Origin of the sequence: Chitinophaga qingshengii, from assembly GCF_014529935.1 — a bacterium.
Lineage (GTDB): Bacteria > Bacteroidota > Bacteroidia > Chitinophagales > Chitinophagaceae > Chitinophaga > Chitinophaga qingshengii.
In genome coordinates, this window is the sequence record NZ_JACVFC010000002.1 from 1,038,089 (window position 1) to 1,095,759 (window position 57,671).

Here is a 57,671-nt window from a genome sequence, read left to right on the forward strand (position 1 = left end):
GCTGTATCCACAGGTCTGTACCCGGGTTGTATTCCCATACAGCGGTAGAGAGACTGGTTTTGGTACCGGACACTATATATCCCAGCCCCCGCATCGCGAAAGACGCGGCACCGCTGCCTTTAAAGTTGTAGTTATCGTCGTAGCTCTGGTCAGACACGTTATCAATAGGCCGCAGCGCCGCCCAGGTTTCGGTAGCGCCGTCGAAAGCGTAAAAATCACTGACATAGCTGCCATTGGCAGTACCCATACATACGTAGGCCTTGTTACCAATCACAAAGGCGTTGCCGTCCTGCCTTTTACCACTGGTAAGGCTCTGCACCTGTGTCCACGCATCGGCAGCGGGGTCATAACGCCAGTTGTCCTTGAGCCAGTTACCGTCATAACCGGTAGCGATGTAGCCTTTATTATTGAGCGCAAAAGCCACCGCACCATAACGTGCACCGCCAGCGAAATCTGCCTTGCGGGCCCAGGTATTGGCAGCAGGATCGTACTGATAAAAATCGCTTAGTTTGTTAAGCCCGTCATAACCGGTGCCTACATAACCTTTACCGGCCATAGCGATGCCCACAGCGCCACTGCGGCCCGCGCCGGGGAATGCCGCCTTCTGTGTCCACTGGTTCAGATCCACATCATATACCCAGAAATCCTGCAACCTGTTCGTACCATCATAACCAGTGCCTACATAGGCCTTGTTATCTATCACGAAAGAAGCAGCAGCGCTTCTGCCGACACCCTCAAACTCAGAACGTTTGATCCAGTTACCGATTTTATCCGTGGTGGTAGAACCTTTGGAACAGGCCATCAGGGAGGCGACTAATAAAAAACTATAACCTTTTAAATAACGCATTCGCATGTTCGTTTTACTGTCGCCAAAATTATCCGTGAGAGCATTCCGGCAAACAGGAAATAGATATTCCCCTCTTTTTAGCGGATAGACACCCCTTTTTCATCTGCCAGCAGTAATCTTTTGCGTATAGCCGGCTTACAGCCGCTATTGGCCGCACAAAGAACAGATTAATGGATTCATCGATGAATAATGCCCGTTGGCATATTACGGCAACGGTAAGTATGGATCGTGTCTAAAATTGCGCACCATGAACTACGAATTTTTTTCACGCAAAAGGATGAGAAGGGAGCAACGTTTTGTTTCACGCAAAGGCGCAAAGCAGCAAAGCAGCATCAGATATCTGTTGCTGTTATGGCTGATGGGAGCTGTTGCCTGTCAGAAGACCGGTTTCTCCTATGACAACGTCATAGATAACAAAGAGACGGATTATATCCTGACTGATACGTTGTCTGTCGCTATGAAAACATTGCAGTACGACTCCGTTCCTACTTCCGGTTCCGGCCTGCTGCTCATCGGCAATCAATCCGACCCTTACCTGGGCGCTGTTACAGCCAACTCCTATTTCCAGGTGATACAGCCTGCCGCTATCGATATACCGGTGAACGGCTCCGGTTACGATTCGCTGCGGCTTATCCTGCGCCCCGGTGGCTATATTGCCGGCGATTCCCTGCAGCCGCAAAGTTTGCAGGTATACCGCGTTACCCAGAAGATACAATTTGCCCAAACCTTCTACAGCCTATATAACAACAGCAACTTCGCCACTGAAAGTACGCCACTGGGCAGCTTCACGGGTATCATCCGTCCGAAGACAGACAAAACCGTCAGCGTCACTTTATCCGATGTACTGGGCCGCCAGTTCTTTACCATGTTGCGCGACAAAAGTCCGGACATCACCGCCGGACCTAATTTCCTCGATTTTTTCCGTGGCCTGAAAATCACGCCCGGCCCGGGAAATGCCTCCCTGATGACTTACCTGGCACAGGATACCGCGCTCACCATGCGGCTCTATTATCATGTCAATGAAATTGTGACCACCGCCAAATACGTGGACTTCAAAATGAGCGCACCAGAACTGCAATTCAATCAGATAACCGCCAACCGCAGCGGTACGCCGCTGGAAAAACTGGTGGGTCCGGTAAAAGAGCTGCCCTCTGCCGCTACCGGCAATATGACTTTCGTACAGTCGCTCACGGGAGTGGGTACCCGTATCGATCTACCCTACCTCAAAAACATGCAACAGCTGGGGCAGTTCTTTAAAATCATGAAAGTGGTGCTGACTGTTTATCCCGCCTCCGGTACCTTCAGCAACAGCAGCCAGATACCGGCCAACCTGGCGCTGTGCCAGATAGACAAAGCCAACAACGTAACCGACACGATTGGCTACGGCAGTCTTACCATAGATAATCAGTACAACGAAAACACCTACTACTCCTACGATATCACCAACTATTGCAATACACAGCTAACCGCCGACAATATAGCTGCCCGGGGCCTCTACCTCACCACGCCCGGAGGCGCCGGCAGAAATAGCCTCGACAGGCTGGTGGTCAACGATCAGCAGTCACCTAAAAAGAAAATCAAGGTACAGGTATACTACCTGCTGTATAAATAACGGACATGACTATGCGCAAAAAAATATATACCGGTGTGACCGCGCTATTGCTGCTTGCCAGCGCTGCACAAGCACAACACGGCATCAACTCCATTTATTCCGCCTATGGTATCGGCGACCTTGAAACAAGAGATTACAGCCGCAATTTCGGCCTCGGCAGCACCGGCATAGGCCGTCGTAACAGCGGCTACCTGAACGAGCTGAATCCGGCATCTTACAGCGCTTTACCTACACAAAACTTTATGTTCGATGGTTCCCTGAAAGCGCAGTACCTGAATTACTCCGGTCCCAATATCTCCCAAACCGCCAGCGATCTCAATTTCAAACGGCTGGCGCTGGGCTTTAAAGCCAACCGCTGGTGGGGCATTGGCGCTGGTATCACTCCTTTCAGTACCGTGGATTATAAACTGCTCAACAACCAGTTCATCACCGGTACCGGCAATCCGGTCACCGCTACCACTACCGGTTCCGGCGGATTAAACCGGGTTTATATCTCCAATGGTTTTCAACTCAACAAACATTTTTCCATCGGTATATCCACGGGTTTTTTATTCGGACCGATCAAGGTAAATCAAACCATTGGCTCCGATTCACTGATCACCCAACATAACCAGTATACCTTCAAACCTAATTTCACTGCCGGCGCACAATATATCACGAAGGTGAGCAAAGACTGGCAACTGGGACTGGGTGCCACCTACCGCTTCCAGACCCGCATGAAACTACAGCAACAACTCAATATCGTGAACCAGGATAACACACCTTACTACACCGAAGAGTTGGCGCCCGGTTACTTCACACTGCCTTCGGAGTTTGGCGGTGGTATTTCCCTCACCAATAACACCATTACCTGGGTGGCAGATTACCGGCACCAGGTATGGAACAACCTGGGCGATAAAGGACTCAACTATTATTACCAGGACGGACAACGGTTCTCCACCGGTATAGAATATGCCATCAACAAACAGTACTATAACCGGCCTATTGAAGGCCTTATCTTCCAGGCAGGCTTCAGTTATAACCAGTCGCCGCTGGTGATTAAAAACACAGTAATACACGACATGGCCGGTACGCTGGGCGTTTCCCTCCCCAGCAAGAACGGGCAATTGCGTTATTATGTGGGATTGGAAGCCGGGCAACGCGGCTCTACCAATAATGGTTTAGTGAAGGAGAACTATGTGAATGCAGTATTTCATTTCAGTCTGCGTGATATATGGTTTATTAAACGACTGAACCAGTAAACATTTGGTTATTTAACTATTTTGTTATTGTGGTATTTGATTTAGGGATGTTGGAATTTACGAATTTAAGCCCTGCGCTCCCGTGCGGGGTTTATTTTTTCCGGAGATGTATTTATTCTTCCGCATTCAACAATTCCCGGAACCAGTATCCGGAGTCTTTAATCGTGCGTTGCTGGGTTTCAAAATTGACATGTACCAGTCCGAACCGGGCGCGATAGCCTTCGGCCCATTCAAAATTATCGGTGAGCGTCCAGGCGAAATAGCCATCTACCGGGATACCTTCTCTTTTGGCTTTGAGTACGCCTTCCAGGTATTCCGTGAAGTAACTGACACGGTCCCTATCGTGGATAGCGCCATTCTCCGCGCGTAAATCAGGGAAAGCGGCACCTCCTTCCGTGACGATCAGTTTTTTCACGCGATCGTAGGCGGAGAATTGTTTGAGCACTTCGTACAGGCCGTCGCCGTTAATTTCCCATCCCAGCGCCGTAGTAGGCACATTGCGAGCCCTGGGTTTCACTTCAGAGATATTGACTACCGGCATAAAAGCGTTGTATTTTACCACCAACGGAAAATAGTTTTGTACGCCGATAAAATCGAAATCAAACGCCAGCTTGTCCCAATCGCGCCACAGGGCGTATCTTCTTTCGATGCGCTTCAGGAGTGGGAAGTCGTTGACCGGGTAACCCATGCCCAGCGAAGGTTCCAGGAATATACGATTAAACAGCGCATCTGCTTTCCGGGCTGCTTTGAGGTCTTTTTCATTGTCGGTAAAAGGGACGATCTGTGAGCAGGAAAGAGCCGTACCAATATTAGCACCGGCGACTTCTTCCCGTACTACCCTGCCACCTTCCGCCTGCGCCATCACGGCATGGTGCACCGCCGGCAGAAACCAGGACAGGCCTATCTTTCCGGGAGCGTGTACACCCAGCATATATCCCAATGCAGTAAAGCCGAAAGGTTCGTTCAGGATGATCCAGTTTTTTACTTTGTTGCCATAAGCCTTCGTGCATACGCGCACGTAGTTTTCAAAAGCAAACACAACGCCGCGATGGCACCAACCACCTTTGTTTTCCAACGCCTGAGGCAGATCCCAGTGATATAATGTCACATAAGGTTCCAGGCCTAATTCGAGACAGGCATCTATCACCCGATGGTAAAAATCAATGCCCGCCTGGTTAACCGGGCCGGTACCACCGGGAATGATCCGGGCCCAGGACAGCGAGAAACGAAACACATTGAACCCCAGCATTTTTGCCAGCAGGATATCCTGAGTATAGCGGTTGTAGAAATCGCACGCCACCTGTGCATGGGTTTTATCGCGGATTTTTCCTTTGCGGCCGGTGAAAGTGTCCCAGATAGAAGCGCCTTTACCGTCGAGGTTGTGAGCGCCTTCGTTCTGAAAGGCAGAAATAGTGACGCCCCATAGGAAATCATCCCCGAAATCCTTCCGTGTGAAAGGGATGGCTGATTGTTGCATATGCAAAAACTGAATAAACGGTGCAGTCGGGCTGCATCAGATCAGAGTGCAGTTTACAATAGTTTAGGTAAAAAAATCATTATTTTATTGTTAACAGCGGAGGGTTCACGCAAGGCGCAAAGCAGCAAAGAGCGCAAAGAATATATAAGTGAGCAGAGAAAGCAAAGGAGCGAAGATCAGTTATTGATCTCCGCTCCTTTGCTTTCTTCTATATTCTTAATAAAAATCTTTGCGTTCTTTGCTGCTTTGCGTCTTTGCGAGAAAGCCTTATTTTGTGCAGATGACCAGGCATTTGATATATCTCAGTATTGTTACAGCAGCATTGGCTGCCTGTGGGGGGACCGGCAAAACACCCGTTCAGCAAGACACTACAACCGCTGCCGTCGGCGGAACAGACACCCTGAACCATATGGTACTTATACCAGGGGGGCGTTTCAGTATGGGGGCCGATGACAGCACCGGTATGCCTGATGAATATCCCAAACATACCGTGAAAGTAGATAGTTTCTGGATGGATGAACATGAGGTCACCAACCAGGAATTTGCCGCTTTTGTGGCGGCCACCGGTTATGTCACCACCGCTGAAAAGCCGATCTCCAAAGAAGAGCTGATGGCCAGTATGCCACCGGGTTCCCCGGAGCCCGACAGCAGTATGCTGGCGGCCGGCGCCCTGGTATTTACACCGCCGGACCATGCCGTTCCTTTCAACGATGTTTCCCAATGGTGGAGTTTTGTTGCCGGCGCCAGCTGGCAGCATCCGGAAGGCCCTGGCAGCGATATCAAAGGCCGGGAAAACCATCCCGTAACACAGGTATCCTGGCTGGATGCCCAGGCTTATGCCAAATGGGCCAGGAAAAGGCTGCCTACAGAAGCAGAATGGGAGTATGCCTCCAGGGGTGGTCTTTCCAATCAGCTATATCCCTGGGGTGGCGAAGCGCTCACTGCCGGTCAACCGAAAGCCAATACCTGGAATGGTAATTTCCCTTATAAAAACACGAAAACAGATGGTTTTACGGGCACCTCGCCGGTAAAATCGTATAAGCCTAACGGTTACCAGTTATACGACATGTCGGGTAATGTGTGGGAGTGGGTAGCGGACCTCTATGATGCCAATTATTATGCGCAGGCGGGGCAGGACGCGTCCAATCCAACCGGGCCGTCCAAAGGATATGATCCTGAAGATCCCGGTCAGCAGAAACATGTGATCCGGGGTGGGTCCTATATGTGCAGTGATGAGTATTGCCGTGGCTACCGGGTATCCGCGAGGATGAAAACCACGCCGGAATCGGGCCTGGCTAACCTGGGTTTCCGTTGCGTACGCTCAGTGGCGAACCGCTGATAACAGGTTGCGGTAGTCGCCGTTAAATCTTTTTCCGTTGATAAAAAAAGTAGGGGTACCGTTTACCCCGCTGCGGATACCGCTTTCGAAGTCGGCTTCCACTTTGCTGACCAGCTGATTGTCCTGCATGTCTTCCTTAAACTGCTCCAGGTTGAGGTGCAGCTGTTGTGCCAGCTTAGAAAACAAATCGTCTGAAAGCTCCTGCTGATGCTGATAAATAGCATCGTGCATAGGCCAGAACTGTTCCTGCCTGGCGGCTGCTTCTGCGGCCAAAGCGGCGTCCATGGCATATTCATGTGATTCTGCCAGTGGGAAATGGCGGAATACAAACTTTACATTGCTGAGCGACTGTAACAGATCCCGGACGATACCAAAAGCTTCTCCACAATAGGGACACTGAAAGTCGCCATACTCCACAATCTCCGTGGAGCCTTGCTGGTTACCGGTGACATGATCACGGCTGGTAATGGGAGGTGTAAGCATATGTTTCAATTACGAATAACAAAGTCAGGCTGTTGTGCTGATGGATTCCAACGCCTGCAGGATACCATCAGCGCCCGGGTTTTCCCCGATGGGTGACAGATAACTCCACCGGATAACACCCTGGTCATCGATAACAAATAGCGCCCGTTGGCTCACGCCATCCTGGTAAACGCCATATAGCCGGGAAACCAATCCTTTCGGTTCAAAATCGGCCAGCAGATCAAAATGCAGGTTCCGGTCTTTTGTAAAAGCCTTGTGGCACCAGGCGCCATCTACAGAGATGCCCAACAGTACAGCGTTATATCGCTCAAAAAAACGGAGCATTTCGTTATAGAGCGCCATTTGATCGCTGCATACCGGGCTCCAGTCGGCCGGATAAAATGCCAGTATCACATTTTTACCGCGGAGATCCGATAGCGTGACCAATTTATCAGGAGACGCTGCGAGGGTAAAATCGGGTGCTTTATCGCCATTCTGTAACATAGACAACAATTTTATCCGGGGGTGCCTAAGTATAACGTTAATGGCCGGAGAAAGTTGTCCCTCAACAAAAAAGCCACGGTGGCGGACCGTGGCTTTTTGAGTATTATGCGGATGTATTTTACTGTGCTGTCTTTTTGGGTTGTTCTTTGGGGATGAGGTACACAGCGTTTCCCGTGGCGGTATAACCATTTTCTCTTACCACCAATCCTGCCGCTTCACCTTCCAGCCGGATATAAATCTTTTTATCAGGGTCGTTATCGTCTATTTTCCGTGCTTTGGCCCTGGCTTTAAGTTCATCTTCTGTTAATACCGCTGCTTTGCCTCCGGAAGCTCCCCTGCGGAGCTCCTGTACTGCTTTACCTTGGCCCGCTGATTCCCCTGGTGCTTTTCCCTGAACGGAGGTGGCAGGCTCGTAACGTTTTTTATTGGAAACCAACCAGGCACGGGTATAGACAACGATGACCCCGGCACGGGCTCTTTCCCCGAGTTCGGCGATCATACTACCAGGCATGCGTTCACCTTTGTATACACTGACAGACTCGATATCGCCGGGTGACAGTGCAGAGATTTCTGCGCTGCTGGTACATACCTTGTCATTGATGATGTAAATCGGTTCCTGACCATCTGCTGTCTTCAAGGGTGATTGTCCCGGCTGTATAGTAACCGTTGGTGCTACAACAGTTGCCCTGTCGGCGGACATATTTACGGTAGTGGCAGCGCTGCCATCGGGTGCGGTTACCTGCTGTACGGTTACTTCAGGTCTTTTCTCTACTACGGTAGCACCCTTGGGGTCTGGGTTGGGATTGGGCCTGACAGCGGGGCTGTGAGATCTGGCTCTCCTGGTTTCCAGGATTACCCCAGGTTTTATCGTAGTATCCGCCACTGCGGGGGAAGATTTCCAGGGGCTTACGGAAGCCTTGCTGTAGTTGAGAGATAACACCAGGCCGCCCACCAAAGCGCCCAATGCCACATAACGCACCAGCTGGATGGTTGATGATTTTTTACTGTTCATCATAATGATCCTGTTTTTTAAATGTGAGAAATTGAAATTGTTTGCGATGGCCGTCGCATATGGGATCCCACTAACTTTTATCAGACTGTATTGATAAGCTGTTTTGTCGACACCCTGTTTCAGCAGGTGGCGGTCGGTGATAAACTCCAGGTTTTCGCGGATAGCTGTTTTCATGAGCCAGGCGCCCGGATTAAACCAGTAGAAGATGTTGTTCAGTTCGCCCAGTATCACGTCGATACTATGCCATTGCTGTACATGCACTTGCTCATGGGAGAGAATGCCGAATCGTTCATCTGGCTGGTGCAGAGATGGATTGATATAGATATAACGGAAAAAAGAAAACGGATTCACCTGTTGTTGCAACGTTCGTACCGGTACGCCGTCTACCGTATCCGGACTGGAACGCCGGTGAATGCGCCATAATGAAATGAGCTGGATAGCCAGGCGGATGGTCATTACTGCTACTCCTATCCAAAAGAGGTATACCAAAGCAGACCATACCGTGAAACGTTCATCCGGTACCGTTAGGGCACTCAGATCTGGCAGGTAGGCGATGCCGCCGGCAATGGTTTCGTGGCGGTCCACAAATGCGTTGACAGACACCAGCGGAAACAGCGAAGAGCAAACAATGCCCGATAACAGGAATACGCGGTTAAGCGTGTAGAAAGTCAGTCGCCGTAAGCCCAGCCGGTAAGCCAGGAAAAACAAGGTGAGCGCCACATTGGCTTTGAACAGGTATATCAGTATGGCAGGTATCATTGTTCCGGTTTTTATTTGTTACCATTTTCGATCATCTTAATGATCTCTTTTAATTCATCCGGGCTGATTTTTTTCTCCTTTGCGAAAAAGGACACCAACTCCTTGTAGGAGTTTTCAAAGTAATCCTTCACAAAACCACTCATGAATTTGTTTTTATAGGTCACCTCCTCTATCACCGGCGTATATTCATATACGTTACCCACCTTACGGCTTTCCAGGTATCCTTTTTTCTCCAGGTTTTTGATGGTGGATGCCAGGGTAGTGTACGGCGGCGCCGGTGCAGGGTGATTCTCCAGAAAATCTTTCACAAACCCCTTCCCTGTTTTCCATATCGAGAGCATCGCTGCTTCCTCCTGTTGTGTGAGCTTTTCCATATAGTGCTATTTGTTATCTACGAATGTTTCGTAAATCTACGAAAGTTTCGTAACTAAAGAAATATTTTTTTGGAAGAAGGAAAATTTAGCCCGTAAGTAGTTAATTATCAATATAAAATAAAAAAGGATTGGCTTAAAAGGAATGGCTCGTTGCGATTCAGGCATTGTTTGGGGTGTCCGGGCAAATAAATGATCTAACCGTATCTCCTGGGCTTCGTGTATCGATACCCGTATCCAAAATACAAAGGGCTGACCAACCGGCCAGCCCTTGCTATACTTTGTTTTAAACCTTCTGATGCATTAAGGCAATACCTCAGCTAATTTCTTTTCGAGGTCTTCGCCGCGCAGGTTTTTAGCGACGATCTTTCCTTTGGGATCGATCAGCACGTTCTGCGGGATGGCGCGTACGCCGTACAGTTCAGCAGCTGCATTTTTCCAGCCTTTCAGGTCGGAAACATGTGTCCAGGTGAGTTTGTCGGCTTCTACAGCAGCCAGCCATTTGTCTTTTTTATCATCGAGGGAAACACCCAGGATTTCAAAACCTTTGTCTTTGAATTTGCCATATGCTTTTACCACGTTCGGGTTTTCAGCACGGCAGGGACCGCACCAGCTGGCCCAGAAATCAACCAGTACATATTTTCCACGGAAGGAAGAGAGGTTGATATCTTTACCGTTGGCATCGGCTTGTGCAAACTCGATAGCAGATTGACCTACCGCTGTTTTGCGGGCAGATTCCAGGCGTTTGGCGAACTCTTTACCGGAAGGAGAGTTTTTTGCTTCCTTGCCCAGTTTTTTAAACAGGGGAGTTACTTCGTCTGGTTTGACATCATAGCCAGCTACCTGGTTCAGCACATACAGTGCGATAGGAGAGCCGGTGTTTTTAGCGAAAAAGTCGTTTTCGATTTTTTTCTCTTCAGCGTCCAGTGCGTCGAAGGAAGCATCCAGTTTTTTCAGCCCTTCTTCGTCTTTATTTTTGGCAAGTTCGCGGTACTGCTGCTGCAGCGCGGCGCCTTTTTCGTTCACATCTTTCAGTTGTTCCTGCAGCTTTTTATAATCTTCGTTGGCACGGGAACCACTTACACTGGCCTTGCTGATGGAATCGGTAGTGGTTACTACGATGGTACCTTTATCCAGAAATACGGCCAGCATATCCCGGCCCATAGACATCGGTTTTTCACCACTGCGTTGTACCAGCATGAGACTAGCCAGTAACGGCTCTTCCAGGCTACCGGAAAGGGTGAATTTACCATCTTTTATTTGTGCACTGTCGGTAACCCATTCACCGCCCTTACGCATTCTCAGGAAGATGGTGGCTGGCTTTTGCTGCTGGGAAATAGTTCCCTGGATAGTGAACGGTTTGCCTGCACCCGCCTTTTTATCCTGGGCGGACAACGCTACAGCTGGCATCAGTAGGGCGATCCCTACAACATATTTCTTCATTGGTTTTTAATTTTTGAACGAATAACAAATTTGATGAATCAGGCGCGTATTGTCAACCTGATTTTGATAAGCGGCTATTTCAGGATTTCCTGGAGCTTTTGTTCCAGTTCTTCTCCCCGCAGGTTTCGGGCGATGATAGTGCCATCGGGGCCGATCAACATGTTCGCAGGGATGGATTGTATACCGTACTGCACCGCTACTTCATTGCCCCAGCCTCTCAGATCAGACACCTGTGTCCAGGCAAGCCCATCCTGCTTAACGGCCCGCAGCCAGCGTTCCCGGTCGTTATCGAGGGATACGCCCAGGATGGTGAAGTTTTTACTTTTATACTTGTTATAAGCTTTTACAACATTGGGATTTTCCTGCCTGCAGGGACCGCACCAGCTGGCCCAGAAGTCCACCAGCACATATTTCCCTCTGAAAGAAGAAAGTTTTACCGGGTTACCCTTTTCATCTTCCTGGGAAAAATCATCCGCAGGAATATTCAGGGCATTGGCTTTCAGGCTTTTTATGTAGGCGGTAACACTGTTGCCATAAGCGCTTTCCTGGACAGATTTGTCGAGGGAATTAAACAGCTGCTGGAATTCAGCCGGCTCCACGCGGGAACGCAGCTCATTCATCATCAGCCAGATGCTGGCAAGACTTTTAGGATGTGTTTTGATAAATTCCGTACCGGTTTTAACGATATCCTGGTTGAACTTATCCGCTTTATTGCGGAAAGCTTTCTTCGCCGGCTCGTCTTCCGGATGAATCTCGCGGGCTTCCTGATTGAGGTCCTGCGCCCTTTTAATCAACGGATCAAAGGCTTTCTGGTACGCCTGCATCGCAACGGTATTGTCGTTTCCCTTTACGGCAGACGCCAGTGGATAAGTGGTAGTAGCGGTGGTGAAATGAATCGGTTCACCACCGGAGACAAACAGCATGGGATAATTCACATCCTGTAAAATCAGCGCGTATACAGACGGTTCCTTACCAGCTTTTACCTTGAAGGTGAACTGCTCGTTTTGGATGGTCACGGAGTCATCCGGGTTATTGTCCTGGTCGTCGAACAGGTATATTTTCTTGCCATTTGCTCCTTTCACAATACCGGACACCTGCTGGGCATAAACACTTGCAGATAACAAAGCACCCGCGGCTAACAGGAAAATTCCTTTCATTATAATTTATTTTAATTAATTAGTAGGGCCGTAATTTACAACAAATACAAAATACGAAAAGCGAATTACGAACAGCGCACTAAATATACACAAAAAACACCATGTATATTCCCCGTACTCCGTTGATAATTCGCTATTCACAGCAGCCTGGAGGCTGTTATTTATGTCTTTCTTTTAACACCTTTATAACGTCTGCCAGGGTAAAACCTTTAGCCTGCAAGAGTACCAGGTAGTGAAACAACAGATCGGCCGATTCATTGAGAAATAGCTCGTCATTATCGTCTTTGGCTTCGATCACTACTTCCACGGCTTCCTCTCCTACTTTCTGCGCTACTTTGTTGATTCCCCTGGTAAAGAGCTGGGACGTATAGGATTTATCGGAAGGATTGTTTTTCCGGTCGGTGATAATGCTTTCGAGACGTGCCAGGAAATCGTTGCTGGTGTTGACTTCATTCCAGCAGGTATCTGCGCCGGTATGGCATACCGGTCCTACGGGATTAGCCTTGATGAGGATGGTATCAGAATCACAGTCTACTTTCAGGTCCTGCAACAGCAGGAAGTTACCACTCTCCTCTCCTTTTGTCCACAGGCGTTTTTTAGAACGGCTGTAGAAGGTTACTTTGTTGTCAGCCAGGGTTTTGTCCAGTGCTTCGCGGTTCATGTAACCGAGCATCAGCACCTTGCCGGTAGCGGCATCCTGGATGATGGCCGGAACCAGGCCATCGGCCGATTTTTCAAAATCTATCTGCATGATTAGCAATTTCAACGATGGTTAAAACCGAACATTCACACCTTTTCCGTACAGGAAGGTTTTAAGCGCCGGTATTTCAATTTCTTTATAGTGGAAGATGCTGGCAGCCAGGGCCGCATCGGCCTGTGCGTTTTCAAATACCTCCACAAAATGTTCCATGGTACCGGCGCCGCCGGAAGCGATTACCGGCACATGCAGGTTTTGCGCCAGTTGACCGGTAATATCCTGTGCAAAGCCCTGTTTGGTACCGTCGTTATTCATGGAGGTAAGCAGGATCTCTCCCGCGCCACGGTCCACCGCTTCTTTGGCCCAGTCAAATGCTTTGCGGTCTGTTTTTACCCGGCCACCGTTCAGGTATACGTACCAGTCACCATCTTCAAAACGGGTGTCAATAGCCAGCACGATACACTGACTGCCAAACTCCCGGGCCAGGGTGTCTACCAGGCCGGGATTTTTAAATGCAGCCGTATTCACAGAGATCTTATCTGCACCGGATTGCAGCAGTACGTTCACATCCTCTACTTCGGCGATGCCGCCGCCTACGGTAAACGGAATGTTCACATGCCGGGCAATACGGGTCACCAGTTCGGCCAGTGTTTTTCTTCGTTCATTCGTTGCCGTTATATCCAGGAACACCAGTTCATCTGCGCCCTGGGAGGCATATAGCGCACCCAGTTCAATGGGATCGCCTGCATCCCGGATATTTTCAAAATTAATACCTTTCACGGTACGGCCGTCTTTGATATCCAGACAGGGTATGATACGTTTGGTCAGCATACAGTCAATGTTTTAGAGGAATGATTTTAATTCCGCCGTTGATATTTTTCCTTCGTAGATCGCTTTGCCGATGATGACGCCATGGCAACCTATTTCCTGCAGTGCAGCCACATCCCCGATATTGCTCACACCACCGCTGGCTACAAAGTTAATATGGGGGAACTCTCCCAGTATTTTTTTATAGAGATCGATGGAAGGGCCTGCCAACAGGCCGTCCTTTGCGATATCGGTACAGAAGATATGTTGCACCCCTTTCTCCACATTGGAAGCCAGGAAATCGAAGACAGACAGGCCGGTGGTTTCCAGCCATCCGCCTACCGCGATCTTTTCGTCTTTCACATCAGCGCCGAGGAAAATTTTATCGGCCCCGTAACGTTGTACCCAGCTGAAAAACAGTTCCGGCGATTTCACCGCCATGCTGCCGATAGTAGCCAGCGCCGCTCCACATTCATATACGATATCCAGGTCCTTGTCAGTTTTGATACCGCCGCCAAAATCTGTTACCAGGGATGTTTTACCGGCGATATTCTCCAGCACTTTCCAGTTTACCACGGCGCCTTTTTTGGCACCGTCGAGATCTACCAGGTGAAGGCGGCGAACGCCCAGCGCTTCAAACTCTTTGGCCACTTCCAGCGGATGTTCGTTGTACACCTTTTGCTGGTTGTAGTCGCCCTGCGTGAGGCGTACACATTTACCACCGATGATATCGATAGCGGGAATCACCTCAAAACGTTTGGCTGCCGGTGGCGTTAATGCTATTTCCATGCGGATGAAATTAATACCGTCTTTTATAAAATAATTGCCCCGGGTGGTATACCCGAGGCGCTCGTAAAAAGATACTGCCGTGTCACGGGCGTTGCACCAGAGGAGTTTGATATTTTCTTTCCGGCAGATGTCTGACAGGTGCGCCAGGATGGCTTTCCCATAGCCTTTCCCCTGGGCAGCAGGCAGGGTGGCCAGTTTGCGGAACTGGGCCTCGCTTTTTCCGGGGAACAGGGATACGACTGTGAGCAACTGCCCACCTTCGAACACGCCGAAGTGCAGGCCGTCAGCATCATGATCTACCTTTACAGCTTCCAGCGATGCCTGCGGATACAATACATCCCGGCGCAACTGTAAGGTATCATCTGCACTAATCCTTCTGATTTGCATCCTATAAATTCAAAAAGTTTTCAATGATACGGGAGCCGTGTTCCGCCGATTTTTCCGGGTGGAACTGCACCGCGTAAAAATTATCTTTCTGCAGGGCCGCACTGTAGTTGATCACATAGTTGGTGATGGCTACGGTATCAGCGCCCAGCGCTGCATAATAGCTATGCACAAAGTACATGTAGGAATTCTCCGGTACATGTTCAAACATTACGCTGTGTAAACCGGTAATATTGTTCCAGCCTATCTGCGGTATTTTCAGCAGGTTTTCCACCGGAGAAGTGAAACGTTTTACCTCCAGGTCAAAAACACCGATACAGGTTGTATCGTTTTCTTCCGAATGGCGGCATAACAGCTGCATACCCAGGCAAATGCCCAGGACAGGCTGTTTCAGGCCGGCAATCAGCTGGTCCAGCTTACGTTCCTTCAGATACTGCATGGCCGTGCTGGCTTCGCCTACTCCCGGGAAAATTACCCTGTCGGCCGACATGATTTCTTCCGGGTTGTCCGTTACGATACCGTTCACGCCTAAACGTTCCAGCGCAAACTGTACGGAGCGGATATTACCGGCATTGTATTTTATGATGGCTGTTTTCATAATCAGTTTTTGATAGCGCCGATAAAAGTACGAACTGAACTGTCAATATCCTTGCTTTGTTCAATTGCTTTGATAAAAGCCGTACCGATAATAGCGCCGTTGGTATAACGGCAGGCGGTGTCGAAAGTGGCTTTGTCTTTAATCCCAAATCCAATGAGCACCGGGTTTTGCAGTTTCAGTTGCTGCAAACGCTCGAAATAAGCCTGCTGGTGAGACATGTCTTTGTCTTTACCGGTAGTGGAAGACGAAGACACGGCATACAGGAAACCTTTGCTGAGACTATCCAGTTTATGAATACGGGCCTCGGTGGTTTCCGGCGTTACCAGGAAAATAAGGTGTACATTATATTTTTCAAACACCGCTTTATAGTCTGCTTCGTATTCCGCCATGGGCAGGTCCGGCAGGATAATGCCATCCACGCCTACTTCCGCACATTTTTTCACAAAGGCTTCCACGCCGTACAGCAACACAGGATTTAAATAACCCATGAGGATAACGGGAACGTGTATACGATCTCTGAAACCATCCAGTTGTTCAAAGAGTTTATGCAGGCTCATACCATTTTTCAGCGCGCGGGTACCGCTATCCTGGATCACGGGGCCATCGGCCAGCGGATCGGAGAAAGGCATGCCCAGCTCTATGAGGTCTGCGCCATGTTGTTGCAGGGCCGTCATCACCGGCAGGGTGTCGTTGAGTTCCGGGAAACCGGCAGTGCAATATATATTCAAAACGCCATGTTGTTTGGCAGCAAACAATTGGTCAATACGGTTTTGCATACTCCAATTTATTTATTCATGTGACGGATATAGGTATTCAGGTCTTTATCACCACGGCCGGAAAGGCATACCACCACTACATCATCAGCATTGAAGGGGATGTCTTTCAGTTTAGCCAGCGCATGGGCTGATTCCATGGCGGGAATAATACCTTCCAGTTTGCTCAGCTCATAACCGGCGGCCAGGGCTTCTTCATCGGTAGCGTCGAGGAACATGGCGCGGCCTGTTTCATACAGGTGTGCGTGCATGGGCCCGATACCGGGATAGTCCAGTCCGGCGGAGATAGAATAAGGCTCGGTGATCTGGCCGTCTTCTGTTTGCATGAGCAATGTTTTAGCAGCGTGGATGATACCTATTTTACCCAGTTGGGTAGTAGCAGCAGAGTGACCGCTGTGTACCCCTTTACCACCGGCTTCTACGGCGACCAGCTTTACGGCGTCTTCATCCAGGTAGTGGAAGAAAGCGCCTGCTGCGTTACTACCGCCACCAATGCAGGCAACTACGTAGTCAGGCAGTTCGCTGCCGGTTTTTTCCAGCAACTGTTTGCGGATTTCTTCGCTGATCACAGACTGGAGGCGGGCCACCATATCAGGATAAGGATGCGGACCGGCAGCGGTACCGAGGATATAATGCGTATCTACCGGGTTGTTGATCCAGTCGCGGATCGCTTCGTTGGTAGCGTCTTTTAAGGTTTGACTGCCGCTGGTGGCCGCTACTACGGTAGCTCCCAGCATTTTCATGCGGGACACGTTGGGCGCTTGTCTTTCGATGTCGATGCTACCCATGTATACCACGCATTCCATGCCCATCAGCGCACAAACAGTGGCGGTAGCCACCCCGTGCTGACCGGCGCCGGTTTCCGCGATGATACGGCTTTTGCCCAGGCGTTTTGCCAGCAGGATTTGCCCGATGGTGTTGTTTATCTTATGGGCGCCGGTATGGTTCAGGTCTTCTCTTTTGAGGTAGATTTTCGCCTTGTATTTTTCAGACAGGCGTTTAGCAAAATACAGCGGAGAAGGGCGGCCTACATAATCCCGCAGCAGGGATTCAAATTCCTGTTGAAAAGAAGGGTCGCTGAGCACTTCCATATATTTCCGTTGCAGTTCATCCACGTTGGGGAACAGCATCTCGGGAACATAAGCGCCACCAAACCTGCCATAATAGCCATTCTTATCTACCTGATATCTGGATTTGCTGGTGTCAATTGCAATGTCCATGACAAATATTTTTTTATTGGGTTATTTGATTATTGAAGCGCATCCCGTCTACAAACTGTTTTACTTTTTGCAGGTTTTTGATGCCTGGCGCGTCTTCAAATTTGCTGTTGATGTCTACGGCAAAGAGCGCGGGCAGTTGCAGTTCGCGGATGATATCCACATCTTCCGGGGCGATGCCGCCACTCAGCAGGAACGGATGCTCAAACGGATATTGCTGCAGCAGTTCCCAGTTGAACCGTTCGCCGGTACCACCATAACCTTTTACAGAGGCTGTATCGAACAGGAAATAATCCGTTGCCGGTACATAAGGCGCTAACGTTTCCCAGCTCACGTCGTTGCCTATACGAAAAGCTTTGATCACCGGTACTGTTTCCCGGATGGCTGCGCAGAAGACCGGCGTTTCATCACCGTGCAGTTGTACGAGGTCCAGCGCATAGTCTGCTACGGTGCGTCGTATCTGTTCGGCCGTAGCATTCACAAATACGCCTACCTTGCGGATACCCGTTGTTTCCCGTACAGTACGGGCATCCATCTTATTGGCCGCAAAACGGGGTGACTTTTCATAAAAGATAAATCCCGCGTAATCCACCTGGTTATTGGTCAGCCCTTGCAGATCTGCTACCCTGGTTATACCGCAAACTTTAATACGCATAATGAGATTATTTAGCCTGCAGATCGTTTAATGTTTGTACAAAGTTTTCAAAAGCACGGGCAGGATCTTCCTGGCGCATAAAATGTTCGCCGATCAGGAAACCTTCGAAGCCGGCTGCTTTGAGTGTTACAATCGCCGCAGGGTCGTTGATACCGCTTTCTGCCACCTTTATTTTATCTGCCGGTATTTTCGGCGCCAGTTCACAGGAGCGGTTAAAATCCACCTGGAAAGTGATCAGGTCGCGGTTGTTGACCCCTACGAGGTGGGTATGGTCCGTTACCTTTTCCAGTTGTGCTTCGCTATGCACTTCCAGCAGTACTTCCAGGCCCAGGTTGTGGGCAAACTGTGCGAGGTGCGCTACCTGTGCAGCGTCCAGGCATTCCGCGATAAGCAGGATCACATCGGCGCCAATAGCTTTGGCTTCGAGTATCTGGTATTCATCGATCACAAAATCCTTGCGCAAAATGGGTATCTGGTTGAAGCTGCGGGCCTGTTGCAGGTCGTCGGACGAGCCGCCGAAATATTTTTCGTCGGTTAGTACGGAGAGGCCGGAGGCGCCATAGCGGGTATAGGCCGTAGTGACCTGTTGCACCGTTACCTCGCCGTTGATGAGCCCTTTAGAGGGGGAGCGCCGTTTGAATTCTGCGATGATACCGGTTTTTTCCGGGTGTTGCAGGAAGCTGCGGAGCGAGAGCGGCTCGCGTTCAAACATAGACGTTTGCTGCAGCTCTGCTGCACTGCGTTGTAGTTTGCGGGCCGCTACTTCCACCTGTTTATGGGCGACTATTTCTGCTAATATGTTTTTCATCAGCCTTATTGTAGTTCAATCAGTTTTTTGAATGCTTTATGGGCATTACCCGATTCCAGGGATTCCACGGCAGCAGCAAATGCATCTTCATAAGAGTTGTGTTTGCCGAGGCTATAAAGGCCCATGGCGGCGTTGGCCAGTACGACCGAGTTTTGCGCCCAGGTGCCTTCCCCTTTGAGTATTTTCATAAAGATTTTCGCAGCTTCTTCCACCGTGTTACCGCCGTAGATATCTTCCGGATGTACTTTACGTTTGCCGAGCTGTTCCGGTGTCCAGTCCTGTTCCCCGGCGTTGGTGATGACTTTGGTATCAGCCGTCAGGGAAATTTCATCATAACCATCGAGACTGTGTACAATGACAAACTTCTTATCGGTTTGCTGGAACAGGTAATTGTATACGCGTGCCATTTCCAGGCTGTATACGCCAATCAGCTGGTGCTGGGCGAAAGCCGGGTTTACCAGGGGGCCGAGCATATTAAAGAACGTACGGATACCCAGTTCGCGGCGGATGCCGGCCACATTTTTGAGGGCCGGATGAAACAGCGGAGCGTGCAGAAAACAGAGGCCTGCTTCTTCCAGTTCTGTACGGAGTTTGGCGTCGTCGGCTTTGAACTTGTAGCCTACCAGCTCCATGAGATTGGAAGCGCCGCTGATGGAAGACACGCCATAGTTGCCGTGTTTAGCCACTTTACCACCGGCGCCGGCCACGATAAAGCACGACAAGGTAGAAATATTAAAGGTATTTTTTGCATCCCCGCCGGTACCTACGATATCCAGTACATCGTAGCCGTTCAGTTTTACAGGGATACACAGCTCCAGGAGGGCGTCACGGAAGCCCAGCAGCTCATCGATGGTGATGCTGCGCATAAGGAACACGGTCATGAAAGCAGCAAGTTCACTTTCATTGTACATGCCTTTGGAGATGTTAATCAGGATATCTTTCGCGCCTTCACGGGTGAAGGTTTTATGTTCGAACAGGTAGTTAAGTATCTTTTTCATACCAGATTGATGTATTTAAAATGAGCAAAGAGAAGGTGAAAAACGGCGGTGGTATTATATTGCCAGCCAGTTTTTCAATATCTGTTCTCCCTGTGGCGTGAGTACACTTTCCGGGTGGAACTGTACGCCGCTTACATCGTATTTGTTATGTTGCAGGGCCATGATAAAACCTTCCTCATCTTCCGCAGTGAGGGTGAGTTCTGCCGGGAGGGTGGCTTTGTCTATCACCCAGGAGTGATAACGGCCAGCCTGTATCTCGCGGGGCAGGCCATTAAAGAGGCGTCCTGCATCAGATACAATTTTCACGCTGGTCGCTACGCCGTGGTATACTTCACTGAGGTTGGTCAGCGAACCACCGAAAGCCTGTCCGATGGCTTGTAAGCCCAGGCATACCCCGAAAATGGATTTGGAAGGCGCATATTCTTTGATCAGCGGCAACAGCAGGCCGGCTTCCTCCGGAATACCGGGACCTGGCGACAGGATGATCTTATCATAGTCGTTCACTTTTTCCAGGGGAATTTCATCGTTGCGGACAACGGTTACTTTGCCGTTGACCAGCTTTTCCACGAGGTGAACGAGGTTATAGGTAAAAGAGTCGTAATTATCGAAAACGAGGATGTTCATGTCAGATTTTTTGTGCCAGCAGGATGGCTTGTTTTAATGCATTGAGTTTATTGCCTACTTCCTCCAGTTCGGAAGAAGCTACCGACTTCGCCACTACACCGGCTCCGGCCTGATAGTAAAGGGTGTTCATTTTACTGAGCATAGAGCGGATCATAATAGCGTGGTTAAAGTTGCCATTAAAGCCCACCCAACCAATACAGCCGCCGTAGAAGCCGCGGGAAGTAGGTTCCAGCTGGTCAATGATCTGCATAGCGCGATACTTGGGCGCTCCGGAGAGTGTGCCTGCCGGGAAAGAAGAGGCCAGCAAGTCGAAAGGATTCGTGGCCGGATCTACCTGTCCTTTTACTTCGCTCACCAGGTGGATCACATGTGAATAGTACTGTACCTGGCGGTAGGTAGACACTTCCACGTTGGTGGCGTTTCTGCTGAGGTCATTACGGGCAAGGTCCACCAGCATAACGTGTTCTGCATTTTCTTTAGGGTCCTGCAGTAGTTTATCAGCCAGTACTTTATCCTGCCGGTCATCGCCGGTACGGCGGAAAGTGCCTGCGATCGGGTGTATAGCGGCCACGCCGTCTTTGATCACGATTTGTGCTTCCGGAGAAGAACCCATTAATTTATAATCGCCGTAATCGAAGAAGAAGAGGTAAGGAGAAGGGTTGATAGAGCGGAGGGCGCGGTATACGTTGAATTCGTCGCCGGAGAAGGACCGTTGGAAAGCGCGGGAGAGGACCACCTGGAAAACATCACCGCGGAAACAGTGTTGTTTGCCTTGTTCCACCATCTGCATATACTCCGCGTCTGTCATGTTACTGGTTTCCTCTCCGGTGGTGGCAAATGGATAGCCGGGGGAATCTTTGTGGCGGATGAGTGATTCTACCAGGTCAAACTCACTATCGAGGCCTTCTATCTGGTTTTCGCAGATGTACAGTTCATCTTTGAAGTGGTTGATGGCGATCACATATTGGTAAAACCGGTACCGCATCAGGGGTATTTCCGCGTTACCGCCTTTTTTATTTTTATTGAATTCCAGTGTTTCGAAGAACTGTACTGCATCAAAAGTGCTGTAACCGAAAAGCGTTTGGGCCAGGGGCACCGGGTTATCGGCGTTGAAGGAGAAAGTGCCCAGGAACTTCTGCAGTTCGTCCAGTACTTTTTGTTTGTCTTTCAGCTCCTTCTTTTCCACCGGCAGATTGGGGTATTTGAATTCAAAGTGGCTGGTAGAAGTCACTTCGATGCCTGCAATAGGTTTGATGCAGATATAGGAGTAGCTGTTTTCGCTGGCGCGGTAATCGGTGCTTTCCAGGAGGATAGAGCCGGGAAACTTGTCGCGCAACCGCAGATAGATGCCTACTGGCGTGAAAATGTCCGCCAGCATCTGTTTGGATCTTGTTTTTACTTGAATGGTACGCATGATATTCAGGGTGAAAGTGATTGCTATTTGTTAAAAAATGGAGACGCCGAAAAAGCCGAAAGGCCCGCTGTGTAACAGCGAGCCTTTCCAAGTATATTTCAGACGAAACATGGCACTGTAACACAGATCAGGATTTGATTCCGTGCCACCACCAATATTTATTTGTCATGATATTTTTCATAGCGAGACAAAATTGGAACATTTTTATAACAAATGCAAATTTTTTTTTCCCGCCGGGCAACCGCTGATGATTTACCCTATAACATACCCTTGGTGCTTGGCAGCTGCATATTATACGGATTACGTTTTACCGCCATCCGTATGGCTTTAGCGAAACTTTTAAAGATCGCCTCTATCTTATGATGTTCATTCTGGCCTTCTGCTTTAATGTTCAAATTTGCCTTCGCGCCATCTGAGAAAGACTTAAAGAAGTGGAAGAACATTTCGGTAGGCATCTCTCCTATCTTCTCCCGTTTAAATTCCGCATCCCATACCAGCCAGTTACGGCCACCAAAGTCGATGCCCACCTGCGCCAGGCAGTCATCCATCGGCAGGCAGAAGCCGTAGCGTTCTATCCCGCGTTTGTCGCCCAATCCTTTGGCAATGGCTTCCCCCAGTGCAATACCGGTGTCTTCAATGGTGTGGTGCTCATCAATATGCAGGTCACCTTTCGCGACGATACTTAAATCGATGGAACCATGGCGGGCAATCTGATCCAGCATATGATCAAAAAAACCTAAACCGGTGCGAATATCTGCTTTACCACTGCCATCCAGATTCAGGTTAATGGTAATATCGGTTTCATTTGTTTTTCGTAGATGCGTTACCGTTCTAAGGCCCAGTTTCAGGAATTCATAGATGCGGTTCCAGTCGGTAGACTCCAGCGCGATCACCGAAGCCAGCGCCTGTGCAGTCTCATTGATCTCTGCGCCACCGAGGCCGGTACCTTCGTTGAGCCAGATAGCTTTAGCGCCTAAATTCTTGGCTAGTTGCACATCGGTGATACGGTCACCGATCACAAAAGAGTTGGCCAGATCATATCCGTCAGAAAAGAAGCGGGTGAGCATACCGGTACCAGGCTTGCGCGTAGGGGCATTATCAGCCGGGAAAGAACGGTCGATGAATACTTCACTGAAATTCACGCCTTCGTTTTCAAAGGCTTTCATGATCATATTCTGCGCAGGCCAGAAAGTATCTTCCGGGAAAGATGCCGTACCCAGGCCGTCCTGGTTGGTCACCATCACCAACTCATAGTCCAGCTCCGCAGCGATGCGGGCCATGTTTACAAATACTTTGGGATAAAACTCCACTTTGTCCAGGCTGTCGATCTGGTAGGTTGGCGGCACTTCCTTGATAAGCGTACCATCGCGGTCTATAAAGAGCACTCGTTTCATGCAGATACCGGTGTTTCAGTTTTCGGAATAAAAGATTTTAAAGCATCGAGGAGTTGCACGTTTTCCTCCGGCGTGCCCACGGTGATACGGAGGCAGCCCATGCAGAGTTCTACTTTGGAGCGGTCACGCACTACTATACCCTTTTCCGTCAGGTATTGATAAATACCTTTGGCATCGGTGGTTTGTACCAGTATGAAGTTGGCATCGCTGGGGTATACGTTCAGCACCTGCGGCAGCTTTTCCAGGCCGGCAGAAAGCAGATCACGCTCCACCACGATATCACGTATCCATTCGTTCACCTGCGCTATATTGTTCAGCGCCTGCAAAGCCAGGTCCTGCGTAGCCTGCCCGATATTATAGGGAGGTTTCACCTTATTGAACACGTTGATGATATCCTCTCCGGCGAAAGCCATGCCTACGCGAAGTCCTGCCAGTCCCCATGCTTTGGACAGGGTTTGCAGCACCACGAGGTTCGGGTACTCTGTCAGCTCCTGGATAAAAGACTTCTGACGGGAGAAATTAATATAGGCTTCATCCACCACCACAATACCATCAAAATTATTCAGCAGCAATTCCACATCTTCCCGGTTGATAGAATTGCCGGTAGGATTGTTCGGAGAGCAAATGAATATCAGTTTGGTATTTTCATCCACCGCCTGTTGCAGTGCTTCGAGGTCCAGCTGGAAATCGGGCGTGAGGCTCACTTTGCGGATGGTTACATCGTTGATGTGGGCGCTTACTTCATACATACCGTAGGTAGGCGGGCAAAGCACCACGTTATCACGGCCACCGGGATTGCAGAAAGCACGGTACAGCAAATCAATGGGTTCATCGCTGCCGTTGCCGAGGAAGATATTCTGCGGCGGTACGCCTTTGATATCGGCCAGTTTGTATTTCAACGGCCACTGCATCGGATCGGGGTAGCGGTTATAGTTAACCGGCAACGGCGAACCGAAGCTGTTTTCGTTGGCATCCAGGAATACGGAAGCCTGTCCTTTAAACTCATCCCTGGCAGAGGAATAAGGTACCAGTCTTTTTATATTTTCCCTGAGCAGGGATTCGAGATTAAACATGATATTTTGATATTTGGATATTTGATTATTGAAGTCTGACGGCGACAGCGTTTTTATGTGCATCCAGTCCTTCCGCGGCAGCCATGGCTTCAATAGTGGGACCAATCTGCTGCAGTCCTTGTGCACTGATTTGCTGGAAGGTGATTTTCTTCACGAAGCTATCCAAAGATACGCCACTATAGGCCGTAGCATAGCCGTTGGTCGGCAGCGTATGGTTGGTGCCCGAAGCGTAGTCACCCGCGCTTTCCGGCGTATAGTTACCCAGGAATACAGAACCCGCATTGATGACCTTATCCGCCACGTTGAGCTCGTTACGACAGGCCAGGATCAGGTGTTCCGGCGCATAAGCGTTGAGCATGTCCATCGCCGTATCGATATCGGGTACCAGTATCATCTTGCTGTTATCCAGCGCTGCCGTAGCAATAGATTTGCGGGGCAGTTTATCCAGCTGCGCCTGCAGGGCTTTTTCCACATCGGCGAGCACTTTTTCACTGGTAGTCACCAGTACCACCTGGCTATCCGGACCGTGTTCCGCCTGTGAAAGCAGGTCCGCCGCCACAAAATCAGGCACGCAGCTGTCATCCGCCAGCACCGCCACTTCTGAAGGACCAGCCGGCATATCGATGGCGACGCCTCTTTTGTTGACGAGTTGTTTAGCACAGGTAACGTACCGGTTACCCGGACCGAAGATTTTATATACTTTGGGTACCGTTTCCGTACCATAAGCCATCGCACCGATAGCCTGCACGCCGCCGATGGTAAATACCCGGGAGATGCCCACCAGTTGAGCCGTATACAGGATAGCCGGGTGCAGCGAAGGCGTACAAAGTACGATCTCCTTACAACCTGCGATGGTAGCAGGGATACCCAGCATCAGGATGGTAGAGAACAAAGGCGCAGAGCCCCCCGGAATATACAATCCTACCTTTTCTATGCCCACTGGTTTGCGCCAGCATTGTACACCGGGCATGGTTTCGACGACCTGTGTTTTTTCCTGTTGTGCTTTGTGGAAAGTAGTGATGTTTTGTGCCGCCTGTTGGATAGCCGCTTTCAGCGCAGGTTCCAGGGCTGCTTCCGCCGCAGCGAAAGCTTCCGGTTTCACCTCCAGGTCAGTCAGCTGTACCTTATCAAATTCGGCCGCATATTTTTTCACCGCCTGGTCGCCGTTATCGCGCACATCGCGGAGAATGGCTTCCACTTTAGCTTCCAGCGCAGTGGTATCCATCACCGGGCGTTGCAGCAGTGTGTTCCAGGTAGCTTTATCGGGAAATTTTATCGTTTGCATGTTTGTCGCTTCTTGTTATCAGATCACCATTTTTTCGATGGGCACTACCAGGATACCCTGTGCACCGGCGGCTTTCAGGCTTTCGATGATGTCCCAGAAATCATTTTCATTGAGTACAGAGTGAACAGAGCTCCATCCTTCCTGTGCCAGCGGCAGTACTGTAGGGCTTTTCATGCCGGGCAGCAGTCCAATGATTTCATTGAGTTTTTCATTGGGTGCGTTGAGCAGGATGTATTTGGTGTTTTTAGCTCTTTTTACTGCCTGGATGCGGAACACCAGTTTGTCGAGCAGCTGTTGCTGGGCAGGCTGCAGGTTGTGGCAGGCAGCGAGCACCGCTTCAGATTTGAGCACCGTTTCCACTTCCTTGAGGCCGTTCATAAAAAGTGTAGAACCGCTGCTAACGAGGTCGCAGATAGCATCTGCGAGACCAATACCGGGGGCTATTTCCACGGAGCCGCTGATCTCGTGAATTTCCGCTTTAATATTATTGCGTTGCAGGAATTCCTGTACAATTACCGGGTAGCTGGTAGCGATGCGGGTATTCTCCAGATCCTTTACCGTGGTGTATTCCATGGATTTGGGCACTGCCATGGACAGGCGGCATTTACCGAAGCCCAGTTTCTCCACGACATTGACCTGTTTTTTCTTTTCCAGGACGACGTTTTCGCCTACGATACCAATATCCGCCACCCCATCTTCAATATATTGCGGAATATCATCATCACGGAGGAAAAACACTTCCAGTGGGAAGTTACTGGCTTCCGTTTTCAGTTTGTTGACACCATTATTGATGTCGATGCCGCATTCCTTCAGCAATTTGATGGAATCATCGTGCAGGCGGCCGGATTTCTGGATGGCGATCTTTAGTTTCATGGTGTGTAAAAAATAAAAAAGGGGCTTACCGTGTGGTAAGCCCCTTGAAGATGAATCTAATATGTTAAAGTATACACATTATCATCCCAGCCTACCTGTGCGGTAAGAATGATGGTGATGATGGATATGTACGTTGATAATCATAATGTCGGGTACAAAAATAATAAGTAAATCGGGAAATCAAACTTATTTTTTTGTTAATCACCATTTAATTTTCAGGCCAGCTAAAAAATTTCCACTGCGCCTGTTTTAGCACTGCTTTTCCCCATCCGGTTGATTTGCTGTTCATTAGCCATCCACAGGCCTTCTGCGCTTTGCAAACGATCTGTTAACGGATTTTTTAAACTAAATTATTTAGCGTTATTTTGCTAATAATATTAGTATTCATTTAAAGCGATAGTTGTATGGAAGCATTGAAGTGGAGTGAGCCTAACATGACCCTGCCATATTTTGATACCAGTATTTCTGCGGGTCTTCCCTCACCTGCCCTGGGCAACGAACAGGAAAACATTGATCTTTCCCGTATTTTTTCTACGGATGCACGTCACACCCTGATCGTACGGGTAAAAGGCGACGGTATGAGCGAAGCGCATATTCCGGACGGCAGCCTGGCCGTGGTGGACCGATCGGCCCGCCCTTCCACCGGAGATATTATTGTAGGCACTTTTAACGGTGAATTTATTATCAAACGGCTGGTAAAAGCCGGGCGTAACTGGGTATTACATTCCGAAAATCCGTTTTACAAACCGGTAGTGATCCCGGAAGACGCGGATTTCCAGGTATGGGGCATTGTAACGGCAGTGATTATGGACATGCGTAAATAGACCATTATGCATCATCCGTTAACGTTATTATCTGCAGCGCTGTTATCCGCACTGCAACAGGAAGGATATAAAATATTCGTCCGACAATCTTATCCGGCGGGCATTTCCACCGCCGACACCCATGTCCGCGAAGCGTTTTTATTGACGCCCTATAAAGACATTGCCAGCGCCAACGCTCATTTTCAGCATATCCGGTTCGACCGGCGCAAGTATATTTACCAGTCCTTCCACCCGGAAGAAGTGGAGAAACTTTACCAGGCAGCTTCACAGCCGGCAGGCTATAAAATATACGTCGCCCTGATTGATCCGGAACACCAGACTCCGGACCCGGCGTTAACGCTGCATATACGACGTTATATCAGCCAATATACAGCCTGGCCGCCGGAACATATCCACCTGCAATATGCCCTGCATTACGGGGAATTATATCTCTCCCTGCAATATGGAGATGAAGAAATAAAAGTACCTTTACCGGCAATAGAAAGCTACTACAAATAATGTGTTACGATATCGCGCTGAATGCCAACCTGCAAAAGATCCTGAAGCGGGTACCGCTGCTTCAGACAGCCGGCAACCTGGACTTTGACTTTGCAGCTACCCACCATAAAATTGGTATGTCTTTTCCGCTGTGGCCCGTCATTGTGGACAACAACGGTTTGCAGGTGGACCGGTATACCTGGGGGCCCATCCCCAAACTGCTGGATACCGCGGAGAAAGTAAAACGGCAAAGGCAAATGTACCTCAATGCCCGCAGCGAAAAAGTACCGGAAAGCGGCACCATGTGGAACGCTATCCGTCATCAGCGCTGCCTGGTACCGGTGACCGGTTTCTTTGAATACCGCCAGATACCCGGTTGGAAAAACAAAGTAGCTTACTATATCCATTCCCGTGAGCAGGATATTTTCTTTATCGCCGGACTATGGGCCTACTCCAACTCCTGGGATGTGGATAAACCTGAACGTATCCCCACCTTCACATTACTCACCCGTGCTGCCAATCCGGTGATGCAACAGATACATAACGGCGGCGACAATGCCGGCAGAATGCCACTGATGTTATCAGATGAACTGGCCCTGCAATGGGTTAAAAAGGACCTAACAGATACGGATATACGTCAAATTATACAGTATGAATACCCGGCGCCACAGCTGGAATACTGGCCGGTCAATTCTGTCCGTAAAGTTAAACCGGACGATGAAAGTGTGATTGCGCGGGTGGAATATGATAACCTGCCGCCGGTTGTTTGATTTACGGATTTTTTGATTTACGGATTTTGGAATTTGAAATGCAGCGGAGAACATGTTATATCATGTAATTTTCGTTACATTTTCTAAATTTTTAAATTTAACTTAACAAACATCAATCTCCGCTGCATTTCAAATTCCAAAATCCGTAAATCAAAGCGAGGCTCTTAAACGAAGTTTAAAAGGTACTTCCATATGGGCTACGGAACGCTCCAGCACCAGTTGGGCTGCCAGTTCCCCCATCTTCTGAAAATCAGTGGAGATAGTGGTGATACCATTCAGGATAATACGTTTCAACGGTGTTTCATTGTAGGAAATCACACCCACCTGTTGCCCTACCATCAACCCTTTGGTATTGATTCTTTCAATCAGTTTTACCAGGTCGTCTTCCATCAGCGTAATATATACCTCCCCTTCCTGTATCGGTTCATCCTGTGCGTCGTGTAATATTTTGTAGGAAAAAGCGTAATCCTGACAGAAACGGATAAAACCTGTCAATAGTTCTGAAGGGATATAACAATCATCCGGGAAGATGATCTTTAGCGTATGGTATTTACTCAATGCAGGCCTGGCTTCACGCAACGCATGGTAAATATCTTCCTCAAAATTTTCGTACACCGCTCCAAAATCGCCGGTGATACCATCTACCTTTTTATCAAGGATCACCAGTTTGTCTTTAGGTAATGTGTTGATGATGGCGTGCGCCTTCTCCCCTCTTTCTGTAAAATGAGGGATGATCACATAGTAGGAATAATCTTCTCTTTTATTGGTCAGCAGTTTTTTGAACAGTGCATAGTCATTGTTGTAGATATAAAAATCCACCGCCACCTGATCGCCCAATGCGGTGATGAATGCATCATACACAATTTTTTTATGTGCGCTCAGTTTATTGAACAGCAGGAAAATACGGGGAATAGCTGGGACTTCACTGTCCGGAATAAAATACCCTTTGCCCGGTACGGAGCCCAGCACACCGGTCTTTTTCAGGTAACGGTATCCTTTCTCCGCCGTATCCCGGGAGATATCCAGTTCAAAGCTCAGCTCATTGATAGAAGGCAGAACATCCGCAGGTTTGATTTGACCGTTCTCCAACCCTTTCAGGATGGAATTGGCCAGCTGCAGGTATTTCGGCGTGGCTGAATATTCGTCGATGACAATCAGGTCTATCAATCTGGGTGCTTTCATAACTCAAAAGGATTGAAAGATGTAATTACCTTTCTGCGTCAGGGAAAAAAACATATAGCCGTTATTTTTACCAATCCAGGATACGTCGTTTCTGGGTGCATAACCACCGCTTACCCAGGCTTCCTTATCATTCACCAGTACTTTTTGACCTTCCTTGTAAGGTATGCCTACAAAGACTTCCGTACCTGGCAGTACATTCAGTTCTATTTTCACACCATCGCTGGTAGTAGCAAAACGTGTGGTGATACGCCCTTTTACCGTTTCATGCGTACTGCCTGCAGCCGATAATCCTCCGGGCGCCGGCATGACCAGGTAGCGGCTGTAGCCTGGTTTGAGCGGTGTTACACCACTCACATATTGCGACAGTAAAGTCAATGGTCCGCCGGACCAGGCGTGGTTATTGGTACCGCCTTTATTGTCGCCAAACAGTTCATTGAGTGTAGTGTATTCATTGTCGATCATTCCCTGGTAGCGGGATTTCATCCGCTCCAGCGCGGCCTCCGGCTGTTGCATCAGAAACAGGCTTTCCAGTACATATTTTTCCATATAGGGACTGGCATGCCGGGCCGTTTTCAGCAGACGTACAATCTCCGGGTACTCTTCGGGTGGTACGATACCGGCTATCACCGCCATGGCATTGGCACGGTCATCGGTTTCGCCTTTGTAATCAGGGGAACGGTAAACATCATTCTGCCGGCAATATTTCCGGGTAGCCAGGATCACCTGTTCAATTTGTTTTTTAAGCTGGGCGGCGTACGCCTTATCCCCGTGCAGTTCCGCGATGGTGAGCAATACCTTCGCGGCCACTACATACCAGGCGTTGTCCAGTAATGAAGCATCGATATTGACGCCCCAATCAGGCAGGTCCCAACCGCCTTTGCGGTGAATGATCATACCACGTTCCTCTATCTTCCATAGCGACAGGTATCTTTTCAGCGCAGGATAAACATACAGCATGGTGGCAGTATCGCCGGTATAACGGTAATAGGTATCCATTCCGTGGATGGCCGCCAGCATCTGTTGCGGCAGTTCCCTGTTCCAGTTACCGGCAGGTATGGGAGAATATAAGCTGCTGTCAGCCGCCTGCCAGTCCACCAGGTTTCGTATAGCCTTTCTGGATAGTTGATTGGCATTCGTGTCCAGGGCATAAAACGTTTCACCTATTTCAGTCGCTACATCGCCCCACCACAGCGCTCTTTCACGGTCCGGGCAATCGAAGTAGTTATCCCGCATATTGACGTACAGGGTGCGTTGTGCTTTTTTCCATAGGATATTCAGTGCGGAGTCGCTGCTATGGAATACGCCGGACAGTTCTGTATTGTAGCCACTTTCGCGGTATTGGAGCGACCGCACTTTTACACCTGCCGGCATCACATATTTTACAAAATGGCCGTTCATCCAGGCCGGCGTTTCAAACTCCTGTTCACCTTCCCGGGTGATATACTCCGTACGGACGCTGGCCAGTTCCGGATTTCCCGCGGTGAGGTAATTATCTGTGAGCAGCTGGATTTTAATTCCCGCCGGCGCCGAAATCTTAAATGCCGGGGTGACCTGTGCGTTATAAGGCAGGCGGCACACGAGGGTATCGCCTTTCTTCACCGGCTCACCGATATAATTTTTCAAACCGGATTCACGGAAGAAGGGAATATCTCTTTTTACCAGCTGGTTCCATGGCACCACCGGTGGTATGCCATAGTCCGATACCGGCTGCCATACAATGTTACCCGCTTTGGATGCATCTACACCCACATTTGTTTCCGCAAGGCGGTAATTCGGTTGTATACCATCAGGTTGGTAGTATTCGGGGAGCCGCCGCGCTTTCCAGGATGTACGGCTGTTAAAGGCTTCGTCCTCACATTGAAACAACAACGCGTTACGGCCGCTGTTTTTATGTGCAAAACCTTCCTTTCCCCAGAACCAGGTATTGATGATAATTTCATTCTCTCCTTTTTCCAGGAAGGGTCCGATATCTATTTCATCGAAATAGGTATCACCGGGATTAGGCCCCCGTTTTAGTTGCCCTTCCCGCACCACCAGGCGGGAGTTGATCCACAGCATGTATTTACTATCGGTAGCGATGCGGGCCATCACACGCCGTTGTTTACTGCTGCGTATAGCCTTAACAGTGTATGCCACCCATTGATTGGAAGCAGACGATGTGTCCAGCCCTATCCAATGGGCAGTCCATTTATCCTGTGCCGTGGCCGACAAGGACAGCAGGCATAACAATAGCAGTATGTATTTTTTTATGGGCATATCAGGCATAGTGTTTCAGTTGCACAAGATCGGCGGGCACGGGTTGTGTATTCCAGCTATCGTGTATCACCAGGGCAGCGCCTACTGCAGAAGCCTGGGATACCGTGGCCGCATATACGTCCATCTCCGGGAAGGCTTTTGCCAGCAGGTGCATGTAGATGCTGTTACGGGCAAAGCCACCATCTACAAACAGCCGGCGTACCGCAGTATGGCCCAGTACCAGCCTGGTTGCCTGCCGTTGTTGTTGCACCAGCGACATTACCAGGTGATGATAAGCGACCGCACTGTTTTCATAACGCGACGCTTCCAAAATACTAAATTCCGGTGATTGTGCTAATTGTTCAACGATCTGCGGATCATATAGTAACCCCTTAAAGTGCTGCGGATCTTCTCCAAAAAGTACAGCGATCTGCTGCACCGCCGTTTCATGTATATGTCCGGAAAATAAACGGGAAGATTTTACCGGCAAGCCATCGTAACGGATATAACAAAGGCAGTCCTGTTGCAGTTCTTCCGTGGTCAGCGGTTCATGGTTAAAGGGGTTCATACTGATGCACCAGGTACCGGTAGACAACAACACAAACGGCTCCGGGAACTGCAGCAGGTAAGGTACCAGTGCAGCGGAGCTGTCATGTATACCCACGCCTACCGGCAGCTGTGATCCGGTCACGTGTGATGCAGGCGCGATAGGCGGCAACTTGTCGAGCCACCCTTCTGCTGTCACCCAGGGATGATACTGGTTGCACGCAAAATCCCAGAGAGCAGTATGGCAGCCTATGCTGGTCATCTCCGAAAATACTTCTCCCGAAAAAAGATAGCTTAAAAACTGCGGCAGGTGTAACATATAACGGGTACGGCTAAACAGCGACAGCTGGCAATGCCTTACCCGGTACAACTGCAATCCGCTATTGAGGCTTCCCAGCGCCGGCGAAGCCGTTTGATGAGAGAAGGACTCCCGGCCGCCATAAGTATCATAAAACCGGGTGGACAACTCCTCCGGATATGGTTTCAGGTAGTTATACAGTGGGGCGGCAGGGTCGCCGTTTTCATCGATATATACAACGCTGGCGCCATATGCCGATATATTGACTGCTTTGATCGTTACGTCTTCCATCGCCAGTACGGCAGCGAGTTGCTGCCGCATAATACTGATCAGCAGGAGCAGGTCTTCACAGGGATCACCGCTCTCGTCGGTGATCTCCTGCATAGACGTTTGCTGCTCAAAGACAATACGGTATTGTTCATTGAGCATCAACAGTTTTTTATTGGTTTTTCCTATATCGAAAACCGCTATAACGGGAACGGGCATGTGGAATTTATTTTACGCACCGGGTAGGTAGCTATAACCCGGTAGCAATCGCAGTTTTACCTCTTTCACGGACCAGTTGCTCCCGCACTTTTTCCTGCCGGAATGCAGCCAACGGGTCTAACGCCCCACCTGCACGGAGGCGGGCTTCCGCCAGCAATGGCCGTACATCCGTGCGGAAAGCATGTTGCAGGATTTCCTGGGCCAGTACAGCATCGTTGTTGTTTTGCGCAGCCGTGAGCTGATCGCGGTCCACCAGCAATGCCTGTGCATAAGCGATACGGATTGCCTCCACCGACTGTAGCAGGTCTTCCAGCGGATCTTTCACGTTGTGACTCGCATCGATCATCCAGCCCATATCCGTGGCGTGTTGCATGTGACGGGCATCCATGCCTTCTATCAGTTCATTGAAGATAAGGAACAGCTGGTAGGGGCGGATAGCGCCTACCGTGAGGTCATCGTCACCATACTTGGAATCGTTGAAATGGAAACCGCCCAGTTTTCCTTCGCGGAGCAGCAGGGCCACAATTTGTTCGATGTTGGCATTGGGAAGATGATGGCCGAGATCTACCAGCGTAAAGGCTTTGGGACCCAGTTTGGAAGTATATAGCAGCGACTGTCCCCAATCTCCCACTGTTGTAGAATAGAAGTTAGGTTCAAACGCTTTGTATTCGATAAATAGTTTCCAATCGTCCGGTAGTCCCTGGTAGATTTCTCCGAAACTTTCCAGCGCGTTATCGAAAGCGCGGCGGAAATTAAGTTGCCCGGGAAAACAGGAGCCATCGCTCAGCCAGATGGTGAGTGCCTTTGAACCCAGGTCCCGGCCATATTGTATCACTTCCAGGTTATGCGCAATTGCCTGTTGGCGTGTATACTTGTCCGTGTGTGCCAGCGAGCCGAATTTATAGCTATGTTCCTGTCCGGGCTGGTCCTGGAAAGTATTGGAGTTCATGGCATCGAACTGCAGTCCCAGCTGAGAGGCTACCGCGCGGATATGTGCCGCATTGGAGGGGATATCCCAGGGTATGTGCAGGGAAACCGCGCCGCTGCCGCGATTGAGCGCGTGCAGAAGGCCGATATCTTCCAGTTTTTCTTCCAGTGACCGGGGCTCGCCCCAGCCCGGGAAGCGGCCGAAGCGGGTACCGCCGGTACCCAGCGCCCAGCTGGGGATAGCCACCTGGAAGGCGATCAACTTAGCAATGATATCTTCTGTATGTGGTATTTCCTGGCGGAGGAATTGGAGCCTGCGTTGGTGCGCCGCCGTTAGCGGTTCATTACAGGCTGCGATCCGATGTTGGTCTATCTGCATACAAACTGTTTTTATTATCTGACAAAAGCAGCGGCGATGCCGCCATCCACGTTGAGCACATTGCCGGTGGATTTATGAAGCAATCCGCCTGCCAGGGCAAAACAAGCGTTGGCAATATCTTCCGGCAGGATGATTTCATTGAGCAGGGTACGTTTGGCATAGAAAGCCGGCAGTTCCGCGACGGTGATACCGTATGCTTTCGCGCGGCCTTCCGCCCAGGCGCCTTCCCATATTTTACTATCCGAGATCACCGCATCCGGGTTGACTACGTTGACGCGTATACGATCTTTTCCCAGTTCCGCTGCGTTGAGTCTGCTAAGGTGCAGCTGGGCTGCTTTAGCCGATCCGTAAGCGGCGTTGTCCGGGCCGCTCATCAGGGCGTTTTTGCTGACGATATTGATCACATCGCCACCGAGCTGTTGTTTTCTCATGATGGCCACGGCAGCCTGCGTAACGAGGAACTGTCCTTTTACGAGCACATCATAGAGCAGGTCCCAGTCTGCCTCCGTATGGGATTCCAGCGGTTTGGAGATAGACAGTCCCGCGCTGTTCACGATCATATCTACCCCGCCAAAAGCCAGTGCAGCCTGTTCAAAAGCCTGCCTGATGGTATCCGGGCGGGTAACATCCAGCAAAGCAGCCGTAAAAGCATCTTTCCCTATCTGTTGTTCAAACTCCTTACCGGCGGTCTGCAAGCGGGTTTCATCATTATCGCTGATGATCACCACCGCGCCTTCCGCTACAAATTTGCGGGCAATCGCTTTACCGATACCGCCGGCGCTGCCGGTCACCAGTGCAATCCGTCCGCTGAGTGCTTTGGGCTTAGGCATCCGCTGCAGTTTAGCTTCTTCCAGCAGCCAATATTCTATATTAAAAGCCTCCTGCCTTGGCAACGAAATATACTCAGAAATTGCTTCAGATCCACGCATTACATGGATAGCGTTGATATAAAACTCTGCCGCCACACGGGCTGTTTGTTTGTCTTTCGCAAACGTAAACATGCCGACACCCGGCCACAGCACCACGACAGGGTTAGCGTCGCGCATCGCCGGACTGTTATCGTGTTTACATTGCTGGTAATATTCCGCATACATCTTGCGATAAGCTTCAAACAAAGGCGCTATCCTGTTTTTCAATACCGGCAGGTCTTGCAGGTCTTCTTCCGGTTCCAGGTCCAGCACCAGCGGGGATATCTTCGTACGCAGGAAATGATCCGGGCAACTGGTGCCCATCGGCGCCAGGCGGTGCAGGTCTTTCGCGTTGATAAATTCCATCACGTCGGGCGCATCCGTAAAATGTCCCACCATAGATTGGTGGGAAGAAGCGAAGCCCCGCAGTACCGGCGCCAGTGCAGCCGCCTGGGCGCGGCGTTTGTCTGCCGGCAGCTCCGCGATCACCGCGCCGCCGAAAACGGCGCCCTGCTGCGCTACTTTCGCATCGATATAATCCGCCGCTTTATCGATTATTTCCAGGGTGTTGAGATAACATTCATAGGCCGTATCGCCCCAGGTGAACAGGCCATGGGAACCGAGGATAATACCCCGGATACCCGGATTATCGTGCAGGCATTTCCGTAGTTGCAGTCCCAGGTCGAAGCCCGGGCGTTGCCAGGGTACCCAGCCAATAGCGCCGCCGAACAGTTCTTCCGTGATACGTTGTCCGTCTTTCGCCGCAGCGATGGCGATGACAGCATCCGGATGCAGGTGATCGATATGTTTAAACGGCAGGAAAGCATGCAACGGGGTATCGATGGATGGAGGCCGGGAAGCGGGATCATACAGGCAGAGGTTAAACAGTTCCACCATTTCATCTTCAAAAGCGATACCGCGGTATACCTTCTCCAGGTTGCGAAGCCGGTCGGTATATAAAGCTGCGAGGCCATTGCGTTTCAGCGTGCCGAGGTCGCCGCCGGAACCTTTTACCCACATCACTTCCGTTTCTCCGCCGGTAAGCGGGTCCGGTACTACGGCCTTACAGGAAGTATTGCCGCCGCCGTAGTTCGTCAGGCGCAGATCAGCGCCCAGTAAGTTGGAGCGGTATATCAGCAGTGCTACTTCATCGCCGGCCATGGCCGCTGCGGTAGCATCATCCCATAAATAACTGACATTTTTAAACTGTGTTCTTTCCAGCGACATACAAATATTTATTTAAGAGAATTTCCGTAACCAACAATTAAAACAGACAAGAGAATAGTGAGATTACCCAGGACAATCGTGATTTTAGCCTTATTACTCACCCCTTTCCACTCTTTCAGCACCAGTCCCCAGAGATTGGCAATCAGGATAATAAAGGCCATGTGCAGTATCCAGGAACTGGCGCCGTTACCCAGCTTGCTTTCGCCCATGCCATAGAAGAAAAACTGTAAGAACCAGGTGGTACCTGCCAGCGCAGCGAAGAAATAATTCGACAACAGTGGGGTGGTGCGGTTGTTATAGTCCTTGTAGGAACGGTTACGCAGATTCAGGAATACACACCATACCAGGTTGGTAGTAAGACCGCCCCAGAGCAATACCACGTATGTCACGTTGTTCTGATACAAAGGGTTTAATCCCTTTGCCACCGCCATTTCCGCCATACTCTTCCCCGCTTCTATGCCATATACAAAACAGGCGCTGAGGATACCCGATATCACACCTACGATGAGTCCTTTTACCACATTAAACTCCGCCACTGTTTTTTTCTTTTCTTCCTCCGGCAGTTCCTTTTCTTTCATCATGCCCGCTTTACCGCAGATGCAGATGCCTGCCAGGCAGACCAGCATCCCCAGCAGTACTACCTGTCCCCAGGTGCCGCCCAGCATTTCGCCCAGCGATGTTTTCCCCGCCGTAGGAACGATGTTGTAATACACTGCCGGTACCAATGCGCCAAAGAGCGAACAGCAGCCCAGCATCACGGAGTTACCCAGCGACATGCCCAGGTAGCGGATTCCCAGACCATAGGTGAGTCCACCGATGCCCCATAACAATCCGAATACATAGGTCGCCGTTAGCGTGCTCCACGATGCCTGTGCGATTAATTCCGCGAATCCGGGCAATGTAAGCCATGCCGCTACCGGTGGAACGATCAGCCAGGAGAAGAGGCCTCCTATGAGCCAATAGGATTCCCAATGCCAGCCTTTTACTTTTTTAAAGGGCATATAGAAGCTACCCGAGGCGAAGCCGCCTATGAAGTGGAATATGATACCTGCGATTACAGCCATGTGGAATTTTTGTATCTGTTTTTACTAAAGTAGAAATTTCGATGGGCCGGGCTGTCATGTACTGTTATGGGCAGGTTTTCTTCTGCGGGGAGATGATAGCCGGAGGCTCATATGGATCGGATTTCGATCATTTACAAGTGGTTAACATTTGGAGGAAGAGATTGGAGGATATTGCGTGTGATAAAACATCAAAAATATGCTACTGAATATTCCGCAACTGGTTCAATTAGGCAAGGAACTATTACTGTCTCCTTCTACATATATCAAACTTTTTGAAGAGAACCGTCAGTTTATTACATCGACAAAGTTTATTCTCCCAGGTTGGGAAGTAATGAGATAAATGGTGTGTGAAAGTAACTTTTAGATCGTTAAGCGCTACCAGAGAATATATATTATCAAAACATTAAATACTACCAATCACAGACCCGAAAAGGGGTTGGGGATATTAGAATTATTTTTTAGTTCAATTTTATCCCAAAAACCAATACAGGGAGGCATCTTGAGCTGTCAAGTATTACTTGACAGCTCAAGACTAAAGCCAGGAAAGAATTACAAGCGACAAGAAGTATACAAAATATGCTTTTTCAACCTAAAAACTAAATCCAGAATGAAGTCTTGAACGTCAAATAATATTCGACTGTTTCATTTCATCTATTTTTTAAAAAATTGGAACATGATGTCTAACTGCCAAATAATATTTGACAGTTGATTTAAAAATATAAACTTAACAGGGCGCTGGATTAGCAAAAACCACGTATTTTGTAAAAATTCAATTTTTCTGTTAATTAATAAAATCAATCATGTTCCTTCTGACGTCATCAAACAATAAACATATGCTAATCTATCAAACACAAGATGGAGAAACATCTATTGATGTCAAATTAGAAGACGATATGATATGGCTTACTCAAGCCCAGATGGTTGAGTTATTTCAACAAACCAAACAAAATATCAGCCTCCACATTAGGAATATTTATCAGGAAGAAGAACTTGATAAACTATCTACTATTAGGGAGTTATTAACAGAACGAGCTGAGGGAGCCAGACAAATAACCAAACCAACCAGTTTTTACTCCCTGGATGTAGTCATCTCCGTTGGCTACCGCGTTAAATCTCCGCGGGGTACGCAATTCCGTATCTGGGCCAATAAAATATTAAAAGACTATCTGATACAGGGATACGCACTGAACGAACAACGCCTGAAAGAGCAAACGGAACAACTAACATCCCTGAAAAACACCATCCGGCTGTTGGGGAATGTGCTGGAAAGTAAGCCGCTACAAGCGGATGAGGCAACTGGATTACTGAAAGTATTAACTGATTATGCCTATGCATTGGACATATTGGACCAATACGATCATCAGCAACTAGCCATTACCAACACGACCACCAACACTATTTTCCACATCACCTATCCGGCGGCTATGGAGGCAATCCATGGATTAAAGGAGAAGTTTGGAGGTAGCAGCTTATTTGGTAATGAAAAAGACGACTCCTTCCAAAGCTCCTTGGCAGCCATCTATCAAACCTTCGATGGCAAAGAGTTATACCCCAGCATCGAAGAAAAAGCAGCGCACCTGTTGTATTTCGTTATAAAAAACCATTCTTTCTCCGATGGTAATAAACGGATTGCTGCTTTTCTCTTCATATGGTTTATGGAGAAAAATAATTTACTGTACAAACCCGACGGGTCCAAACGAATCGCTGACAACGCACTTGTAGCTTTGACGCTCATGATTGCAGAAAGCAAATCAGCAGAAATGGAAATGATAATCAGCGTAGTAGTTAACCTGATCAATATTTTGAACTAATCTTCTCTTTATTTACCTGCTATTTGGATATCTACACCCCTTCCACCAGCATCTGTTTCCGTAAATTCATAATCGCATAACGCACCCGGCCCAATGCCGTATTAATGCTGATGCCTGCTATCTGTGCCATCTCTTTATAACTCAAATCTGCATAATATCTCAGAATCACGGCTTCGCGCTGTACCGCCGGCAGCTGATCGAGCATAGCGCCGATCTCCTGGTTGGTTTCATGTGTGATCAGGTGATGCTCCGGGCTATGTTCCATCAGGTCCAGGCTATCTCCCATTTCATCGTTATAGGAAGCGATCGTTGTTTTGCCCCAGGCGCTGGCTTTACGGAAATGACTGATACAGCAGTTGTGCGCAATACGCACAGCCCAGGCGAGAAAACGGTTATTGTCGGCATACTGACCACTATGCAGCGCATTGACAATCTTGATAAACACTTCCTGAAAAATATCTTCTGCCAGATCGCGGTTACGCACCAGCAGCACGATAGTGGTATATAATCTGTTTTTATGACGATGTACCAGCGTGGTGAAAGCATGGTTATCGCCGCCTATGTACAGGCGAATGAGTTCGTGGTCGGTAAAATCATGATACTTGTTCATACACAGGTTTCAAACGTTAAAAAATAAGTTGAAGGGAACGGTCTCCCTCGACAGGGAGACCATTGTTTCTATATGCTGGAGGCTATGAGTAAATAACCTAGTCTTTAATCTGCAGTACTTGTTGCACCTGATAATAATTTTTCCAGTCCAGGCTGGCAGAGCGGGCGTTTACCCCACCGGGCACTATTACATAGCGGTACTGGTAACGTTTGCCCGTAGACGTAGTCTGGGTGCTGGGATTACCATTGGCAATCAGGCTGATGCTTTTGGAAGCCGCCACATAACGGATCAGCGTTCCATATTCATCGGTGTAAGGCAACAGCACAATGCTTTGCTGGGAAGGGGTCCCCAGGTTGATATACACATTCACCAATGCATTGCTTAATACAGCTGAATCCAGCTTAGGTGCGGGAAGCGTAGCAGCATATACCACAGTATCTACCGTACCATCGGGATTGGTAACCGTTTGGGCACCCTGGAAACGGACATCCAGCCAGCCGGAATAAATCACGTTGGCAGAACCGGGTTCGCCATCAGTACCTTTAGGACCCTGGGGGCCCTGCGCGCCATTATTACCTGCAGGACCGGCAGGACCTTGAGCGCCGTCTTTAGAGCAGGCCATAAAAAATACTACAACAGAGAGAATCAGTGCATAGGGCATGCAACGCAATACTTGTTTCATCATTACAGTTTGGATTTAAGTGTTTATTTTGATTGATTTTTTCTACCATACATTCCGCGGACACGTATCTCCGTATTTGTTGCCCAGCAGAAAACCGATCATCAGTTCATGCGATCCCTTGCTGACGGTATTCAGGGAAGATGCCGTATAGTCGTACGAGTAACCGATATTAAAAGTGGAATTGATGTTTACACCAAACATCCCTGCCACCCCATCATGCAGACGATAGGAAGCTCCCACCCAGAAACGGTCCCGGAACATCATGCGGGCGTTTACATCCACACTGACCGGCATAGCGGTGATAAACTTCACCATCACGGAAGGCAATACATTCATATCATCGTTTAACCATAACCGGTAGCCCGTGGTAAAAAAGAGATGTGGCACCAGTTTACCGCGGTATACGCTGTCACCGGCCAGTTTGCCGTTATCAAAACTGATGTTTTGCGGGATGATATTCTGAGCAGAGATGCCCGCGAAAAAATCCGCCGAATACAACCACAGCCCGGCGCCGATATCCGGGCGCCAGCGGTTCAGGACACCGCTGCCGTTGATAGCCGGATCATTAGGGTCCAGGAAACCTACTTTGCCGGCATCGAGACTCACCTGCTGCATACCAAGCGACAACCCTGCGCTGAGACTGGTCCTGGGCGAGAGATTGATATGATGCGCATATGCCGCGCTGATGGAAAACCGGTTAAGCGGACCAGCCTTATCATTCAGGATCGTCAAACCAGCACCGGGATGCGGCGGTGGTGTCGTATAGTCACGCCAGTAGGCTTTCCCTCTGGGGTTCTCTCCCTGCATTTCAAAACCGGTAGGCGACGCATTGCTGTAATCCGATTTACGCAATGGCCCGTGTATGGTCAGGTAAGTAGTCACCGGAGAACCGTTTAATCCGGCCCATTGATGCCGGTGACTCAGGCGCAGGTCCCAGTAGTTCTCTATTCCCGCTACCGCGGGATTGATGATGAAAGGATTCATGATATACTGCGTATAGTGCGGCTGTTGCTGGGCCTGCACCCACATCGCTATCATGCCTATCAGACCAGTTAACACAAACTTTTTCATGACTCAATGTTTTAGGTTAAAAACAGGTCCGCCCTATTTCTTCAGTATCGTGAAGGTGGTCCTTCTGTTCTTCTGCCGTCCTTCGGGGTTGTCTGAACCATCCGGCAGCGAGTTGGGTGCTATGGGCATGGAGGCGCCATATCCTTTCGAGGCGAGGCGGTGACGATCTATTCCCTTTTCCACGAGGTAGTCTACGCAGCTCCTGGCACGGGCTTCGGAGAGACGCTGGTTATAGCGCCGGGTACCGATACTGTCGGTATGGGCAGTCAGTTCTATCTCCATGGCAGGGTTTTCCTGCAGCAGGGTGACCAGTTTATCCAACGATGCAAAAGACTCCGGTTTCAGGGTGGCTTTATCATAGTCGTAGTATACGTTTTCCAGCGTCACAGGAGACGGCGGCGGCACAATAGGCTTCAAACACAACGCCGGCGCAGTAATAGCGGCGGTATCTTCATTTTCAGGAATACCGATATGCTGCGTTCCCTGCGTATAACCGACTGCGTTAGCCACGGCTACCAGGGGCTGGTATTCTTCCAGGGCGAAAGCATAACTACCGTCTGCTGCGGTGTTGCGGGTGGTGACCACCTGATTGCTAACGGTATCGACAATACGTACTTCGGCACCTGCCACCGGCGTATTAGAGCCACAGGCCACCACTACGCCGCTGAGCTGGCGCGGAGGCCGGTTTTTATGCAGGAAGAACAGCTCCAGGCAACATTCTGCCGCGCGGTCGGTGCCCAGCAGCACATCATCCAGGAGGTTACGGGTATTGCTATGGCTGGCAAAGTAAATGTCATCCTTCACGGAGTTCACCGGATACCCCATATTCACCGGCGTTTGAAAACTGCCCGGTTCGCCCTTGCTGCTGAAAAAATCGTAGCCGCCCATACCAGTACGGCCATCGGTGGAAAACACCAGCGTATGCGTAGCAGCGTGGTAATACGGCGCCTGTTCGTTGCCGGCGGTATTGATCACCTCTCCCAAATTGGCGGTGCTGACCGGCTTCCCGGTTTCATCCAGCGTAGCGTACCACAAGTCAAAACCACCCTGGCCACCAGGCCGGTCACTGGCATACAGCAAGTGTTTGCCATCGGGCAACACAAAAGGCTGTTGTGTATTGCTGCCGGGAACATTGATGAGCGCATCCAGGATTACCGGCTCTCCCCAGCCACTGCCGCTTTTTCTGGCAGACCAGATAGAAGCGATTTTTTTACCATGATCTATCTGCCAGCGGGTGATAAACAACTGCTGTCCATCGGGACTGATGCTAACAGCCCCCTGGTGCAGCGATTCCGGTTGGGGAACCGTCAGCAAACGAATATTGGCAGCCTGCCCGTTGGTATAATCTGCGGTATACACCCTGTTCACGAATCCTTTGTTTTTAGCCGGGTCGGGACGGGTAGAGGTAAACAGCAACGCGCCGTCGGCCGTCCAGAGCGGCGCATAGCTGGCGCCGGTGGTATTGAGTGCCGCCGGCGCCTTTTTTATTTCATAAAGGGAAAGGTCAGACCGTTTTAATTGGGCATTGATAAATGCGAGGTTTTTTACTTCCTTTTCGGCAGCGGCACTATAGCCATCCTGGGAACCGTAGCCCTGCAGAAAACTGTGGAAGGCTTTTTCCGCTTCTTCATATTTGCCGAGCGAACGCAACGAAACAGCATAGTAATAGGCAGCCAGCGGGAAGTGACGGCCATCGGCTTCCAGCACGGTTTCATAATGCGGCGCAGCTTTTTGAAAGTTGTGCAGGTTACGATAACTCTCTGCCAGTTTATACACGGCTTGTTGTTCGCTGCTGACAGGAATATTGGTTTTACGGCCGGCATTCACCGCTGCATAAGGCTTATAGGAGTCTTTCCGGAAAGCCTTGTTCCTGGTACCAAGGTATTTTTCATAATACTGAACAGCCGAATTATAATCTTCTTTTTTATAGTACTGGTCGGCCGCTTTCAGGTAATCGTAGGTAAATTGCGCCTGTAGCGTCATAGCGGCCAGTAACACGGATGCGGTAATGAATAGTTTTTTCATGAGATGTCTGTTACATGTAGAGATGAATTACAAACGGGGACATACAAATTCCACTTCCGGTGTTCTCACCTTCCGCCGTCCGATAAAAGTGAGTGATACTTCGAAGCTGTTAGAGCCCCGGGCCATCTTACTCAGGTCAGAGGTGTTGATATCATAACTCACACCCAGCATCATGGTTTTGTAGATAAAACCGGCGTGTGTGGTGAAAGCATCTTTGTAGCGGTAGTTCAGTCCCAACAGGAAATCCGTTTCAGCAGCAGCTTTCAGCTGACCATAGGCGCCGATCATTTTCTCCTGCGCCGGTCCCTGCTGCATGAACAGGAAATTGGGTGTAATACTTAGTATATCCGACAACGTTAGCTTCACACCACCGTGTATATTAAAACGCATAGGAAAACGGGCATCACCGGCAGCGGCAAACTGGTCCTGCGGACGGGTAAGATGCATCACGGAGAAACCGCCGTAGATATTGTACTTCTTGCCAGGGGTAGCGTCATAGTAGAGCGCACCTGCGCCGGCATCAAAGGAAAGCGACGAAGTCCTGGTGAGTATATCCGTTACCGGGTTACCGGGATTGTAGCCGGTCACCGGGTTCCACTGCTCGCCGAAAGTGAGCTTTGACGGGTCAAAGCGGCGCTGAATAAAGCCCAGCTGCAACCCAAAGTTGAGCTGATGATAATGCGCGGCATCCAGCTTCACGCCCGTATAGGCGGCACTGATATACCCGGTGGTATAGTTATATCCGCCGTCGCCGGCTGTTTGATTCAGGACACTGCCGCCGAAGTTGATGTTTTTAGCGGTCGGCACTTCTGCTGCTACACTATAGGTTCTGAATGGGCTGATATTTCCCCACTGTGTCCGGTATATCGCGGCTACCCGGTAGTCTCCGTCGAAAGCACCGGTGAGCGCCGGGTTGAGCCACGACGGATAGGTATAGTACTGCGAGAAATGCGGGTCGGCCTGAGCCGCCGCCTTCGAGCAGGCGAAGAAGAGGGTCACTGACATGAGCCATGTTGCAATAGTAGTTCTCATTTTGCTGTCCGTGTTTTATGTGAATAATGTTCGTTATCGGATGATAGCCACGTACCCGGTAAGTGGTGCAAATCCACTGTGAAGGGTGATGACGTAATAGTAGGTACCTACCGGCAACGGGTTTCCTTTGAAACTGCCGTCCCAGGGCTGTGCATAACCGTTGGACTGGTACACCCGCTGTCCATAGCGGTTGAACACTTCCACCTTGCTGCCAGGATAGTCGCTCAGGTTGTAGATCACCCATTTGTCGTTGATGTTATCTCCATTGGGAGAGAAAGCATTCGGCGGGTTCACTGGTTTCAGCACCTTGACAGACAGCTGATCGCTGGCGATACAGTTATGTTTACCGATAGCGGTCAACGTATACACCTGATCATGTAAAGCCGGAATAGAAGGCGACAACAGCGTCGGATTGGGGAAGTCGGCCGCCGGTTCCCAACGGAACTTCAGGTTCACGGAATCATTGGCCGTAGGCCTGAAAGTGATCACGGTACCCTGCGGCACCACAAAGGACTGGCCGGCATCAATCACCGGTTGCAGGTATACCACCACTTTGCTGCTGAAAGGCGCGGACGTACATCCGGCCACGTTAGTAACCTTCAGTTGTACGGTATATTCGCCAGGCTCGGTGAATTTTTTCACCGGGTTCTGCGCGGTAGCGGTACTGCCATCCCCGAATTCCCAGGCCCAGCTGTTGATATTACTGCTGGCATCAGTACTTTGATCTGTGAAGATGTTATCTGTTCCCTGGCACAGGGTGTCTGGTGATACTTTGAAAGCCGCAACCGGCTGACCGAAGAAGGCTTCCAGCCGTTTGGTCGTATTACCGGTGCAACCAAATGCAGAGGTGGCGGTGAGCACTACATCAAATGGCCCATAGGCGGTATAGTTATGGAGCGGATCTTTCAACGCAGAGGTAGCGCTGGCATCCCCGAAGTTCCACTGCCAGGTAAGGGCGGAATTGTCCTTCACCGTACTCAGATTGGTGAACTTCGCGCTACCTTCCGGCATACACACGGAAGCGGGTAACTGGAAATTCACTTCCGGCAACGGATGTACCGCCACCGGGGCGGTAGCGGTATCGCTGGCACATTGATGGTCGCTGATGGCCACCAGTTTAACGGTATAGTTACCGTCGGCAGGGTACAGCACATTAAATGGATTATTATTACTGGCGACGGTCTGTTTACCATTACCGTCATCCCACTTCCAGGAGATAATAGTACCGCTGCTGATGGTAGATTGATCGGTGATCGCCGCAGGCTGCCCGAGGCACACGCTGGCAGCCGCGGTAAAACCAGCTACCGGCTTCGGATACACGATCATATCAGTAGCAACGGAGTCCGTACAACCGGTGCTGGCGTCAAACACAAACCAGATCTTATGGGTACCGGCGCCGGCCACCGATGGGGTGAAGTTCCCGGAAGAATCGGTACCAGGGCCTTTATAGTAGCCTTTACCGGTTACCCCGTTCTGCACGGTAGCGTTAGCCACTTTAATGCTTCCTTTCACGTTCACGCATATACCATTTACCGGCGCATAGGCCAATTGTGGCTTTAGTTTAAAGCTGGCTGCGATGGTAGTATCCTTCGTACAGCCTTTATCGGTAGTAACCTGGTATTTGATATTGTAGGTACCAAACTTCGTATAGGCGTGTGAAGGCGACGGCAACAACGACGTATTCGGATTAGCGGGCGTAGCGCCGGCATCACCAAAATCCCAGCTGTGGCCGGCAAGCGTTTGGGCATCGGGTACGGTAGCGGTGCTGGTAAACTGTACCACACCATCTACCGGCAGACAGTCGCCCGGGAAGGTAAAGGCTGCATGTGGCTTGGCATACACGGTAATAGTTTTGGTAGCGGTATCACTGATACACAGGTCGCTCACTTTTACCACATGTTTAACCGTATACGTTTTGAATCCATTATAGGTCATAGACTGTGGTGCGTTGGTAGTGGCTTTCGTCACCGAGTCGTTACCAAAATCCCAGTACCATTCCTTCAATGGCGCAGTGCCGCCATAGGTGGAGTTGTCTGTCAGTTTCACCGGTGCGCCTTCACACAAGGCAGGTACATCGCTGGCGAAATTCGCCACTGGTTTGGCGGAGGCAGTCACCTGAAAAGCGGTGTCTCCCACACAACCGTCGGCAGATATCACCGTCAGTTTTACATTGGCGGGTCCCGGTTGAAAAGCATGATGCACTTCAATTCCGCTGTCTACAGCCGGACCGGGGAATTCCCATTTCCAACGGTTTATTTTATAATCAGGCTGATTATTATCTCCCTTAAAGATGGCACTATCTAACGTACAACCCGTGTACGTATAGCTGGAAATAGCACGGGGCTTCGTTTTTACCGAAATAGTATACCCTACTTTTTCCGTATTGGTACAGTTCTCAATGGACGGATGGGTAGACATGACCGTGATATCAAACTCTCCGGTGCCGGCGAATTTATAAGTGCCTGGCAAGGTATATTTATAGTAAGTGATACCGTTGATCACCACGGTAGCAACTGGTACCGGCGCGTTCACGGTAACATCTGCATTGGGTGTAATAGCTGCACCCAGCAGGCTCAGTTTCCACACCATCTTCGTAGGCTTATAAGCCATCAGGATAGACAGTTCCACCGGCGTTTGCGTACAGGTAAAATCATTGCTGGCTTTGGAAGTATCGTATTCGTTGTGAATAGCCCCTACTGCATTGAGGTTGTTGATCATAGTACCGGCATTGTACCCGTAACTTTCCACGCTGCCCAACCCATAGGTAGTAGCCGTAAAAGCGGAATCACTGGTAACAATACACTGCGCCTGTGATGCATTCCAACGTTTCACCACTACGGAATAACCCGGCATATTGGGATGCGGATAAGAAGTATTAAACGTAGGATTACCATCAATCAGCAACGAACTGATACCGCCGGTAGGTATAATCAGCGTGAGGTAATTGACGGTGATAAACTCGCGGTTATTACGGTAAAAACCGGTTCTTTTAATAGCCTGCTCAATCGGACTGAGATAAACCATTTCCGGATCACCCAGCGGGTCAGTGTTACCGCAGGAACCGGAAGAAGGCATGTATTGCGCTACCAGTACGGGTTTATCGGCTTCTATGTAATCGGCGGTATTACTTTTATATTCGTAATAGGAATTAGCAATCAAGGGACCAGGCATGTTGGCGCCGTTCATCTTCACCACGGTAGTAGGGTCTTTCACCACCACTTTAAACATCGAATACTGGTTGGATGTAGGCGTAGCCGAATGAGAATAAGGCGCGGTCAGGTAACGTTTGCCCCAGGCCTGGAAAGGAAATACCTGCTGGATATTATTGTCCCCACTTCCCCCGCTGTTGGTACACGACTGCGCGGTACGGCTACTACCGGAGAATACAGCCACCGGATAACATTCTCCGATTGAATTTCCTATAGACTTCACCGTTGTACCGGTTAGCTCCCTTCCCTTGGAACCGCCCAGCGAAGCGCCTACCAGCTGGTAGATATCTCCCCGGTTAAGCGTTACCGTGAAAGGAACGCCCGGAGCACGGCCGTTGCGGGTCAATACGGAAGGGGTAATTTCTACAACCGTATTATTCTGGTTGGCCACTACAAACATCCAGGAAAAACAATCGGAGGCATAGTCCTGCTGACTGTTGACGGAGATATAGGAATAGCCCCATGTTTCCTCCGGCATCAGCATAGTAGCACCGGAAGAAGCACTGCCGAAAATATGTGCATAGGCCACTATCGGCACGTTACTGTGAATATGAATGGCTTTGTTATTGAACGTACCTTCCCCACCGGTACCGCCGAAAGACGGCGGTGGTGAATACAAGCGGGCATCGAAGCCGCCCGTTTTAGGAATCAGGTCCGAAGCAATAACGGTGTTGGCAGGGATGTTGTAAGTGCGCGTCCAGGCGGTACCGTTAATGGTAACGGTGACCGTAGCAGGTTGCTCGGCACTCAGGTACAGGATCATTTCCTGGGAGTTACCGCCTCCCGGCTCCATGAACTGATGATGTCCGTAGCCAACCCAGAAGTCCTTCCCTTTGTTGGAAAGATTCTGGGCGTGTGAACTAAAGGCTACGAACTGCAACACTAACACAGATATGGTTATGACACATCGCTGTAGCAGTCGGCTGGCAGGATGATGGGATATTTTGGTTAACATCTTGTACAATTTTTCATCATGAAATGATTATTGTTTGATGATCATCTTTGAAGTCCTTGTTCCGTCCTCAAATAATGCCCGCAATAAATAAGGTCCCTGTTCCAGGCCTGATACCTGTACCAGGTGGTCTTTCCCCGGTAATGCTACCCGTCTCACCTGCCGGCCATCGAGGGCGTAAATAACCAGCTCCCGCAGGTTCTTCACGGATTTTATATGTACCGATGCCGTAGCGGGATTAGGATAGGCAGTGATGGTGCGGGCGGCGTTGAGCAGGCTGTCTATTCCCTGCCGGCAGCTGTGGGCTGCTGCACGGGTTATTCCCCCATGCAGCAACGCAGCTGATATTATGAAAGCAAGCAAGTTTGTTTTCATCACCTTTCGTTTTCAGTTATCGGATCAGATTAACGACACCTTTTTTCTCTACGCTGGTACCATCTTTCAACACCAGGTGACATACGTAGACGTATACACCGGAAGGCATCGGTTTACCTTTGTAAGTACCGTCCCATCCTATGTCCTGGCTGTTGGACTCAAACACTTTCTCACCCCACTGATCGAATATGGCGATATGCAGTTTGTTGATGATATAACCATACACTTTCAGCACGTCATTCTTGGCGTCATTGTTTGGTGTGAACGCATTGGGGATGTAGATACCATCCGGCAGGGTTTTACCTTCCGCCGGGTCGGATATTTTGTCTTCACAACCCCGTACTTTCACGATCAGTTTTACGGTCTGGGTTGGCTGCAGGCCGGTGATCAAATGCTCCAGGCCTTCTCTTCCGGATGATGGCGGCGTCCACGTAAGGCCACCGTCGGTAGATACTTCATAGCCGGTAGCATTGGGCACAGCATCCCATTTGAAGCGGATCATATTCACGCCAACGGTATCTACTTTTACAACCGGTGTAGCCAGCAATGGCAGCACATGTACCACCACCTTCGCACGGTGGTCTCCCGGGCAACCATGATTAATCGCTTCGAGATAATAGTTGCCACTGACGGTGATTGCTGTTATCGTGTATACGTTACCGGTAAACAGCAGGTTACCACCTGTAGGCGCGTCGTACCAGTTGTACAGCACACCAGCTTCCGGATCTTTTACGGCCAGCGACACATCGGTACCACTGCAGACAGTCATGGAGTCTTTCACTACCACAGCGATGCCAGGGCCATATACTTCCACTTCTTTTGTCGTATCACCGATACATCCTTCAGCTGCAACAATGCTCAGTTTCACCTTGTGAATGCCCGGATATTTAAATTGTTTGGTGGTGTCTTTCCGGTAAGCGGCAGTAGTATCCCCGAAATTCCAGTTCCAGCTGTTGATACCCACATTGTTGCTGGTAGTGGCACTGCCGGTGAACTGGGCTGCATCGCCGATACAACCGGAGTAGGCAGTTGTGAAATCCACTACCGGAGCGGGTATTACTTTTATGGAGAGGACAGCCTCAAAGCTGTTGTTACAGCTTTCTATATCCGGATGGGAAATCTGGATAGGTACATAATAGGTACCCGGTGCGGAGAAGACGTAATCATCCGGCAGCACATAACGGTAGTAAGTCCTTTCGTTGGCGGTGATCGAGTCTTTGGGAACCGGATTGTTTTGTACTACGTCCACTGCCGGTGTCAGATTTTTCACCGCGCTCAGTTTCCAGGTGAGTACGGTGGGTTTCACCGGTATCAGCATAGAGAAACGGAACGGGGTTTTCACGCAGGTATACGTGTTGTTACTGCCGGTTGACGGGTTCAGCACGTTGCTGAAGGCCGGCAGGATATTGAGATTCTTTACCAATGTTCCGGCATTGTAACCATAACTTTCCACGCTGCCCAATCCATAAGTGATGGCAGTAAAGGCGGAGTCACTCACTACATTACATTGTGCAGCTGCGGCATCCCACCTTTTCACCACCACCGTATAACCGCTAAGGTTAGGATGTGCATAGGTGTGGTCAAAGAGGTTAGTACCATCAATTCGTAAAGAACTCAATCCGCCTGTTGGTATGATGAGGGTAAGATAGTTGGTATTAATAGACTCTACCGTGTTGCGGTACAGGCCAACGGCTTTGATACCCTGCTCCAATGGGCTGATGTAGATCATTTCCGGATCACCATCTCCCCAGGTATTGTCACAGGATCCACTGGACGACATATACTGCGCCACCATCACCGGCTGACTGGCTTCGATATAATCAGCAGTATTACTTTGATACTGATAGAAACGTTTATTGATCAGCCCTCTCAGTTGTATGCCATTCACTTTTACCACGGTAGCAGTATCTTTCACCAGTACCCGGTAAATATTCGTCATGAAACTGGCGGCGTCATCATCAATGGAAGTAGGCGCTGTCAGGTATTTTTTGCCCCATGCCTGTGACGGGAAGTTCTGCTGGATGATATTATCGCCGGAAGAACCAGCGCTGCCATCGCAACCGATACCCGTGCGGCTGCTGCCGGAGAATACAGCTACCGGGAAACACTTGCCATCGCTGTTAACGATAGAACGTACATGGCTGCCGGAAACATCGTATCCTTCGCTACCACTCTGCAATGCACCTAATACCTGGTATACTTCCCCTTTGTTGAGCGTTACGGTAAACGTCTGGTTGGCAGGTCTGCCTGTCAGCGTAGGTACGCTGGGCGTTATTTCCACCGTGGTATTATCATAATCCGCCATCACATAGAACCAGGAATAGGTATCGGTAGAATAGTTCTGCCGGGAGGTAAGTGCGTAATAATCGTAACCATAGGTCCCTACGGGCAACAGCATGGTAGCACCGGAAGAGGCGCTGCCGTAGATATGCGCATAGGCCACAATGGGTATGTCACTTTCAATGCTGATACCTCTGTCGGACCAGCCTTCATCCAGCAGGCGCGCATCGTTGGAGCCGCCTTTAGGCATCACTTCCGTAGTGATGGTTTTATTGGCCGGTATGTGGTAGGTGCGTACCCAGGAGGTACCGTTTACACGAACGGTCACGTTGGCCGAGTCTTTCGCATTCAGGTACAACACCATCTGCTGGCTGTTATCACCGGTAAAGAACTGGTGGTGGCCATACCCTACCCAGAAACGGGTGCCTCTGTTGGAGCTGTCTGCCGGCTGTAACTGCTGCGGAGTATTGATACCGCCATTCAGCCCTGTGAACTTATCGAAATAATGCAATGTACTGTCGGTGATCACATTGGCAAGATCATCTACCCTGCTCAGGGAATCCGTTATCCAGGTATCTGTACTGTCGGTCCTTGCCAACCGGATATCCTTCTGCCGTTTGATATAACCCTGCCATGGATCCAGGTAGTACTGCTGGATATTGAAGTTATACACACCACTGCCAGGAGTCACGTCCACGTCTGTATAGAAATACATGAAGTCCGTTCCTGTTGCGACATTCGGTGGTTTTACACCGGAGTAGCGGCGCACGGTCATGTTAGATGGCAACGTAGCGTTGTTCCAGGTGATCTTGGTAACGGTGTCTGTACCGAACATAAAGGTTTGGGTAACACCTGCTGCCGGCGTCGCCGGGAAGGCAGGCAATGCCGGTGGCACGGAGGTAGGCAGGAACTCATAAGCGCCCATATCCGGTACGCCCTCCTGTAAAGTCACCGGTCTCGGATCACCATTGATATCCTTATCGTTGCCCGGAACCTGTACCCCGCGGCCATGAATAGCCCATACCTCCGGATCACTGAGCACCGGATGCAGGTCGCTGCTGCTGACGAAGGCCGGTTTATACACGATGGAATTCGCATCCAGACCGCTACCGGTACGATATGCCGCCAGCGTGCCGTAAGAAGCAGCAGGCGTATTTTGCCGTACCAGCACGGAACCGGCGGTATACAACGTATTGTAATCGCTGTTCACAAAATTCGGATTAGCGATGTACGTCGCGCGACCGGTATCGGCTGCGAAAATGTTGTTCCTGACTTTCACCGGTGAAGCGGAAGAAGAAGTATGCGAGAAGTAAGCCGCATAGTGGTTGCTATTGCCGGTAGAAGTATTCAGGATACTGTTATTCAGATAATTAAGGTTTTTACCATACTCACTGTAAAGACCATACGAACTGGTAGCAGTGGTATGAATGCTCACCACATTGTTGTTAACATTGATACGACTGGAAGAAGTCAATGTCAACCCACGTTGTTCGCCTGTATTGGCAGTACGCGCATAGATCTCGTTGCCATTCACTACACCCGGCGCTTCAGCACCCGGCTGGCAATAGGTGAGGTAAATCGCATATCCTTTGGAAGTGGTATTGCTGATATTGATTTTGTTACGTACAATGGTAATGGCGGTATCACTCTCATCTGCATAAATACCATATACCGTAGAAGCCAGCGCTCCACTCAGGTTGATGGTATTCTTACGTACCATCAGCCTGTTTACATAATCGGCATAGATACCGTAGTTGTAAGTCTTCGTGATGGTATTACTGTCGATGGTAACACCGGGAGAGATGTTATCTCCATAGTTATTCAACCAGTATACACCATTACCGCCTGCGGTGATATTATTTCCGGAGATAACATTACCCTGACCCAGACAGTTGTTGGCGTATACGCCGGCACTGTTCGTGCCGGTAGCGGTAGTCACCGGCAGAGTGATGTTACATAATGACAGGCTGTCCCAGGATGATTTCTTCGCAAACTCCACGGCCCTTGCATACGTAGCACCGGTAGGTTTAAAGCTGATGTTTTTCCAGGTCACGTAATCCACGCTATCCAGCTTCAGCACGTAGTTCAGCGTAGAAGTACCGGCGTAGGTGATGGTTACGTCTGCCGCATTACCGGAAGCACTGCTGAAAGTCACCCTGCTCGTTGCCGTTGCACCAGGTATATGATGCATGGTGAGCTGTTCGGTATAGGTGCCGTTTGCAGCGAGGAAGAGTACCGGTCCGGCGATACCGCATTCCAGTTTGGACACCGCAGCGGCGAAGGACTGGAAGTTGGTGGTACTGGAAGGTTGCGCCGGATTGATAGTATAAGTACCCGCCAGCAACGGGTCGTTGAGGTTCACCACTACCGGTGTAGAATACACGGTATCACGGTTGCTGCACACCACCGCGCAGCGGTAGTATTTCTCCACACCGGCGATGGTATTAAACACACTCACGTACTGGGTATCGCTCACATATTTCCATGGACCGGCAGCGCTGGCGGCTACCTGCCATTGATAGGTCTGATGACCACCTTTGCTGTTACCGGCAAGGTCCAGTTTGATGGCCGTACCCATACAAACAGGCGTCGTCGGGTCCAGTGTGGCCGCGCCGGCCACCGGCGGAGAGGTACATTCCGGAATATTGATTTCAAAGGCGCCCATATCCGGCGTGGTAGCACTACGGCTAACACCGAGGATATCGGTAGTAACGCCTACCGGCCGACCGGTGTTATCCAGCGGGGAAATAACCGGGGCGAAGTTGCCGGTAGAAGGATCTGCAAATACCGGCTGTATCGCCAGTGAATTGCTGTCCAGTTTCGCACCTGCACGCCAATCGGCCAGGGTGATATAGTTGGTGCCGTTATAACCGGTATAAGCGGTATTACGGCTGCTTTTTACGAAGATGTCGTTGTAATCGGACTTTATTTCTGCCGTATTCGAGATATAAAGCCCTGTCCGGCTACCACTGCCTGCCCTGCTGATATCCAGGATATTGTCCTTGAATTCAACACCGGCTACTGCACTGGATTGATACAAACCGGATGTTTCTGCACTGCCGGTATTGGTATTATCATTCAGCACTACAGTATTGTGGTAATACAGTGTAAAGTCACTGCTGTAGTTATAGAATGCCCGCTGTGTACCACCTCCTTTGATATCATACACAACGTTGTTGATGATCTTAGCCGGGTTGGTGGCGATAGCATCAGCACTGCTAAACTCTATACCATAGAAAGAATTGGTGGTAGCAGGAGCCCCATTAAACAAACCATGGATACGGTTATTGCTGATCACCGCACCATCGCCTTTGCTGTTGACGCTGATACCATAGTTGGAATAGGAGATGCTGCTGCGGGTGGCCCGGAAGATATCGTTGTGATCCACCACCGCATTATCTGCATAAGTCAGGTACACGCCATAGGAGTAAAACTCACGGATGGTATTGTTCTCAATCCTGTTGCCGGTAGCAGCGGAGGAGCTGGAACCATAGATCACAATACCATAGTAACCACCATTGATATCATTACCACGCAGCAGGTTGTTATCGCAGCCATTATTGGAACCGCTGCTGGTGCTGCCATCAGCGCCATTGATCACGATACCTGCCATACCCGAGCTGGAAGAAGTATTGTCGATGATGATGCTGCAACGGGTAATCCTGTTGTTATCGGCGTTAGCCAGCATATGTACGCCGTAGCCGTTGGAACCGCCGCGGGCATCGATAATAAGGCTATCGAAAGTAATGTAATCAGCAGCCCGCAGTTTAATGACGGCTCTTTCGTTGTCGTCTGTCGGGGCAAACTTAATCGTGTTGCCGTTACCGTTAAACGTAACGGTATTGGTAGCAGACATACCGGTGATAGAATCCAGTATCAACTGTTCCGCATAGGGGCCTGAACCAGCCACTACATTAAATATCACCGGACCGGCAATACCACATTCCATGGCGGCTTTGGCTGCGTTGAAGCTCACAAAGTTGGTTGCACTGGATGGAGCCCCTTTGTTGATGGTATAGGTACCACCGGGGAAGGCAGGGTTTACGGTCAGTAATACCGGCGTGCTATAAGCCGTATTACCGCTACAGGTAACCGCCACGCGGTAATACAGGGTAGCCGACGACGTTATAGTCGTATCCGGGTTGGTCATCGGGTTACCCATATTCGTATAGGGTCCCGCCGCCACCGTAGCCGTTTGCCATTGGTAGGTTTGTCCCAGGCCGATACTGTTATTGATCAGGCTGAGCGCCACCTTACGGTTGATACATACCGGCGTAGCGCCTACGGTAGCATCGCCGGGAGTAGGCGGTGTTGTGCAGGGACCGGGTGTAAACTCGTAGGCGCCAATATCCGGCGTGGTAGTACTACGGGTATTACTGTTGATATCCACGGTAATACCTGCCGGCAACCCTTTATTGTCAATAGAAGCGCTGGTAGGCTGATAATTACCGGCAGCTGCGCCGGCAAATAACGGGTTGGATGACAGCGATGCGGTATCCTGCCGGGAAGCCGTCTGCCAATCGAGCAGTGTGCTGCGGTTGGCGGTATAGTAACCGGTATAACTGGTACCGCCGGCGGCGGCCATGTAATACAGGTTATTGTTTGCATGAATGGTACCGGTAGTGGTACCAAAATATACCGCGTATTTACTACCGCCGCCGCCACGGGTAACTGCAATCAGGTTATTGAGAAACTCAATACCATCGGCCTGGGAGGTCTGGTAAAAACCACGGGTAGTATAGGTGGTAGCACTGGTAGAAGTCCCATCCAGCACAATCGTATTGTGGAAATACCAAACATTGTCCGAACTGGAGTTGTAGATACCGTAGGCATCTCCCTTACCGGTGAAATTATAGATCACGTTATTGGATACCACATTTTCCAGTTGCGACAACGCATCGGTGCCGGAGAAATAAATCCCGTAACTGGCATTGGTATTATTCAGCGCGCCACCAAATGGGTTACTGATGCGGTTCCGCGTGATATTCGCTTTGGTATTCAGGTTAGAAAAATAAATACCATAAAAGCTGGATACTACCGACCTGGCTGGCCGGCTGATGTTATTATTTTCAATTAACGTGTTAAATGATCCGATCGCATTGATACCGGCATAATAAAATTCCGTAATGGTATTATTACTGATCTTATTGCTCATATTGGCCATGGTACTGCTACCGGTGAGCGCGATACCATAATATCCACCCACGATTTTATTGCCAGTGAATGTGTTGTTATCACATTTTGCATCACCGGTGGTGGTAGGCGATGAATAGGAGCTGCTGATCACAATGCCGGCATAATTGGTACTGCTGGTAGAAACAGAATCCACCAGGATGGTACAGTTACTGATGGTATTAAAGTCTGCATCGTTGGTCAGGAATACTCCCCAGCCGTAGCCGGAAGTGCCGTTGCCCATCGCTTTGATCACCAGGTTATTAAACGTGATATAGTCCGCATTGTCCAGCTGTATCACTCCTCTGTTGGCGGAGGTAGCGTTAAACTTCAGCGTATCACCGTTACCGTTAAATGTGACGGTATTGGTAGCGGAAGCCCCCGGTATGGGGTTCATAAGCAGCTGTTCGTTATAGGGACCGCTGCCGGCTACCACGTTGAACACTACCGGACCACTGATACCACATTTCAGGTAGTTATAGGCATCGTTAAAGGAAGCGAAGTTACCGCTGCCGG

44 protein-coding genes (2 of these 44 running past the window's edge) are annotated in these 57,671 nt (G+C 49.7%); 7 read left to right on the plus strand and 37 right to left on the minus strand.

The annotated features are described in order from the left end of the window. Positions 1-847 carry the 5' portion of a Kelch repeat-containing protein gene (locus ICL07_RS19530; protein ID WP_188089696.1) on the minus strand. Its footprint begins 149 nt before the window's first position, so the window shows 847 of its 996 coding nt (coding positions 1-847); its start codon is at positions 845-847; the stop codon falls past the left edge of the window. Between the two features lie 247 nt (positions 848-1,094). On the opposite strand from ICL07_RS19530, the gene ICL07_RS19535 reads away from it, so the two are divergent. Further along, on the plus strand, positions 1,095-2,459 hold the full coding sequence (locus ICL07_RS19535; protein ID WP_188089697.1) for a DUF4270 family protein: 1,365 nt from the start codon (positions 1,095-1,097) through the stop codon (positions 2,457-2,459). Positions 2,460-2,470: 11 nt separating this feature from the next. Beyond that, positions 2,471-3,700, plus strand: a complete 1,230-nt coding sequence (bamG, locus tag ICL07_RS19540; protein WP_188089698.1) for a BamG family beta-barrel-assembly machinery protein — start codon at positions 2,471-2,473, stop codon at positions 3,698-3,700. A 112-nt stretch (positions 3,701-3,812) separates the two neighbouring features. Here bamG and ICL07_RS19545 read toward each other — a convergent pair whose 3' ends face one another. Next, positions 3,813-5,177: a GH1 family beta-glucosidase gene (locus tag ICL07_RS19545; RefSeq protein WP_188089699.1), complete on the minus strand. Its 1,365-nt coding sequence runs from the start codon at positions 5,175-5,177 to the stop codon at positions 3,813-3,815. Positions 5,178-5,457: 280 nt separating this feature from the next. Here ICL07_RS19545 and ICL07_RS19550 point away from each other — a divergent pair, with 280 nt between their 5' ends. After that, entirely contained in the window at positions 5,458-6,516 is a 1,059-nt protein-coding gene (locus ICL07_RS19550; RefSeq protein ID WP_188089700.1) for a formylglycine-generating enzyme family protein, read from the plus strand. On the opposite strand, the gene ICL07_RS19555 is transcribed toward ICL07_RS19550, so the two are convergent. From ICL07_RS19555 to hisG, 21 genes are all read right to left on the minus strand, one after another. After that, the gene (locus tag ICL07_RS19555; RefSeq protein ID WP_188089701.1) at positions 6,499-6,999 is read right to left on the minus strand and encodes a DsbA family protein; all 501 of its coding nucleotides are present in this window, start codon (positions 6,997-6,999) and stop codon (positions 6,499-6,501) included. The two genes, ICL07_RS19550 and ICL07_RS19555, sit on opposite strands and share 18 nt — an antisense overlap. Before the next feature lie 24 nt (positions 7,000-7,023). Further along, positions 7,024-7,482, minus strand: coding sequence for a redoxin domain-containing protein (locus ICL07_RS19560; RefSeq protein ID WP_188089702.1), 459 nt, complete (start codon positions 7,480-7,482; stop codon positions 7,024-7,026). A 118-nt stretch (positions 7,483-7,600) separates the two neighbouring features. Then, a complete protein-coding gene (locus tag ICL07_RS19565) occupies positions 7,601-9,253 on the minus strand; it encodes a M56 family metallopeptidase (protein WP_188089703.1) in 1,653 nt (550 codons plus the stop codon). 11 nt (positions 9,254-9,264) lie between these two features. After that, positions 9,265-9,627: a BlaI/MecI/CopY family transcriptional regulator gene (locus ICL07_RS19570; protein ID WP_188089704.1), complete on the minus strand. Its 363-nt coding sequence runs from the start codon at positions 9,625-9,627 to the stop codon at positions 9,265-9,267. A 300-nt stretch (positions 9,628-9,927) separates the two neighbouring features. Continuing rightward, entirely contained in the window at positions 9,928-11,067 is a 1,140-nt protein-coding gene (locus ICL07_RS19575) for a TlpA disulfide reductase family protein (RefSeq protein ID WP_188089705.1), read from the minus strand. A 74-nt stretch (positions 11,068-11,141) separates the two neighbouring features. Continuing rightward, entirely contained in the window at positions 11,142-12,224 is a 1,083-nt protein-coding gene (locus ICL07_RS19580; RefSeq protein WP_246485094.1) for a TlpA disulfide reductase family protein, read from the minus strand. A gap of 157 nt (positions 12,225-12,381) precedes the next feature. Further along, positions 12,382-12,975 (minus strand): bifunctional phosphoribosyl-AMP cyclohydrolase/phosphoribosyl-ATP diphosphatase HisIE, encoded by a 594-nt coding sequence (gene hisIE, locus ICL07_RS19585; protein ID WP_188089706.1) that lies wholly within the window; start codon positions 12,973-12,975, stop codon positions 12,382-12,384. Positions 12,976-12,996: 21 nt separating this feature from the next. Next, entirely contained in the window at positions 12,997-13,752 is a 756-nt protein-coding gene (gene hisF, locus ICL07_RS19590; RefSeq protein WP_188089707.1) for an imidazole glycerol phosphate synthase subunit HisF, read from the minus strand. A gap of 12 nt (positions 13,753-13,764) precedes the next feature. Further along, complete coding sequence (hisA, locus tag ICL07_RS19595; RefSeq protein ID WP_188089708.1) at positions 13,765-14,904, minus strand: 1-(5-phosphoribosyl)-5-[(5-phosphoribosylamino)methylideneamino]imidazole-4-carboxamide isomerase; 1,140 nt, start codon at positions 14,902-14,904, stop codon at positions 13,765-13,767. 1 nt (position 14,905) lies between these two features. Continuing rightward, entirely contained in the window at positions 14,906-15,499 is a 594-nt protein-coding gene (gene hisH, locus ICL07_RS19600; protein ID WP_188089709.1) for an imidazole glycerol phosphate synthase subunit HisH, read from the minus strand. Between the two features lie 2 nt (positions 15,500-15,501). Further along, positions 15,502-16,275, minus strand: a complete 774-nt coding sequence (trpA, locus tag ICL07_RS19605) for a tryptophan synthase subunit alpha (protein ID WP_188089710.1) — start codon at positions 16,273-16,275, stop codon at positions 15,502-15,504. Positions 16,276-16,283: 8 nt separating this feature from the next. Further along, a complete protein-coding gene (gene trpB / locus ICL07_RS19610) occupies positions 16,284-17,492 on the minus strand; it encodes a tryptophan synthase subunit beta (RefSeq protein ID WP_188089711.1) in 1,209 nt (402 codons plus the stop codon). 13 nt (positions 17,493-17,505) lie between these two features. Further along, positions 17,506-18,144: a phosphoribosylanthranilate isomerase gene (locus tag ICL07_RS19615; protein WP_188089712.1), complete on the minus strand. Its 639-nt coding sequence runs from the start codon at positions 18,142-18,144 to the stop codon at positions 17,506-17,508. A 7-nt stretch (positions 18,145-18,151) separates the two neighbouring features. After that, positions 18,152-18,952: an indole-3-glycerol phosphate synthase TrpC gene (gene trpC / locus ICL07_RS19620; protein WP_188089713.1), complete on the minus strand. Its 801-nt coding sequence runs from the start codon at positions 18,950-18,952 to the stop codon at positions 18,152-18,154. Between the two features lie 5 nt (positions 18,953-18,957). Further along, entirely contained in the window at positions 18,958-19,950 is a 993-nt protein-coding gene (gene trpD, locus ICL07_RS19625) for an anthranilate phosphoribosyltransferase (RefSeq protein ID WP_188089714.1), read from the minus strand. Between the two features lie 54 nt (positions 19,951-20,004). Beyond that, the gene (locus ICL07_RS19630; RefSeq protein ID WP_188089715.1) at positions 20,005-20,574 is read right to left on the minus strand and encodes an anthranilate synthase component II; all 570 of its coding nucleotides are present in this window, start codon (positions 20,572-20,574) and stop codon (positions 20,005-20,007) included. A 1-nt stretch (position 20,575) separates the two neighbouring features. After that, positions 20,576-21,988 (minus strand): anthranilate synthase component I family protein, encoded by a 1,413-nt coding sequence (locus ICL07_RS19635; RefSeq protein ID WP_188089716.1) that lies wholly within the window; start codon positions 21,986-21,988, stop codon positions 20,576-20,578. 257 nt (positions 21,989-22,245) lie between these two features. Beyond that, positions 22,246-23,382, minus strand: a complete 1,137-nt coding sequence (gene hisB, locus ICL07_RS19640) for a bifunctional histidinol-phosphatase/imidazoleglycerol-phosphate dehydratase HisB (RefSeq protein ID WP_188089717.1) — start codon at positions 23,380-23,382, stop codon at positions 22,246-22,248. Beyond that, entirely contained in the window at positions 23,379-24,455 is a 1,077-nt protein-coding gene (gene hisC / locus ICL07_RS19645; RefSeq protein ID WP_188089718.1) for a histidinol-phosphate transaminase, read from the minus strand. Before hisC ends, hisB begins: the two co-directional genes overlap by 4 nt. Before the next feature lie 25 nt (positions 24,456-24,480). After that, positions 24,481-25,740: a histidinol dehydrogenase gene (hisD, locus tag ICL07_RS19650; RefSeq protein ID WP_188089719.1), complete on the minus strand. Its 1,260-nt coding sequence runs from the start codon at positions 25,738-25,740 to the stop codon at positions 24,481-24,483. Between the two features lie 18 nt (positions 25,741-25,758). Next, a complete protein-coding gene (gene hisG / locus ICL07_RS19655) occupies positions 25,759-26,613 on the minus strand; it encodes an ATP phosphoribosyltransferase (protein ID WP_188089720.1) in 855 nt (284 codons plus the stop codon). Between the two features lie 404 nt (positions 26,614-27,017). Here hisG and ICL07_RS19660 point away from each other — a divergent pair, with 404 nt between their 5' ends. Genes ICL07_RS19660 through ICL07_RS19670 form a run of 3 tightly spaced genes read left to right on the plus strand, consistent with a single transcriptional unit; the run spans position 27,018 to position 28,684 of the window. After that, positions 27,018-27,437, plus strand: coding sequence for a LexA family protein (locus ICL07_RS19660; protein ID WP_188089721.1), 420 nt, complete (start codon positions 27,018-27,020; stop codon positions 27,435-27,437). Positions 27,438-27,443: 6 nt separating this feature from the next. Further along, positions 27,444-27,935: a hypothetical protein gene (locus ICL07_RS19665; protein WP_188089722.1), complete on the plus strand. Its 492-nt coding sequence runs from the start codon at positions 27,444-27,446 to the stop codon at positions 27,933-27,935. After that, positions 27,935-28,684 (plus strand): SOS response-associated peptidase, encoded by a 750-nt coding sequence (locus tag ICL07_RS19670; RefSeq protein ID WP_188089723.1) that lies wholly within the window; start codon positions 27,935-27,937, stop codon positions 28,682-28,684. The genes ICL07_RS19665 and ICL07_RS19670 overlap by 1 nt, the downstream gene beginning before the upstream one ends. A gap of 150 nt (positions 28,685-28,834) precedes the next feature. Here the strand turns inward: ICL07_RS19670 and ICL07_RS19675 are convergent, their stop codons facing one another. Genes ICL07_RS19675 through rhaT form a run of 6 tightly spaced genes read right to left on the minus strand, consistent with a single transcriptional unit; the run spans position 28,835 to position 37,936 of the window. Continuing rightward, positions 28,835-29,866 carry a GntR family transcriptional regulator gene (locus ICL07_RS19675; RefSeq protein WP_188089724.1) on the minus strand — a complete coding sequence of 344 codons (1,032 nt, stop codon included), beginning with the start codon at positions 29,864-29,866 and terminating at the stop codon, positions 28,835-28,837. A 3-nt stretch (positions 29,867-29,869) separates the two neighbouring features. Beyond that, positions 29,870-32,122 carry an alpha-L-rhamnosidase-related protein gene (locus ICL07_RS19680; protein WP_188089725.1) on the minus strand — a complete coding sequence of 751 codons (2,253 nt, stop codon included), beginning with the start codon at positions 32,120-32,122 and terminating at the stop codon, positions 29,870-29,872. 1 nt (position 32,123) lies between these two features. Beyond that, positions 32,124-33,431: an FGGY-family carbohydrate kinase gene (locus tag ICL07_RS19685; RefSeq protein ID WP_188089726.1), complete on the minus strand. Its 1,308-nt coding sequence runs from the start codon at positions 33,429-33,431 to the stop codon at positions 32,124-32,126. A 31-nt stretch (positions 33,432-33,462) separates the two neighbouring features. Next, positions 33,463-34,737: a sugar isomerase gene (locus tag ICL07_RS19690; RefSeq protein ID WP_188089727.1), complete on the minus strand. Its 1,275-nt coding sequence runs from the start codon at positions 34,735-34,737 to the stop codon at positions 33,463-33,465. Between the two features lie 14 nt (positions 34,738-34,751). After that, complete coding sequence (locus ICL07_RS19695; RefSeq protein ID WP_188089728.1) at positions 34,752-36,872, minus strand: bifunctional aldolase/short-chain dehydrogenase; 2,121 nt, start codon at positions 36,870-36,872, stop codon at positions 34,752-34,754. 8 nt (positions 36,873-36,880) lie between these two features. Further along, entirely contained in the window at positions 36,881-37,936 is a 1,056-nt protein-coding gene (gene rhaT, locus ICL07_RS19700; protein ID WP_188089729.1) for an L-rhamnose/proton symporter RhaT, read from the minus strand. Between the two features lie 833 nt (positions 37,937-38,769). On the opposite strand from rhaT, the gene ICL07_RS19705 reads away from it, so the two are divergent. After that, the gene (locus ICL07_RS19705; protein ID WP_246485095.1) at positions 38,770-39,747 is read left to right on the plus strand and encodes a virulence RhuM family protein/type II toxin-antitoxin system death-on-curing family toxin; all 978 of its coding nucleotides are present in this window, start codon (positions 38,770-38,772) and stop codon (positions 39,745-39,747) included. A 31-nt stretch (positions 39,748-39,778) separates the two neighbouring features. Here the strand turns inward: ICL07_RS19705 and ICL07_RS19710 are convergent, their stop codons facing one another. From ICL07_RS19710 to ICL07_RS19745, 8 genes are all read right to left on the minus strand, one after another. Then, positions 39,779-40,357 (minus strand): RNA polymerase sigma factor, encoded by a 579-nt coding sequence (locus tag ICL07_RS19710; RefSeq protein WP_188089731.1) that lies wholly within the window; start codon positions 40,355-40,357, stop codon positions 39,779-39,781. 97 nt (positions 40,358-40,454) lie between these two features. Next, positions 40,455-41,042 (minus strand): collagen-like triple helix repeat-containing protein, encoded by a 588-nt coding sequence (locus ICL07_RS19715; RefSeq protein ID WP_188089732.1) that lies wholly within the window; start codon positions 41,040-41,042, stop codon positions 40,455-40,457. A gap of 39 nt (positions 41,043-41,081) precedes the next feature. After that, on the minus strand, positions 41,082-42,110 hold the full coding sequence (locus tag ICL07_RS19720; RefSeq protein ID WP_188089733.1) for a PorP/SprF family type IX secretion system membrane protein: 1,029 nt from the start codon (positions 42,108-42,110) through the stop codon (positions 41,082-41,084). 33 nt (positions 42,111-42,143) lie between these two features. Beyond that, positions 42,144-44,135 (minus strand): OmpA family protein, encoded by a 1,992-nt coding sequence (locus ICL07_RS19725; RefSeq protein ID WP_188089734.1) that lies wholly within the window; start codon positions 44,133-44,135, stop codon positions 42,144-42,146. Between the two features lie 27 nt (positions 44,136-44,162). Further along, positions 44,163-45,167, minus strand: coding sequence for a PorP/SprF family type IX secretion system membrane protein (locus ICL07_RS19730; protein ID WP_188089735.1), 1,005 nt, complete (start codon positions 45,165-45,167; stop codon positions 44,163-44,165). Positions 45,168-45,200: 33 nt separating this feature from the next. Beyond that, positions 45,201-49,331, minus strand: a complete 4,131-nt coding sequence (locus tag ICL07_RS19735) for a PKD domain-containing protein (RefSeq protein ID WP_188089736.1) — start codon at positions 49,329-49,331, stop codon at positions 45,201-45,203. 27 nt (positions 49,332-49,358) lie between these two features. Next, positions 49,359-49,703, minus strand: a complete 345-nt coding sequence (locus tag ICL07_RS19740; RefSeq protein ID WP_188089737.1) for a T9SS type A sorting domain-containing protein — start codon at positions 49,701-49,703, stop codon at positions 49,359-49,361. A gap of 16 nt (positions 49,704-49,719) precedes the next feature. Beyond that, a protein-coding gene (locus ICL07_RS19745) for an Ig-like domain-containing protein (RefSeq protein WP_188089738.1) crosses the window boundary here: on the minus strand, positions 49,720-57,671 show its 3' portion. 988 nt of this gene lie beyond the right edge of the window; the window shows 7,952 of its 8,940 coding nt (coding positions 989-8,940); the start codon falls outside the window, past its right edge; the stop codon is at positions 49,720-49,722.

What these genes read in the sequence shown, in the direction of transcription:
- ICL07_RS19535 (WP_188089697.1), top strand. Translation starts at nt 1,095, where the DNA reads ATGAACTACGAATTTTTTTCACGCAAAAGGATGAGAAGGGAGCAACGT.
- bamG (WP_188089698.1), top strand. Translation starts at nt 2,471, where the DNA reads ATGCGCAAAAAAATATATACCGGTGTGACCGCGCTATTGCTGCTTGCC.
- ICL07_RS19545 (WP_188089699.1), bottom strand. Translation starts at nt 5,177, where the DNA reads ATGCAACAATCAGCCATCCCTTTCACACGGAAGGATTTCGGGGATGAT.
- ICL07_RS19550 (WP_188089700.1), top strand. Translation starts at nt 5,458, where the DNA reads ATGACCAGGCATTTGATATATCTCAGTATTGTTACAGCAGCATTGGCT.
- ICL07_RS19555 (WP_188089701.1), bottom strand. Translation starts at nt 6,999, where the DNA reads ATGCTTACACCTCCCATTACCAGCCGTGATCATGTCACCGGTAACCAG.
- ICL07_RS19560 (WP_188089702.1), bottom strand. Translation starts at nt 7,482, where the DNA reads ATGTTACAGAATGGCGATAAAGCACCCGATTTTACCCTCGCAGCGTCT.
- ICL07_RS19565 (WP_188089703.1), bottom strand. Translation starts at nt 9,253, where the DNA reads ATGATACCTGCCATACTGATATACCTGTTCAAAGCCAATGTGGCGCTC.
- ICL07_RS19570 (WP_188089704.1), bottom strand. Translation starts at nt 9,627, where the DNA reads ATGGAAAAGCTCACACAACAGGAGGAAGCAGCGATGCTCTCGATATGG.
- ICL07_RS19575 (WP_188089705.1), bottom strand. Translation starts at nt 11,067, where the DNA reads ATGAAGAAATATGTTGTAGGGATCGCCCTACTGATGCCAGCTGTAGCG.
- ICL07_RS19580 (WP_246485094.1), bottom strand. Translation starts at nt 12,224, where the DNA reads ATGAAAGGAATTTTCCTGTTAGCCGCGGGTGCTTTGTTATCTGCAAGT.
- hisIE (WP_188089706.1), bottom strand. Translation starts at nt 12,975, where the DNA reads ATGCAGATAGATTTTGAAAAATCGGCCGATGGCCTGGTTCCGGCCATC.
- hisF (WP_188089707.1), bottom strand. Translation starts at nt 13,752, where the DNA reads ATGCTGACCAAACGTATCATACCCTGTCTGGATATCAAAGACGGCCGT.
- hisA (WP_188089708.1), bottom strand. Translation starts at nt 14,904, where the DNA reads ATGCAAATCAGAAGGATTAGTGCAGATGATACCTTACAGTTGCGCCGG.
- hisH (WP_188089709.1), bottom strand. Translation starts at nt 15,499, where the DNA reads ATGAAAACAGCCATCATAAAATACAATGCCGGTAATATCCGCTCCGTA.
- trpA (WP_188089710.1), bottom strand. Translation starts at nt 16,275, where the DNA reads ATGCAAAACCGTATTGACCAATTGTTTGCTGCCAAACAACATGGCGTT.
- trpB (WP_188089711.1), bottom strand. Translation starts at nt 17,492, where the DNA reads ATGGACATTGCAATTGACACCAGCAAATCCAGATATCAGGTAGATAAG.
- ICL07_RS19615 (WP_188089712.1), bottom strand. Translation starts at nt 18,144, where the DNA reads ATGCGTATTAAAGTTTGCGGTATAACCAGGGTAGCAGATCTGCAAGGG.
- trpC (WP_188089713.1), bottom strand. Translation starts at nt 18,952, where the DNA reads ATGAAAAACATATTAGCAGAAATAGTCGCCCATAAACAGGTGGAAGTA.
- trpD (WP_188089714.1), bottom strand. Translation starts at nt 19,950, where the DNA reads ATGAAAAAGATACTTAACTACCTGTTCGAACATAAAACCTTCACCCGT.
- ICL07_RS19630 (WP_188089715.1), bottom strand. Translation starts at nt 20,574, where the DNA reads ATGAACATCCTCGTTTTCGATAATTACGACTCTTTTACCTATAACCTC.
- ICL07_RS19635 (WP_188089716.1), bottom strand. Translation starts at nt 21,988, where the DNA reads ATGCGTACCATTCAAGTAAAAACAAGATCCAAACAGATGCTGGCGGAC.
- hisB (WP_188089717.1), bottom strand. Translation starts at nt 23,382, where the DNA reads ATGAAACGAGTGCTCTTTATAGACCGCGATGGTACGCTTATCAAGGAA.
- hisC (WP_188089718.1), bottom strand. Translation starts at nt 24,455, where the DNA reads ATGTTTAATCTCGAATCCCTGCTCAGGGAAAATATAAAAAGACTGGTA.
- hisD (WP_188089719.1), bottom strand. Translation starts at nt 25,740, where the DNA reads ATGCAAACGATAAAATTTCCCGATAAAGCTACCTGGAACACACTGCTG.
- hisG (WP_188089720.1), bottom strand. Translation starts at nt 26,613, where the DNA reads ATGAAACTAAAGATCGCCATCCAGAAATCCGGCCGCCTGCACGATGAT.
- ICL07_RS19660 (WP_188089721.1), top strand. Translation starts at nt 27,018, where the DNA reads ATGGAAGCATTGAAGTGGAGTGAGCCTAACATGACCCTGCCATATTTT.
- ICL07_RS19665 (WP_188089722.1), top strand. Translation starts at nt 27,444, where the DNA reads ATGCATCATCCGTTAACGTTATTATCTGCAGCGCTGTTATCCGCACTG.
- ICL07_RS19670 (WP_188089723.1), top strand. Translation starts at nt 27,935, where the DNA reads ATGTGTTACGATATCGCGCTGAATGCCAACCTGCAAAAGATCCTGAAG.
- ICL07_RS19675 (WP_188089724.1), bottom strand. Translation starts at nt 29,866, where the DNA reads ATGAAAGCACCCAGATTGATAGACCTGATTGTCATCGACGAATATTCA.
- ICL07_RS19680 (WP_188089725.1), bottom strand. Translation starts at nt 32,122, where the DNA reads ATGCCCATAAAAAAATACATACTGCTATTGTTATGCCTGCTGTCCTTG.
- ICL07_RS19685 (WP_188089726.1), bottom strand. Translation starts at nt 33,431, where the DNA reads ATGCCCGTTCCCGTTATAGCGGTTTTCGATATAGGAAAAACCAATAAA.
- ICL07_RS19690 (WP_188089727.1), bottom strand. Translation starts at nt 34,737, where the DNA reads ATGCAGATAGACCAACATCGGATCGCAGCCTGTAATGAACCGCTAACG.
- ICL07_RS19695 (WP_188089728.1), bottom strand. Translation starts at nt 36,872, where the DNA reads ATGTCGCTGGAAAGAACACAGTTTAAAAATGTCAGTTATTTATGGGAT.
- rhaT (WP_188089729.1), bottom strand. Translation starts at nt 37,936, where the DNA reads ATGGCTGTAATCGCAGGTATCATATTCCACTTCATAGGCGGCTTCGCC.
- ICL07_RS19705 (WP_246485095.1), top strand. Translation starts at nt 38,770, where the DNA reads ATGCTAATCTATCAAACACAAGATGGAGAAACATCTATTGATGTCAAA.
- ICL07_RS19710 (WP_188089731.1), bottom strand. Translation starts at nt 40,357, where the DNA reads ATGAACAAGTATCATGATTTTACCGACCACGAACTCATTCGCCTGTAC.
- ICL07_RS19715 (WP_188089732.1), bottom strand. Translation starts at nt 41,042, where the DNA reads ATGATGAAACAAGTATTGCGTTGCATGCCCTATGCACTGATTCTCTCT.
- ICL07_RS19720 (WP_188089733.1), bottom strand. Translation starts at nt 42,110, where the DNA reads ATGAAAAAGTTTGTGTTAACTGGTCTGATAGGCATGATAGCGATGTGG.
- ICL07_RS19725 (WP_188089734.1), bottom strand. Translation starts at nt 44,135, where the DNA reads ATGAAAAAACTATTCATTACCGCATCCGTGTTACTGGCCGCTATGACG.
- ICL07_RS19730 (WP_188089735.1), bottom strand. Translation starts at nt 45,167, where the DNA reads ATGAGAACTACTATTGCAACATGGCTCATGTCAGTGACCCTCTTCTTC.
- ICL07_RS19735 (WP_188089736.1), bottom strand. Translation starts at nt 49,331, where the DNA reads ATGTTAACCAAAATATCCCATCATCCTGCCAGCCGACTGCTACAGCGA.
- ICL07_RS19740 (WP_188089737.1), bottom strand. Translation starts at nt 49,703, where the DNA reads ATGAAAACAAACTTGCTTGCTTTCATAATATCAGCTGCGTTGCTGCAT.